This window comes from Myxococcus sp. XM-1-1-1, from assembly GCF_020037095.1.
Taxonomy (GTDB): Bacteria; Myxococcota; Myxococcia; order Myxococcales; family Myxococcaceae; genus Myxococcus; species Myxococcus fulvus.
Genome location: NZ_JAIQDH010000011.1, coordinates 173015 through 230685, shown reverse-complemented (window position 1 = coordinate 230685; position 57671 = coordinate 173015). Strand labels below are relative to the sequence as shown.

The following is a 57671-nucleotide window of genomic DNA, read 5'->3' as shown; positions in this document are numbered from 1 at the left end:
TTCGCCTCCAACGTCCCCACGCGCAGCAGCTCGGGCGCGACGCGCTGGAAGGCAGCGGGCGTGCGCACCACCAGGCCCTCCAACCGCAGGCCCGACAGCAGCGACACCTGGGTGGTCTGGTAGTCCACCTGGATGCCCGTGGCCGACTCCACCTGCGAGACGACGTGCGACTTCAGCCAGGGACGGTCGAGGTTGTGCACGACGACCAGCGCCACGATGAGCACCAGCGCGACGGGCGCGACGAGACTCAGCAGGACGCCCGCGAGGAGTCGAGCCCACCGCCGGCGCGGTCGTTCAGCTCTTGGGGTTTCCATGTGGCTCGGTTGACGCGCGCGGCCATCATCGTCGGGAGGGTGGGTGAAGTCGAGGACCGGATGCGGGCAGGCGGGCGGGCGCCGGGAGGGCCGCGAACGGGCTTCGCCAGACGCGCTCGCACGGGGGCTTCACTCCATGGACAGCGTTCACCGTAAAGCGGGAGAACGCCGACGACGCCAGCCCTCGGCCAGCGCCAGCCCCACGAGCGTCACGCCCCACAACAGCAACCCCGGCAGGACTCCGGGGGCCCGATAGCGCAGCACCACCTGGTGACGCCCCGAGGGCACCGCGACGGCCCGCACGGCCACGTTCGCGGGGAGCACCCGAGTGGGCACACCGTCCACGCTCGCCGTCCATCCGGCCTGGAACGCATCGTTGACGATGAGCACCGCGTCCTCGGATGACTCGACCGACACCACGAGGTGCTCGGGGGTGTCGCGCTCGATGAGGACCCGCCCTGTCAGCGGCGCCTCGCTCGAGGCGGGGAGCGGCTCCACGCCACACTCCACCGCGGCCCAGGTACCTTGACGGAAGGCCTCCGTGCCCAGGAGCCCGAGCGCGGCCTTCTCGTCCGACACACATCGAGGCCTCGCGACGAAGAGTCGCGGGAGGGCGTCGGCATGCTCGACGAGGACCAGCTCGAACACCTCGTCGCGTGCGAACACCCTTCCCGGCTTGGGCTCCAGCCCCGCGTAGGACGCGGACGTATACACACTGAACCGCACGCCATAGAGCGGCTCCAGCTGGGTGAAGCGCGCGGGCGCGTCGAGCTGCAGCCCCTTCACGCGAGAGCTCACCGCGGGCAGATACGCCCCCGCCGCGCCGATGTTCCACAGCGCGGGGGTGTCCGGCATCAACGAAGCGCGCGACATCAACGCCACGCTGTCCTGGAACTCGAAGCCCTCGAATTGGGGCAACTGGAAGCGCTGGAGGCGAGAGGAGACGCGGGGCGCGGAGTCTCCCGTCCGCGCGGCGTGCTCGCGCACGGCCTCGACGAGCGTGGGGGGACTGTCCAGCAGCTCCTCCGAGCCGAGGATGTAGAGCGGCTCGTTCAGCGTGAAGGCCGCGCCCAGCTGCAGCGCCATCAACACCCCGGCCCGAGGCCACGAGCCCGCGAGCCCGGGCAACACGAGCGCGCAACCCAGCGCGAGGCCCGCCGCGATGAAGCCGGCGTCGCTGAACGCATGCGACAACGTCTCCAATGTCTCCGCGGGCACCTGGGGCCAACGGGCGACGACGAAAGCGGAAGACCACACCGCGCCCCAGCGCTCGGCGAGGGCCACGGCGAGCAACCCCACGGACAGGCCACCCGCCACCCAGGCCGCGCGGCGCGCCCGTGGCTCGGAGGACACCAACGCCTTCCACCCGAAGCCCGCGAGCAGCGAGAGCCCCAACGTCAGGTGCGCGACGAGCTTCTCCGGATAGCGGAACGGCCGCCACAGCGGCAGCACGTCATGCAGCCACCCATAGACGGGCAACGCGGCCCCGAGCGCGAGCAGCAGCACCAGCCCCCACACCGCGGCGAACGGCGCCCAGCGCCTCCAGGGGATGAACATCAACCCCGCCACCGCGAGCACCAGCACCGGCACCCCGACGAGCGCCGAGTCCGTCCACAGCGTGGAGAAGCCACCCGTGCTCAAGAGCGGCTTCACGACCTCCTCGGGGACGGCGCGCTCCACTGCGGGGTTGGCGAGGTAGGGCCCCAGGACGAGCTCCGGCAGTCGCCACGGGTCCAGCGACCAGCGCTGTGCGTCCTCGAGCGAGCTGGCGCCAGGGGCCCCGTGCGCGAACACCGCCATGCCCGCGAACAGCTGCGGCGCGGCCAGCCCCGCGCCCATCGCCACGAGCCCCAGCGCGCGGAGCACGCGAGTCCGCAAGGCGCCCCGGCCCGTCACCGCGAGCAGCAACACGAAGGCGTTCGCGAAGGCATAGCTCCACGTGTCACCGGCCAGCAGCACGCTGGCGACACCAAAGGCGGCCACGGCGGCGCGAGCGGGGGTGGCGACGCGCAGGAAACGCTCGGCGGCCCAGAGCGCCGCGGGCAGGGAGGCCGCCGCCAGGAGGTACGCCAGGTTGTTGGTGAGCGACACCAGGTGTCCGCTGAAGGCGAAGGCGAGCCCCCCGAAGAACGCTCCGCCCCGTGGCACGTCGTACAGCCGCAGCAGCGCGTAGGTGCCCAGCAGGGCCAGCGGCGGACACGCCAGCACCGTGAGCTTCATCGCCACGCCGGTGGAGAACAGCAGCCCCAGCAACTGCGACGGATGGAAGGGCGCGGACAGCATGATGCCCGCGAACGACTGCCCCAGCCCGTCGAAGGCATACCAGCCGGGGAAGTCCCCTCCGAGGACCCGCTGCGCCCAGTAGCGCCGCAAGGGCGCGTAGACCAGGAGCATGTCCCGCGCGATGAAGACCTGCGCGCTGAAGACGGCCCGGTAGAAGAAGAGACAGGTGAGGGCCAGGGCACCGCCGACGACGGCCCACGCCGGGCGCGGAATCGGGACTCGGACTCCGGCGGCGGGCTCGGGCGAAGCAGGGGGAGGCATCCAGCGCGGGATTGTTCACCCTCCCCCCGCCCGCGTCCAGGGGCGACAACGCCTCACGGACGCGGTGCTACCCCTTCGCGCTCAGTTCTCGCGCTCGGCGTCCACGCCGATGATGCAGGTGCACGTGCGGGTGACGGCGTTGCAGCGTCCGGACAGCGTGCCACCACACTGGGCGTTGGACGTGCAGGAGCGGCCCGGCGTGCAGGTGCCACAGTCCGGGTCCAGCGCGCACAGCTCCGAGCAGCAGTTGTCCCGCGCGCAGCCGCACGGCGCCGGCACGAAGCGACAGCCATAGGGGCTGCCATTGCACCACACCTGCTCGAGCCCGTCCGGGTCGAGCCAACACTGGCGATTGTTTCCGGAGCACGAGGCCGTCACGCCATTGGCGCACTGCAGGCTCACCGTACAGTCACCGGCGCCGAGCGCCGACTCCTGCTGTCCGACGGTCTCCGACGCGGGGGCCTCGTGGAGCTGAGCATCATTCTGCGCGGGCTCACATCCGGTCAGCAGCATCGCGGCGACGACAAGGAATCCAGCCAGACTCTTCATGGGAGGCCTCTCTCGGTTGATGGATGGGATGACGCGCTCGGGGGAGCGCGGCGCGCGAAATATGTCAGACGCCACCGCAAGTGAAGACAGTTCTCACCGTCACGAATCCGCGGCGTGCCTCAATCCCAACCACACTCAGGTGCGGGCCGCCCCATTGAGTCAGGGACGACCGCGCGCCTGGTGTTGCATGGCTGGATTATTCGACGAACGTCGCGAGGTTCTCGAGCGTGGATGACATCCCGACGACGTGGTCCTCCTGCCGGATGCCCTCGGGCACGTCCACACAGCGGATGGAGACCTCGGTGCCGGCGCCGACGGGCGTCAGCGTCCAGGTCATCGTCATCGTCCCCGCGAAGGCGGGGTCCTCCGACTCGAACTCGAACCGCTGGACGACGCGCTGGTCCGGGACGAGCTCCACGAACTGCCCCTCGACGGCGTCCTCGTGCGCCGAGCTCTTGCCTGGAACGGAGTGATGCGCCTCGTCATACGTGAGCGTCAGTCGATAGGCGCCACCGGCGCGTGGCTCGAAGGCCCGCAGGCGCGCCGTCATCCCCTTGGGGGGAAGCCACTTCGTGACGGCCTCCGGGTCCAGCAGCGCTTGATACAGCCTGGCCGGCGGCGCCGCGATGACCCTCAAGGCCGAGTCGACCCTCTTTCCCTGTGTGTTCGTCATCAGTGCCGCAGCTTGGAGCCCTCGCCTGGCCCGGGCAACCCGGCGCGCTCCCGGGCTCGGGGCAGATGACGTCAGCCGTGCACCTTCCGACTGTCGCCCGGAGCCTCCTCGCGCCGCGACAGGCCGTAGTCGCGCAGGACGCTGGCGACCCGCAGCCGATAGTCCAGGAAGACCCCGTCGCGCCCCTGCGCCTGAGCCGCGCGATGGGCCTCGAGTCGACGCCAGGCCTCGACCGCCGCCTCGTCCCTCCAGAACGAGAGCGACAACAGGCGGCTGGAATCCGAGAGGCTCTGGAAGCGCTCGATGGAGATGAAGCCATCGATTTGGGAGAGCAGCGGCCGCAGCCCCGCGGCCAGGTCCAGGTAGGTCTGCCTCCCCGCTTCGCGAAGCTGGACCTCGAAGATGACGGCAATCATCCAACCTCCTCGGGCGCGAGCCGGAGCGCGGGCAGCAGGGGTACTCGGGCATTGAGCAACGGCAGGAAGGGGACGTCCTCGAAGGCGTCGCGATGCCGGGCGAGGTCCGTGGCGAGCAGGACTTCCAGGGCCCCCGCCGCCAGGGACTTCGCGAGGCGCTCACCAGGACAGACATGCGCGCCCCAGCCGAAGGAGAGCCGCGCGGAAGGCTCGCGATGGATGTCGAAGCGGTGGGGCTCGCGGTGCACCCGCGCGTCGCGATTCGCGGCGGCGAGCACCACCAGGACACCCTCCCCCGCCGCGAGCGCGTGGCCTTCGAGGACGGTGTCCTCCGCGAGGTAGCGGCGCGTGTTCTGCACCGGCGGGTCGTATCGCAGCACCTCATCGAGCACCTGGGGCAGCAGCGCCGGTCGGCCGGCCACCTCGGCGAGCAGCGAGGGCTCCCGCATCAGGGCTCGCAGGGTGTTGCCAATCAAGCCGGCCGTCGCGTCATGGGTCTGCACCAGCAGCCCGATGGCGTTGGCGACCACCACGTCGACCAGGCGCTCCGGGTCCACGCTCGCGGCGGCGTCCGCCGAAGCGCCGACCTCCCTCCGCAAGAACGCCAGCGGCCCTCCTTCGCCCCCTCGCGCCGTCTGGGCCTCCAGGGCCGAGCGGACCTCCGCGCGCAGCTGCTCCGCCGCGAGCCCGCCTCGCAGGACCACGGCGTCCCCTGCGCCAGGGACGAGCCCCTTCACCAGCTCCCCCGTCCATTCCGCCACCCCGGACAACGTCCCAGGCGCCAGCCCCAACAGCGCCCCGACGGAATGGACCGGCCACCCGAACACCCACTCCTGGAGCGAGCCCCCGCGCAGCAGTCGTCGCGCGCTGGCACGCACGTCCACGCCGGGCGCGGCCCTCCACCGCTCGATGAGCGCCCCGAGCCCCCGGCGCACCACCCCGTGGAACGGCCCGTCGTTCATCCGGGCCCATTGCCCGAACAGCGCCCCGGAGGCCAGCGCGCCGAACGTCCGTGGCACCGGCTCCGCGCGGGGCCGGACAAGGCAGGCAGGGGACGTCAGCACCGCCCGAACGCTTCGAGCGCTGGAGGCCACCCAGAGTCCGAGGGCCGCGTCCCGATAGAAGGGACGCGTCGCGACGAGCTCGGCATAGAACGGATACGGGTCGGGGTGTGTGGCGGCGGCGACAGGATGCAGCGGCGTCATGGACGTGCTTCTACGCGCCGCCGCGGGGGCCATGTTTCGACGCACACCGAAACGTCGTCGGGCTGAGGCCCTCGCTTCCCTCCAACGAGGTCCGGTTCCCCACGGAAGGGAACCCACCGGGCCTCCATGTCACGGCGCGGGGACCTCGCGCCGCACCCGATGAGAAGACCTCTTCCCTTCTGCTGGGCAAAAGCCCACGGCCCTCGGGGAACAGGCTTGCCCAGCAATCCGCCCGGCGGCGCGAGGTTGCTCCCACCGTGGGGAGGTGACCTCGGTCACCCCACACCAGCACAAGAGCAGGAAGTCCTGGCTCATCCGGTGAAAACAGCCCCCGCTCGCGAGGGCCTTGCTGGTCCCCATTCAAAGCAAGACGAGGCGGGCGATGAAGGCATGGAGCAGGGCGTGGCCGCCCCGCAGGTGGCGCGCCAGCCCCACATCGGCCGGCCGCCACCGTCGTCCCTCTCACGCCGCCAGCGGCACCAGCTTGTGCACCTGCTCCAGCAGGTGGCTGAGCGAGAAGGGCTTCTTGAGGAAGCCCGCCCAGTCGTACTCGGCCGGACGCACCGACGGGTCGATGGCGCTCATGATGAGCACCGGCAGCCCCGCGAACTCCTCGCGCTGCCGGATGGCCCGCAGCGCCTCGAACCCGTTCATCACCGGCATCATCACGTCGATGATGATGAGGTCCGGCCGCACCTCCTCCAGACAGTCCAGCGCCTCACGCCCATTGGCGCACGTCACCACGCGGTAGCCCTCGTCCTCGAGGATGGACTTCACCGCGTCCGCGATGTCCATCTCGTCGTCGACGACCAGCACCGTCTTCATGAGCGCCTCCGAGGCGCGGGCTTGCGCCGGACCTTCGGCTGGGGCCGCTTGCGCGGTTTCGCCTCCTCACCCATGGGCGCCTTGCGCCGCCCGCCCTGCCCGCCCCCCGTCATGATGGCGTGCCCCGTCAGCACCGCCTCCGCGCTCTCGAAGGTGTCCGCCACGGTGATGCCCTTGTCCGTGATGGAGAACTCCCGGATGCCGCTGTCGTACTGGCTCTCCCGCATCTTCATGATGGAGATCAACCGGTACAGCTGCGAGCGCAGCTCCACGTAGCGCAGCAGGATGACGTTCTCCACGTACGCGGTGGCGTCCGGCTGGGGCGCCTCGACGCCCGGGGAGAACAGGGCCGTCTCGTCCGAGTAGAGCGTGGTGACGTCCAGCATCCGCAGTTGGTGGGACAGCGCGGAGAAGAAGCGGCTCATCCGCTCCGGATAGACGGCCGCCGAGCGGAAGCCCGCGACGCTGTCCACGAAGAGCCGCAGGCGCTTCACGTTCCGCTCGTGGATGCGCTCCAGGAGCCGCTCCGCGAGCGCGTCCATGTTGTGCTCCAGGGGCGGCTGCCACTGGATTTCGATGAGGCCCGCGTCCACGTACTTGCGCAAGTCCCCCATGCCCACGCCCTCGGCCTTTTCGATGAGCCGCTGGGACGTCTCATAGAAGCCGAAGTACACCCCGGGCTGCCCCTGGCGCGCGCCCTCCAGCAGGAAGCGCAACCCCAACAGCGTCTTGCCCGTGCCCGGCGCCCCCAACAGCAACGTGGTGGAGCCCGACAGGAGCCCCCCGTGGAGCGACTCGTCCAGCCGCGGCACGCCGAAGCCCATCCGGACGCGCTCCTCCTCCACCTTCTCCACCGGGTCGGCGAACTGCACCTCCGTGCGCGGGTGCACGATGACGCCCCGGTCGGAGATCTCCAGCTCGTGCTTGCCCAGGAGCGAGTCGCTGCCCCGGAACTTCAGCGTCACCAGCTCCCGCACGGCCCGGGGCCCCGACAGCCAGAGCGACAGCGCGAAGATGCCGTCCACCGCCGTGGTCTCCGGCAGCAGCTCCGTGGGGCCATGCGGCGACAGCAGCAGCGTGGTGCAGCCCAGGATGCCGATGAAGGTCTGCAGCTCCTGCAGGAAGCGCTTGTACGTCAAATCGCCGCGCGCCAGGTCCTTCGCCACGTCCATGCCGTCCAGGATGAGCAGCGTCGCCTGGTGCTGACGCGCCGCGCGCCGCACCAGCTCCAACAGCCCCTTGAGCCCCTCGGACTCCAGCTGCCGGTAGCCGCTGATGTAGTGCAGCTTCTCCGGGATGACGCTCGCGTCGAAGAAGGACATCCCCTCCAGGTTCGCGAGCATGCGGGCATGGGACTCCGTGAGCAGCGTCACGTAGAGCGCCTTGCCGCCGTGCTTGACGTGCCAGAAGGCAATCTGGTGCGCCAGCACCGTCTTGCCCGAGCCCGGGGGGCCCAGCACCGCGTACGAGGCGCCCTTGATGAGCCCACCCTTGGTGATGAAGTCGAGCCGGGGCACCCCCGTCTCCAGCCGAGGATGAAGCGTCTTCTTCGCGCCGGCACCACCTTCAGAGGACACGACACGCCTTCCTTTCAATCCATCAGTAGGCCGCCGTCCGATGACGGGGCAGTGTCACATGGAACGTCGCCCCCTGGCCCGGCTCGCTCTCGACGGTGAGCGTGCCCCCATGGGCGACGACGATCTCCCTCGCGATGAACAGGCCCAGGCCCAGGCCGTCCGCGCGGCCCGTGCTCGACGCGCGCTCGAAGCGGTTGAAGATGCGCGACTGGTCCTGCTTCGCGATGCCGATGCCCTGGTCCGTCACGCTCAGCCACAGCGCGTCCGGGTGCTCCTCCACCGTGAGCCAGATGGGCTTGCCATCCCCATAACGGAAGGCATTCGCGAGCAGGTTGCTGATGACCTGCTCCAGCCGGAGCCGGTCTCCCATGAGCAGCGCGGGCCCCAGGGGGAGCGCCAGGGACAGCTCGGTGCCCGCCGCGCGGGCCGACATCGCCAGCCGCCCGGCCACCTCGCGCGCGGCCTCGGCCAGGTCGAACACCTCGATGTCCAGCCGCAGCTTGCGGCTGCCCACCCGCGACACGTCCAGCAGCGTGTCCAACAGCTGCTGCAGTCGCACCAGCTGCCGCAGCGCGGGCGTGGTGCTCGCCTCCACGGTGCGCCGCGCCACCGCGTCACCGGGAACCCGGGTGAGGTGGTGGACCAGCCGCTCCAGGTTGAGCCGGAGCGCCGTCAGCGGCGTGCGCAGCTCGTGCGCCGCGATGGACAGGAACTCGTCGCGCGCGTGCACCGCCGCCTGGGCGCGGGACTGCAGGCGCAGGAGCGCCTCCACGTTCGCGAGCAGCTCGTCATCCCCCAGGGGGGTGGTCCAGTAGGCATCCGCTCCCTGAGCCAGCCCGCGCAGCCGGTCCTCGCGGCTGACGGAGACGGCGGACAGGTGTGCAATCAGCAGGTCGCGCGTCTCCTCGCGCGCCCGCAGGCGCCGGCAGACCTCGTACCCGTCGACGTCCGGCAGGTGGACATCCAGCAACACCATGTCCGGACGGCCGCCCGCCAGCCGCAGCGCCTCCGTTCCGCTGGTCGCCTCCACCACGTGGTAGCCGGCCACCGTGAGGATGCGGCTGGTGAGGTAGAGGACCGCGGGCGTGTCATTGACGTTGAGGATGGTGGCGCGCGCGCGGTCCTCCTCCTTCGCTCGTCCTGGGGATTCGGCCCGGGGCTCCATTCCTGGAAGATGGTGTCCGCACCACCCGAACGAAAAGCCCCGACGCACGCCGTGAGTTCAGGAAGACTGTGCGCTGGCTGACATTGGAGCCGCGCCCCAGAAGCCTGATTGATGGGGGCGGCGAGGCGGCCACAGCCGGGCCTCCACCTTGACGATGGGCGCCGTCGCCACGTCCAGGGTGTTGTCCCCCCCGCGCCTGGAGTCCCCAGGACACGCGCGCTGGTGTGGAGCGTCAGTCCTGACACGGGTGTGACGGTTCCAGTCGATGAGGTTGAAGGACACGCTCGGGACACGCCCGCTTCGACGACCGTCCCGAGGCCTCTCGCCATTTCAGCGCAGCGCGGACGGTGTCCGCGAAGGACTGGGGGCTCAGGCCGTGCGGACCCTGGTACTTCTACGGCGTGGCGTCCGGAGCGAACTCACCGGGGACCTTCAGCACGAAGCCCAGGTGGCGCGCGGTGAAGTACGCGGCATCCGTGGCGCCATCGGCCGAGTCCTGGGCGAGCAGGTGGAAGCCGGAGTCCACCAGCGCCTCCCGCTTCGCGGTCGGAAGCAGGTGCACTCGGTCGCCGATGTTGAAGACGGAACGGTAGACCTGGGACCTCCGCCACGTGCCGGACGAGCCCGGCTCCGCGCGCTTCACCACCCGCAGCGCCAGGGAGACGAGTCTCGACACATCTCCCCGGAGCAGCAGGCAGTGCGCCGCCTGCTCACGCGTCGCGCCCTCGGCGTCCGCGTCCCGCACCTTGGTCACCACCGCCTCGGCCCGGGGGCTCCACGTGGACTCGGCGCAGACGTCCGTCAGCAGGAAGGACACCGTGCGCGAGTCCTTCGCGGAGGACAGCAGCTTCACGAGCACCTCGGCCCGCGCGTCGCCTCTCGCGAGCTGGCTGGTCCAGAGGCCGTGGGCGGCGCAGAAGGCCTTGCTCCGGGGCGAGCGCGCCCCCGCGAGCAGCGACTCACAAGGTGCAGGCGAGACACCGGGCCCCTCCACCAGCGTCGGCAGCAGCACGGGCGCGATGTCCGCGAGTGGCGCGCTCGCCAGGCCCTGTCGCAGCGCCTCCCGCTCGTCGTCGGAGACCTCGAGCGAGACCAGCCGCTTCGCGTCGTCCACGGGGCCCGCCGCGCCGACAGCGGCGATGAGCACGGCCAGCAACATCAAGGTGAGCCCGCGCGACATGGGCTCCTCCGGCAATGCCTCCCACCGCGGGAGGGGTCGGAAACACTCTACTCCTCGCGAGGTATGTGAATGAAAACAAGGCTTCGGTAGAGCCTGGGCGATGCACTCCTTCCTGCGTGTCTCGCTGTTGCTGGCCGTCCTCCTCATGGGCTGTGGGCGGCTGCTCGGCCTGGACTGTGACGATACGAATTGCAGTGACTACCCCACCCGGATGGCCGCGCAGTTGGATTACGAGGCCGACCCGGAGTGCCGCGCGGACCTGGACGCGGACCATGATGGCGTGGCGTGCGAGGAGGACACCGGCGACGAGGTCCATTGCTCGTCGGCGTCGGGCTGCGAGTGCTCGGGCAAGAACCGGGACGCTTGTTTCGCGGACGCCTCGTGCTGCCTCTGGGTCGTGGGCCAGGGGTGTGGCTGTCGGTAGGCCTTGTGACAGCCGCCATGTCGTGAGGCGCTCGCGCCCGGACTATGCTCGGGGACCATGAGCGCTCCTGCCGCGAATGAGGCCAAGGCGTCGTCGGGTGGAAGCTATTCGCGGCGGGTGGGGCTGTTCTCGGGGGTGATGCTCGTCATCGGCGGCATCATCGGCTCGGGCATCTTCCTCAACCCCGCCATCGTCGCCCAGCGCGTACATACCCCAGGGCTCACCTTGGGGGCATGGCTGCTCGGCGGCGGCGTGGCGCTCATCGGGGCGTTCATCTACGGCGAGCTGGGGCAGCGCATCCCCAAGGCCGGGGGCAGCTACGTCTACCTGCGCGACGCCTTCGGCGAGCTGCCCGCGTTCCTCAACGCGTGGGGCCTGCTGTTGATGATTGCCACGGGCGCCATCGCCGCGGTGGCGGTGACGTTCGCCAACTACACGCTGGCGTGGACGGGGTGGCCGGCGGACTACCGGCTCCCGCTGGCCATCGGCGCCATCGTCCTGTTGTCGGGCATCAACTCCTTCGGGGTGCGGCCGGGGGCGCTCACGCAGAACGTCTTCACGGTGCTCAAGCTGGTGGCGCTCGCGGTGCTCGTGGGCGCGGGGCTCCTGCTGTCGGGGGCGGCGCCAGTGCAGACGGTGGCGCCCGAGCCGCCGGACTCCATCGTGCTGGCGCTGGGCGCGGCGCTGGTGCCGGTGCTCTTCAGCTATGGCGGCTGGCAGCAGACCAACTTCGTGGCGGAGGAGCTGGTGGACCCGGAGCGCAACCTGCCTCGCGCGCTGCTGCTGGGGGTCATCGGCGTGGTGGGGGTGTACCTGCTCGCGAACCTCACCTACCTGCGCACGCTCGGTGCCGGGGGACTGGCGGCGAGCACGGCGCCTGCGGCGGACGCGCTGGGGCACCTCCTGGGCCCGGCGGGCCGCACGTTCATCACGGCGGGCGTGGCGCTCTCCACCTTCGGCTTCCTCAACCTGGTCATCCTGGTGTCGCCGCGCGTGTACCAGGCGATGGCGGCGGACGGGTTGTTCTTCCCGTGGATGGCCAGGTTGCATCCGCGCCACCACACGCCGGCGGCGGCCATCATCTTCCAGGCCGCGTGGGCCATCCTGCTGACGGGCACGGGGACCTACGGCGAGCTGCTCGACTACGTGGTGTTCGCGGACTGGCTCGTCTTCGGCGCCACGGCGGCCACGCTCTTCGTCTACCGCGCCCGGGAGAAGCGGGGACTGGCGCCCCGCGTGTCCTACCGGGTGCCCGGCTATCCCCTCACGCCGCTGCTCTTCATCGCGGCGGCGCTCTACGTCGTGGTGGGCTCCACCGCGTCCAATCCCCTCAACGCGCTCAAGGGCACCCTCCTGCTCGGCGCGGGTGTCCCCGTCTTCCTGTACTGGCGCCGACGCAGGGAAGGACAAGCGAAGGCGCCAGCCTCCCAGGCCAGCGTGGTGGGCGGGCCCTGAGCCCACGGGCCGCCGTGCTACTGCGGCGGCATCTGCCCCGGCTCCATGAAGGCCAGCTCCCAGTGGTGGCCGTCCGGGTCGTAGAAGCTACCGCCGTACATGAAGCCCAAATCCATGGCGTCCGCGGCCTTCGAGCCTCCGGACGACAAGGCAATCTTCACCATCTCGTCGACCTCGGCGCGGCTGTTGGCGGACAGCGCATACGTCCCCGCCGTGCTCTGCGTCGCGTCGTGCAGCGGCTTCTTGATGAACTCCTTGAAGCGCGCATCCGTCAGCAACATCACGTACGCGTCCTCGCCCACCACCATGCAGGTGGCGCTGTCGTCGGTGAAGTCCTTGTTGAACTCGAAGCCCAGCTTCGTGAAGAAATCGACCGAGCGCTTCAGGTCCGCGACGGGCAGGTTGAGGAACAGCTTGCGGGGACGGCTGGGCTTCATGGGTGTCTCCAGGGGTGGGATGAGGTTTCTACCCCTCTGACTGCCGACCCGGCCGGAAATCATCGGTCTATTTTCCCGGAGGATTTCGCCCCGTCAGCCACTCAAAGAGCCGTGTGCGCTGCCGGCCCCTCAGGCTCGTCATCACCGCGCGCTGCTCGAAGTGCCACTCCGTCCTCAACCGCTCCGCGGCCCGGGCCATCCACTCGGGGATGCGCGTGGGCTCGCAGGCCCCCAGCCCCAGCGTGTCGTTCTGGAGCCCCGTGCCATCCAGGTCGTAGACCGGGACATTCCCCCCCGGCTCCCCGTCCGAGTCCCAGGAGGACATGGAGAAGCTGAGCCAGTCCGGAGCCCGGCTGTCGACCGACAGGTGACAGTGGTGACGATAGGTCATCGAGCGCTCGTCCCCCTCCTCCCCGCCCGTCGCGTACAGCTTGAACCAGAAGACGCCCGGCTCGCCGAAGCCCAGCGCCCGCGCCAGCTCCAGCGCCGGCGAGCGCGCGCGGCGCGCCTGGAGCACCGCCTCCATCCGCTCGAACAGGGCCTCCAACGCCGGCGTGGAGCGCGCGTGCGTCCGCAGGTCCTCCAGCCGGTCCAGCTCCCACCCCTGGCGCTGCACCGCCCGCTCGACATGGGGGATGAGCGCGTCGAGCGAGGCCTCGGACGCGTCGATGGTCAACACCGCCAGCATGTCCCGGGACACCTCCTCGCTGGCCACGACCACCGTCTGGAGGGACTGGAGCAACACCGGGTTCGCCGCCAGCCCCTGGAGCTTCGCCTTGCGCTGCCTCGAACCCCAGCCATACGTCACGTCCAAATCCAACAACCCCTGGAGCGCCATCCGCCACGACTCGCGCAGGGCTTCATCCGAGCCCTCCAGGTCCACGCTCTCGCGCAGGAAGAACACCCCCGGACGCAGGTCGTCCGCGAGCCGCTCCAGCACCGCGCGGATGACCGGCGCGGGCAATTGCTGACAGTGACGCCCGAAGGCCCAGAGGGACGAGCGGTCCTCTGGGAGCAGGTGCAGCGCCGCCCCCGCGGCGAGCGCCGGGTCCACGTCCTCCTGAAGCTTCTTGAGCGCCTGGGTGAGGCGCTCCCAGTCCGGTTTCGGCTCTCCCAACAACGCGGAGAGGTCCTCCGGGGCACGTCGTCGACTCATGCCCCCCGTCTACCAGACCGCCCCCCGGAAGCACATGCACACCCCGGACGGGTTCCGACGCGCGAAGCACACACGAGGTTCCAGCCGCCACCGCATTTCCTGTTCCGCCATTGCATCTGTATCCGGATAGACCCTTCCGCAATGACAGCCGTTGAAGGAGCCCGACACGACGACGGTGTCGGACTGGCGGGATGCCCTCGCCAGCCCATTCAGCCAGGAGCGACGCATTGAAGCAGCGCAACAACATCATGAAGAGGCTGCTCGTGGCGGGAGCGGTGAGCCTGTTCACCGCCTGCGCCGGTGAGCCGGGCGACGCGCCCACGCAGGTCATCCCCTCACGCACGGACAACACGCTGGCGCTGCTCATCGAGCGGGAAGGCGGACAGGGAGGCTTCGTCGAGGGCGCGGCCGAGCGCTTCAAGGTCTCCGCCTCCGGAGAGGTCTTCAGGTCGGTGAGCTGGAGCGCCACCTCCGGCGTCCTCGAGCCGGACTCGGAGCGGGTGACCTGGAAGCTGCCGCCCAAGGGCGTCGCCACCCTGTCCGTCTCGGTGGAGACGCAGTCGGGGAAGAAGGCCCAGGGCGAGTTCCACTTCAACGTGGAGTCCACCACGGACACGCTCCTCAACACCGTCATCGACCCGAGCCCGGACGTGACGGGCGGCTTCTGCGAGCTGACGTTCGACACCGCCGGCCGGGGCCACATCGTCTACTTCAACGACACCCACCGCTCGCTCTGGTATGGCCTCTGGGACGGTACGTCGTGGACGACGGAGCAGATCGACGGCGCGGGCTTCAACAACGAGGGGAAGTTCACCTTCAAGCCCGTCATCGCCGTCGAGCCCGCCACCGGCACGCCGCACATCGCCTACCTCAAGGGCAACGGGGAGCAGGGACGAGGGGAGCTCATGCGCGTCGCGTATGCCACCCGCTTCGGCGGCACCTGGGTGCGCGAGGTGGTGGACGTGGCGGAGCGCACCAACGCCGTCAACCTGTCCGTCACGCTCAACCCCACCCAGGGCCACCAGCCCGTCATCGCCTACGGCGACAGCTCGTCGGGCGCGCGCATCACCGCCCGCACCGGCACCAACACGTGGAGCACGCCCCTGTTCCTCCAGGGCGCCATGACGAGCGAGGCCCTCTTCGACGCGGCGGGCACGCTCTACTTCACCAACCGGAACCTGCTGACCGCCGTCAAGGGCACCGTCGTGGAGACCTTCTCCCTGAACGGGCTCTCCTCCATCACCAGCTGGTCTTCCCTGGCGCTGACGCCGGACCAGCACCTGCTGGTGCTCGCCAACGGGACACCCACCGGCGCCTGGGGCAGCCTCTTCGACGTGACGCTCGGCACGCCCCTGTCCACCAGCACCGCGCGCACGTCCCAGGGGGACTACAACGCCGGCTCCAATGACCTGGCGTACAGCGCGGGCAAGCCCGTCATCGCCCAGCGCCATGGGACGACGCTGGAGCTCATCACCCCGGACGCCCGCGGCTTCTGGACATACACCCAGCTGGGCACCATCCAGGACGGCACGCGGCCCAGCATCGCCATCCGCCCCACGGATGGAACGCCGCATGTCTGTTTTCAGCGCAATGGCAAGGTGACCTTCCTGTAGCACCGGGTCTCGCGGACTCCAGTCCTCTCATCGGATTGGAGTCCGCGAATGCATCCTCAAACTTGCAAGGGCATGGGCCGTCCGGGCGAGACTGCCGCGCGACACCAACGGAGACATCCATGGGACTCGCGGAGCGCAAGGCGGCGAAGTCGTTCGAGGAGACGCAGTTTCCCCAGCTCGAGAAGCAGCTGGCCGAGGTCGCCGGCTTCAAGGTGCCGGTGAAGGTCGACTGGGCCAGCCTCTGCGCCGACGGCTACGCGGACATCTACGAGGAGGCGTGGACGAAGGTGTACTTCACGCCGCTCTTCCAGGCGCTCGAATCGCTGACGGAGGACGAGCTGGGCCGTGAGTTCGTCCAGGGCTCGCTCAAGCGCCTGGTCATCCAGAACGTCGCGGGCAACGTCTCCGGCTCCAGCTTCGCCTCGTTCGTCGACGGCGTGCTCACCCTGGACCACGAGCCCTGCACCAACCTGGACGACATCCATGACCGCCGAGAGGGCATCCAGCGCGCCCTGCAGTCCGAGCCGGAGCTGTCGCGCCCGGACGACCCGCTGGCGGCCTTCCTGGACATGAAGCCCCGGGGACTGGAGACGACGCTCCAGGCGCTCCTGCGCATCGCCAGCCGTCGACAGGCGGGCATCCCCCTGCTCCCCCCGCGCGTGACGGTGTCGCTGCACAGCGGCACGTACTTCACGGGCACCGTCCGGGACATCCTCGAGGACTCGCGCGAGGGCCGCTCCCTGCTCTTGCAGGAGGAGCGGGACCGCGAAGCCAACGCGGTCATCGTCAACGTGAACCACATCGAGTGCGTCAGCGTGCTGGACGCGGGCTACCTGGGCTTCATCCGCGTCGACGACGCCCCCATCCCCTCCCCGCTCCAGCTGCGCCGCCAGCTGCACAAGGACAGCGAGAAGCTGGGCGCCCTCCTGGAGCGCCCCGTCCCCCTCGCGCTCACCCCGGGCTCGAGCGCCACCAGCGCCGAGGCCCTGCGCGCGCTCGCGTTCCTGGCCACCCGGGTCCTCGAGGCGCTGGGCACACTCGCCCGCGACGGAGAGGCCCGCCGCGCGCTGCACGAGAAGGTCCAGCGCATCCACCTGCGCGCGGACACCACCGCCGGCGTGTCGCTCTCCAACGGCACCCTGGAGTTCGTCACCCCCCTGAAGCCCGCGGGCTGGCGCACCAGCGCCGAGCTCCAGCAGGAGCTGCCGCCCATCCTCTGAGCGAAGCAGCCCCCCCGAGCGCGCGCCTCCTCCCAGCGAGGGCGCGTGCCGGGGCCTCAGTCCGGACGCGAGGTCCGCCTCCCCCACGGCTCGTCCCCGCCGATGGGCACCTCCGTGTCATCCACGCTCAGCACCGTGGTGCGCGGCGCGCCGCACAAGCGCAGCTGCTGCTTCAGGAAGCCGAGCGCCTCCGGGACGCGCTCCTTCGGCACCGACACGTCGACGATGGCCACGCCGCCCCCGGCGCTCGCGCCCGTCACCGTCCCCAACCCCACCGCCGCCAGCGCCTCCCGCAAGCGCGCCGCGATGCCCTCATGGCCTCCCAGCGACACCTTCGCCAGGTCCTGGGAGTTGAGCATCACCTCGATGACCTGCAGTTCCATGGCGGCAACGGACGTGGAAGGTCCTACGGAAGCAGGGAAGCTCCCGCGCCCATGGTAGCCACGATAGGGCGCCCGGACCGCCGATATTCACCGACAGTCCCATACAATTCCCCTCCTGGAATTTCCTTCCGACTCAAACCAACGCCATGGCGCACCCCGCCAGCGGCCGCCCGTGAGAGCGGGTTCTCCTCTCGGGAGGCCCCCGAAGCCCGGCCGACCCACCATCCCCCCGGCCCCACCCCACTCCCCCCGGGGGCGGCCCCACCCCCTTATCCGCTCAGAGGAGGCTCCCAGCGCGTACGGAAATCCCGTATAGGCCCTGCACACCAACTGTGCGGCAACGAGCGACCCAGCGGGGGCGAGACGTCAATCCCCGGGACTGCTCTGGAGAGAATGGATGGAGTTGTCGAGTCTCGAGTCGAGTTTCTGGGCAGTCGCACCAAGCGTCGTCGGCGCCGTGGGCTTGCTCTTCGCTGCGTTCTTCTACTTCCGCGTCAAGTCCCTGCCGGACGGCGACGCGACGATGAACCGCATCGCGGGCTACATCCGTGAAGGCGCGATGGCGTTCCTCGTGCGCGAGTACAAGGTGCTCGCCATCTACTGCGCGGTGCTCGCGGTCCTCATCGGCCTGGCGCTGGGCAAGCTGGCGGCCGTGAGCTTCGCGGTGGGCGCGTTCCTCTCGCTGCTCGCCGGCTACATCGGCATGAAGGCCGCCACGTTCGCCAACGTGCGCACCGCGCAGGCCGCGCGCACGGGCTCCAAGCCGAACGCGCTGCTGGTCGCGCTGGACGGCGGCGCGGTGATGGGCCTGGCGGTGGCGGGCCTGGGCCTGGTGGGCATGGGCGGCATCTACTACGCCTTCCAGGGTCACCCGGAGCTGTCCCCCATCCTCCACTCGTTCGCCGTGGGCGCCAGCTCCATCGCGCTGTTCGCGCGCGTGGGCGGCGGCATCTACACCAAGGCGGCCGACGTCGGCTCCGACATCGCCGGCAAGGTCATCGAGAACATCCCCGAGGACGACCCGCGCAACCCCGGCGTCATCGCCGACAACGTGGGTGACAACGTGGGCGACGTGGCCGGCATGGGCGCGGACATCTACGAGTCCATGGTCGCCGCCATCGTCGCCGCCATGGCCATCGCCCTGACGGCCAACGCCACGGAGCTGTCGCGGCTGGCCGTCGAGGGCACGTCCGCGAGCACGGCGAAGGTCGCCGGCGTGGTGCTGCCGCTGGTGCTCTCCGCGGTGGGCCTCGTCGTCAGCGTGCTGAGCATCTTCATCGCGCGCGCTCTCAAGGCCATGAACCCCGCGCAGGTGCTGCGCAGCGCGCTCATCATGCCGCCGGTCATCCTGGTGGGCCTGTCGTTCGTCATGATGAACGTGTTCGGCCTGTCCCAGAACATCACCGTGGCCCTGGCCGCGGGCGCGTTCGGCGGCGCCATCATCGGCCTGGTCACCGACTACTACACCTCCGCCCGGCCGGTGCAGCGCATCGCCGAGGCCTCCATCACCGGCGCCGGCACCAACCTCATCCGCGGCCTCGCGGTGGGCATGGAGAGCGTGGGCATCTCCATGGCGACCATCGCCCTGGTGGCCTACATCGCCGACCAGGCGCTGGGCCTGTACGGCATCGCCCTGTCCGCGGTGGGCATGCTCGGCGGCACCGCCGTCGTGATGACGGTGGACGCGTACGGCCCCATCTCCGACAACGCCGGCGGCATCTCCGAGATGTCCGGCCTGGGCCCCGAGGTCCGCGCCATCACCGACGAGCTGGACGCGGTGGGCAACACCACGGCGGCCATCGGCAAGGGCTTCGCCATCGGCTCGGCGACGCTGACGGTCATCGCGCTGTTCTCCGCCTTCAACCTGGAGGTCAACCACACGCGCGTCGCCGCCGGCCTGCCGGAGATGAGCCTGCTGCTCACCAACCCCAACGTCATCGTGGGCATGCTGCTGGGCTCCATCCTCCCGTTCCTCGTCGGCGCGTCGACGATGCTCGCGGTGGGCCGCGCCGCCGGCGCCATCGTCGAGGAGATTGGCCGTCAGTTCCGTGAGATTCCGGGCCTGATGGAGCTCAAGGCGGACCCCGACCCGAAGAAGATCGTCGACATCGCGACCAAGAGCGCCCTGCGCGAGATGATCTTCCCGGGCCTCATCGCCGTCGTCGCCCCGCCCGTGGTGGGCTACCTGCTCGGGCCCCAGGCGCTCGCGGGCCTCTTGGCCGGCGCGCTCGTGGTCGGCGCCACCATGGCGCTCTACATGGCCAACGCCGGCGGCGCGTGGGACAACGCCAAGAAGTACATCGAGAAGGGCAAGCTGCCGGGCCACGCGAAGGGCTCGCACGTCCACAAGGCCGCCGTCGTCGGCGACATGGTGGGCGACCCGTTCAAGGACACCTCCGGCCCGGGCGTCGCCATCCTCATCAAGGTGATGAGCGTCGTCTCGCTGCTGGTCGCCTCGCTCATCGCGCTGCGTTAGTCCCCGAAGCAAGCGGCACGGGCGCCCCGACTCACCGGGGCGCCACGCCGACAGGCAGTGCCCCATCCCCTCGGGAAGCCCGTAGGGGGTGGGGTCCTCCCCCCAGTCCATTGGAAGCGCTCGCGCCCGTCGATGACGCGCGACGCCGGCCGGGACTCGGGATTCAGGCTGTGGGCCAGCCGACACTCCGACAGGCATTGGCGCCGGGCGCGGTTTGGGGGCGCCGAGCACACGCATGCTAGGCTTTGCCGTGTTCCGCCTGTGCTGACACAGAGGTGTCCCATGGTCCTGGAGCTCTCCCAGCAGCAGATGAACCTCCTCAATGCCAATCTGGCGGAGAGCATCGAGGAGCTGCACGACGAGGTCCTCCACACCGACGAGCGGGAGATGCGCCAGGAGCTGAAGGCGAAGCTCCAACAGCTGCAGGCCCTCAAGCGACAGGTGGCGGCCCAGCTCCAGGGACACCAGCCCACGCTCTGAGCGGGAAGCCCCCGGGCGGCACGTGACAGCCCAGGCCCGCGACGCGGTGGACGCCCCCGCAACGACAGGCTAGGAACTGTCATCCTATGAACTCAGGAACAAGCCGCCTTGTCGGGTGGATGGGGCTGTACGCCGTGCTCGTGCTCCTCGGATGCACGAAGACGCCAGACGCGCCTTCCACCACGGAGAGCCGCGCTCAGGCGGTGACGACGCCGGTGACGGCCTCCGAGGCCGTGGCCATCACCAGCCAGGGCATCACCCAGAACGGCGCGGCGCACCGCAACGAGGCGCTGCTGGGGGTGTTCCAGACGGAGGACTACGAAGTCCAGACGCTGCTGCGCTTCCCCCAGCTGGGGATTCCGAGCGGCGCGGTGGTGCAGGGCGCGACGCTGCGCGTGGCCGTGGAGACCTACAACGGCGACTTCGAGCTGCGGGGCACCTATGTCCAGGCGCCCTGGAGCGCGACGGCGGCGGGGCTGGGCTGGCAGTTCCGCGACGACGGGCTGGAGTGGGAGCGGCTGGGCGCCGTCGGCGCGGGGACGGACCAGGTGGCGGGGAAGGCCTTCGTGCTGGATGCGTTCCCCGTCGTGGTGAACGTCATCGACGTGCCGCTCGACGTGGCGGTGGTGCAGTCCTGGGTGGATGACCCGTCGACCAACCAGGGGGTGATGCTGGCGAACACCCGCGTGGGCCGGGTGGCCAAGGTGTTCACGGGCCTCGCGACGCAGCCGGAGCGCAGGCCGGTGCTCACGCTCGAGTACACCCCGCCCGTGCCCCGCACGGACACCACGCCGCCCACCGTCGCCATCACCTCGCCCGCCCCGGGCGCGACGGTGGCCGGAGTCATCAACGTCGTCACGAGCGCGAGCGACAACGTGGGCGTGGCCCACGTGCAGCTGCGCATCGACGGGCGCAACCTGTCGTCGGCGGCGCTGGACACGCGCCTGCTGCGCAACGGCGCCCATGTCCTGACGGCGCACGCGCGCGACGCGGCCGGCAACCTCACCACCTCCGCCTCGGTGCGCATCACCGTCGACAACGTGCTGGTCGACACGGCGCCGCCCCAGGTGCAGGTCACCCTGCCCGCTCCCAACGAGACGGTGAGCGGCCCGTTCACCGTGCGGGCGAGCGCGACGGACGACGTGGGCGTCACCCGGGTGCACGTGCAGCTCGACGGCGTCCAGGTGGGCGAGGCGGACCTGGCCGCGCCGTGGGCCGTGACGCTCGACACGGAGACGCTCCAGCCCTACGGCCCGCGCCAGCTCACCGCCGTGGCGCGTGACGCCGCGGGCAACGTCACCGTCTCCGCGCCCATCTCCATCACCGTGAGCGCGCCGCCGCCGGACACCACACCGCCCCAGGTGCAGATTGTCTCGCCCGCCACGGGCACCACGGTGGGCGGCACCGTGCAGATTCGCGTCGACGCCCACGACAACATCCGCGTCGCCGGCGTGCGGCTGCGCGTGAATGGCCAGGACCAGGGCGCCGAGGACACCAGCTACCCGTACTGGTTCAACCTCTCCACCACGCTGGTGGGTGACGGCACCTTCCCGGTGACGGCGGTGGCGAGGGACCGCGCCGGCAACCTCACCACCTCCGCGCCCATCCAGCTCACCATCGCCAACGGGCCTCCGGTGGTGCTCTCCATCCCGGTGGCGCATCCGCGCGTCTGGTTCAATGCGTCCCGGCTGGCGCGGGCCCAGGCGTACTTCGCCCAGAACCCGTACACGCCCGTGGCGAACGTGCAGGGCCCCGAGCAGGCCATCGACGCCGCCATGCACTCGCTCATCACCGGCGCCGCCGCGTCCTGCCGCTCGGCCATCACCTGGGCGGTGAACACCCAGGTCCCCATCAGCGAGAACACCATCTCCAGCGACCCGGCCCGCTGGTACGGCGAGGCCGTCATCCTCACCTACGACTGGTGCTTCGCCCACCTGCTCCCGGCGGAGCAGACGCTGCTGCTGACGCGGTGGAACTCCGTCATCGCCGCGCTCAATGACAATCCCTGGGGCGGCATCGGCATGGAGGGCAACAACTACTACACGGGCTACTTCCGCAACTCGCTCCTGTGGGCCATCGCCAGCTGGCACGAGAACCAGCCCTACGCCCACCAGCTCCTCCAGTACGCGATGAGCTCGCGCTGGAAGTTCTCGCTCAAGCCCTATCTCGACGGAGCGGCCGCGGGCGGCGCGCCCCACGAGGGCTCCACGTATGGCCGGCGGACGTTCGGCTACATGACGGTGCCGTTCACCACGCTCGGCCTGTATGGCCAGGATTTGTGGGACCAGACCGACTTCTTCAAGGAGTCCGTCTTCTGGTCCATCTACTCCACCACGCCGGGCCCGAGCCGGATGGGACAGTTCCAGCTGTATGAGACCTTCCCGTTCAACGACGACGAGCGCTGGCTGAGCCGGTGGGACCCGAGCAACACCGCGCAGACGTCCTTGGGCAGCTACCTGGCGCCGCTCATCGAGGAGTGGGCGGACCAGCCCATCGCGGGCTACGCCAAGCGCTTCCTGGAGCTCACCGGCCACCCGATTGACGACCGGTGGGTGCGCTACGTCTACAGCGACACGCTGGCGTCGGTGCAGGCGCGGGACCTGTCCACGTTGCCGCTCGACTATCGCGCTGTGGGCCTGGGCCAGGTGTACGCGAAGACGGCGTGGGCGCCCGACGCGACGATGGTGAACCTGCAGTTCGGCATCACCTCCAACGCGGGCCACGCCCACCGCGACTCCGGCAGCTTCCAGCTGTGGCGGGCCGGTGAGTTCCTGGCGCGCGAGACGGTGGGCTATGCCAACCAGATTGTCGGCTACGCGGGCACGGGGGCCGTGGACACCGAGTCGCCGGTGGCGCACAACACCCTGCTCTTCGACGGGCTGGGCACGGTGGGCTACTACCACCACGCGCCGCGGATGCTGCGCCTGGAGTCGTCCACGCACGCCCACTACGCCGTGGTGGACCTCACGGGCGCGTACGACGTGAGCGACGACTGGGCGCACCGCGAGGCGGAGGTCGGCAATCCCTCCGCGGGCCGGGTGGTGCGCGAGGCGCTGTTCGTGCGGCCGCTCGACACGCTCGTCGTGTTCGACCGGATGGAGAGCTCGCAGGGCGACGCCTCGGTGGACAAGACGTTCCTGATCCACTTCCCGTCGAGCCCGGTGCTCACGGGCAACACCTGGTCCGCGACCAGCGGGACGCAGGAGCTGCGCGTGAGCACGCTCGTCCCGGCGAGCCCCACCCGGCGCGTCATCGACGAGCGCGGACCGCTGCGCCCCAATGGCACGTACACCTACCCCGTCGGCCAGTTCCGCGGCGAGGTGGAGACGCAGGGCCAGGTGGTGAGCCACTTCCTGCACGTGGTCCAGGCCAAGGACACGGCGGCCGCGAACCTGACGCTGGCGCTGGACGAGACGTCGACCGCGTACACGGTGACGATGACACACCCGACAAAAGGCAGCGCGGTGGTGCGCTTCGACAAGGGCATCCAGAGCACGGGCGGCGCGTTCGGCTACGCCGCCAGTGGCGCGGTCGCCCTGACGCCACTGCGCTCGGACGTGCAGGGCATGAGCGTCACCCCGAGCGGACCGGTGTGGGGGCCCTGAGGGGCACCCTGCCCCGAGCCGAAGGCACGCCTCCACCGTCGAGGCGTGCCCGGCGCCGCCAGCCTCCACTCAGAGCGTGGGGTAGTCGGTGTAGCCCTTGGCGCCGCCGCCGTAGAGCGTCTTCTTGTCCAGCGGGGCCAGGGGCGCGTTCTCGCGCAGCCGGCGCACCAGGTCCGGGTTGGAGATGTACGGCCGGCCGAAGGAGACCAGGTCCGCGCCCGCCTCCACCGCCTTGCGCGCCAGCTCCCCGTCGTAGCCGTTGTTGACCATCCAGGCGCCCCTGCCGCCCGCGTCGCGGTACGCCTTCTTCAACGCGACGTAGTCGAACGGGCGGTCATCCAGCTCACGCGGGCCTCCGGTGGCACCCTCGATGACGTGGATGTACGCGAGGCCCAGCTTCGCCAGCTCGCGCACCACGTGCTCGAACAGCGGCTGGGGGTTCGCGTCGAACGCGTCGTTGGCGTTGGTGACGGGCGACAGGCGGATGCCGGTGCGCCCCGCGCCCACCGCGTCCACCACCGCGCGGGTGACCTCCAACAGCAGCCGGGCGCGGTTCTCGATGCTCCCGCCGTACGCGTCCGTGCGCTCGTTGGAGCCCGTCTTCAGGAACTGGTCCAGCAGGTAGCCATTGGCGCCGTGAATCTCCACGCCATCGAAGCCCGCCACCTCCACCGCGGCGCGCGCGGCCCGGACATAGTCCTGCACGATGCCGGGCAGCTCCGCCAGCTCCAGCGCGCGCGGGACCGAGGTGGGCTCGAACGTGGGGACGCCGTCCCGGAAGAGCACCGTCCGCGTCTTCGCCACGACAGCCGAGGGCGCCACGGGCGCCGCGTTGCCCGGCTGCAGCTCCGTGTGCGACACACGCCCCACGTGCCACAGCTGCGTGACGATGCGGCCGCCCGCCTCGTGCACGGCCTGGGTGACCTTCTTCCACGCGGCGAGCTGCTCGGGGGCGTACAGCCCCGGGACGTCCGCATAGCCCTGGGCCTGATGGCTGATGGCGGTGGCCTCACTGATGAGCAGGCCGGCGGTGGCGCGCTGGGCGTAATAGGTGACGGCGAGGTCCGGCGGGATGGCGCCAGGCGAGCGGTTGCGCGTCAGCGGCGCCATCACGATGCGGTTGGAGAGTCGCAGGTCACCCGCGTTCGTCGGGTCGAAGAGGGTCGGCATGGGGCGTCTCGGGGGGACGGGGGAAAGTTCCGGCCAGCGTAACGACCCGCCCTCCACGTCACCACAAAGTGTTCGATTCGCCCTCCACGTGAAGATTTCCGCCGGGACGCGCATCGCGGAGGCGCGACTTCTCATCCCAGACTTCTCCTGGATGGATTTTCAAAACGCGATTTCCCGACCGAGCGCGAAACAGGAGACGAGATGCGCACCTTCGCGAACGACAGCGTGGCCGCGCCCAATGGCCCCGGGACCCGGCGGGTCCCCATGGTCCCGGACCTGGCCCCGCCGGCGCCCTGACGCAGTGTTTTAGAACCGCTCGGTTCGAAAGTATTGCCGACGCGGCCCCCGGCTCGTAATCATTTCTGAACGACCGGTTCAAAAGTCGGGAGAACACACATGGGTGACTTCACGGGCAAGGCGGCATTGGTGACGGGCGGCGCGCGAGGAATCGGCGCCTCCATCGTCCGGCATCTGGCGAAGGGGGGTGCGCGCGTCGCCTTCACGTACGTGCGCTCGGAGGACAAGGCGGCCCGGCTCGTGGCCGAGTTGGAGGCACAGGGACAGCGCGCCGTGGCCATCCAGGCGGACAGCGGCGACGTGGACGCCGTGCGAAGGAGCGTGGAGCGCGCGGCGGCGGAGCTCGGCGGGCTGGACATCCTGGTCAACAACGCCGGGGTCTTCCCCTTCGGCCCCTTCGAGGCGGTCACCGTGGAGGAGCTGGACCGGACGCTCTCCATCCACGTCCGGGGGGTGTTCGTCGCCTCGCAGGCCGCGCTCGCCCACATGAAGGACGGCGGCCGCATCATCTCCATCGGCACGTGCTTCGCGCAGCGGGTGCCCCATGGCGGCGTCACGCTCTATGCGATGACCAAGTCGGCGCTGATTGGCCTGACGAAGGGGCTGGCCCGCGACGTGGGCGGGCGCGGAATCACGGTGAACGTGGTCGACCCCGGGCCGACGGACACGGACATGAACCCGGCCGACGGGCCCCAGGCCGCAGCGGAGCTGGCGCTGATGGCCATCAAGCAGTTCGCCGGCCCCGACGACATCGCCGCCACCGTGGGTCACCTCGCGGGCCCCGGCGGACGCTTCATCACCGGCGCGTCCATCGCGGTGGACAGCGGCACCAACGCCTGAGCCCAGGGTAAGGAGGAGGCCCCCATGGCGTGGCTGCTCCTGGTGGTCGCGGGTGCCCTGGAGATTGCCTGGGCGCTCGCGCTCAAGCAGTCCGAGGGACTGACGCGCTTGTGGCCGAGCGTCGTCGGCATCGGCATCGCCCTGACCAGCCTCGTGCTGCTGGGCCTCGCGTTGAAGCACCTGCCCATCGGGACGGCCTATGCGGTCTGGGTGGGCCTCGGTGCGTCCGGCGTCTCGCTCGTGGGGATGATGTTCCTCGGCGAGCCCGTCTCCCTGGCGCGAATCCTCTGCCTGGTGTTGATTGGGGTCGGTGTCGCGGGATTGAGGGCCCTGGAAGGATGACGACTCGCAAGGCGCGCAAGAAGTCCGCCGGTCCGCTGGGCCGGCCTCGCAGCTTCGACCGGGACGAGGCGCTCGAGGCCGCCATGCGCGTGTTCTGGGCCCGGGGCTACGAGGGGACCTCCATCCAGGACCTCGTCGAGGCCATGGGCGTCAACAAGCCCAGCCTCTATGCCATCTTCGGCTGCAAGGAGGCGCTCTTCCGCGAGGCCGTCGAGCTCTTCGACAAGACCGAGGGGCAGCCCGTCTCCCGCGGGCTGGAGGAGGCCCCCACCGCTCGGGCCGCCGTGGAGCAGATGCTGCGCGCCAACGCACGCGCCTACACGGCCAGCGACAAGCCCCGGGGCTGCATGATCGTCCTCGCGTCGTTGCTCGGCGCGCCGGAGAACGAGCCCGTCCGGACGTTCCTCGCGAAGAACCGGCGGAGCGGTGAGCGCGCGCTCGAGGGCAGGCTCCGGCGCGGCGTGGAGCAGGGGGAGCTGCCCGCCGGCACGCCCGTGGAGAAGCTCGCGGCGTTCTACACCGCGGTGCTGGAGGGCCTGTCCATCCAGGCCCGTGATGGCGCGTCCGCCCAGAAGCTGAACGCCATCATCGACACCGCCATGCTCGCGTGGCCTTCCGGGCGGTGAGCGCACGAGGAGGCCCCCTGCCTCCTCCGCGCTCCTCCGGCGGCCGCGGCCGGAGGAGGCGTCGGGAACAGGCCGCTACTCCTGGGCGAGTTCCACGTTGTCGATTCCCCAGGAAGGAGCCGCCAGCAGCGGGTGGGCGACCCCGTTGTTCCAGCGGGAGAAGGTCAACACGATGGGGGTTGTCCCGCTCGTGTCGAACCGCCACTTGAACCGGTAGGTGGAGTCCCCGTCCTGGTAGCCCAGCGTGTTGTTGGCGATGGAGCCGGTGCGGGCCGCGCTGCCGACACGCGGGTAGGACTGGGTGCTCGTCGTGTTGGAGAAGGTTCCGCCCACCAGGGCGGACCCCTGTTGCAGGTACCAGGTGTTCGTCCCCGGAGCGCTGTCACCCGTCCAGGCATCGAGGATGTACAGGTCGAAGCTGAGCGAGACGACGCCGGGCCTGCCCGTGGCCGGCAGCGTCAGACGGACCGCCTCCGTGGTGAACGGGCCGAGGAAGGCCTGCGCACCATTGGGGGACCTGGAGATGAGGTTCGTGTTCCACTCCTGGCCCACCGCGGCGCCGAAGTTGGCGAAGTACAGCCGGGTCCCCGCGGGCACGGGGGCCGGCGCCTGGGGGCCGCGCTGGGCCTGGACCTGGGCCTGCACCCGGGCCGTGGACGCGATGAAGCCCGTGTCCTGCGTCACCGCGACGTCCACGGTGCAGCTGTCGAGGAAGACGCCCGTCTGGACGCCCCCCGCGAGGCACCGGTTGCGCGCCGCGTCCCGCTCCGTCGCGGGCAGGTCCGCGACCGTGGCGGGCGCCGCCGGGAAGTCCGGGATGGTGAAGGTCGCCGTGCTCTGCCCGGAGGCGTAGTCGAAGAGGGACTCCGCCTGGGAGATGCGCCAGCTCGCCGCGAAGCTGGTCGGCCCCACGTAGAGCTCGGTGAAAGACAGCGTCGGCGTCAGCTGGGTGCCGTTGCGCAGCGCGTACTCGTTCGTCGTGACGCCGTCGTAGTTGCCCAGCAGGCCGCGAATCCGGCCGCGCCGCGTCGGCTTCAGGGCGAAGTTGAAGTCCATGTACGTGCCGTTGAGCCTGACGAGCGCCTTGTCCCCGCCCGGGTAGGACAGCACGTAGGACGCGGCGTCCGGACGCAGGACGCGTCCGCCGCCCGCCACGGGAATGGTGTCCCCCACGGGCACGGAGGTCAGCACGCCGTCGACGCGCAGCTCGTGCCCGCTGGTCGTCAGGTAGAGGCCCACCCGGCTCGCGCCCAGCCGCGTCGCCACCGCCGTCATCACCGTCACCCGGTTGTTGTTCACCCACGGCTGCATGCGCGCCTGCGCGACCAGGGGCGCGTTGGTGTCCGTGCTCTCCACGAAGATGAACTCACCGGCGCCCTGGAAGTCGTAGTGGCGGTTGTCGAAGGTGACCAGGTGCGGGTCCCCCCAGCCGTAGCCGATACCGCACTGACCCGGGGTGTTGATCTGACAGCCATCCTCGTAGCGGAACACCACGTAGTCATCGCCGCCGGCGTTCGGCAGCGGGGAGCTGGCGAACTCGCCCTGGGTGGCGCCCGTGACGTAGACGCTGTCATTGATGTCCGCGGCCACGCCGTTGCCGATGTCATCCTGCATCGCGGGGTCGTTCATGTTGGTGGAGCCGAACTGACGCGTGAGCAGCAGTCCACCTCCCGAGTCGTACTTCTGCATGAAGAAGTCGTGCGAGGAGTTGGGCAGGTTGGTGACGAAGTCGTAGTTGCTGCGCCCCGTGATGTAGACGTTCGCGCCGCCGTCGGAGGCGATGCCGAGGGCCAGCTCACTGCCGGGCGTTCCGAACTGACGGGACCACACGCGGTTCCCGGCGCCATCGAACTTCACGACGATGGCATCCTGGCCTCCCTGGTGGGTCTGCAGGTCGAAGGCCGCGTCCGTGTAGCCCACCACGTAGACGTTGATGGCGCCGCTCGCGAGCCGCGACGTGGCGACACCGTAGATGGACTCCGACCCCGTCGTTCCCATCTGCTTTCGCCACTGCTGGACGCCCGCGCTGTTGTATTTCACGATGAACAGGTCCGTGGAGCCGGCATGGGTCGCGCCGAACGAGCCCGTCGTGGAGCCGACGACATAGACATCGTTGTTCGCGTCCGCGGCCACGCCCCGAACCACCTCGGACTGTGGCGAGCCGAACTGGCGGACCCAGAGCAGGTTGCCAGCGGAGTCGTACTTGGCCAGGAACCCATCCTGGCCGCCAGCACTGGTATTGAGCGGCAGCGTGCCCGCCGTGTGTCCCGCCATGTAGATGAAGCCCGCGGGGTCCGTGGCCACCCCCTGGGCCTGGTCCAGCGCCGGGGTGCCGAGCTGACGCACCCACTGGAGGGCTCCGTTGGCGGGATTCACCCGGGCCAGGAAGGCGTCCTGCACACCCTGGAATCCCCCACCCCAGCCTCCCGTGGTGTAACCGGTGACGTAGACCTGCGGCGTGGCTGGCACGGTGTACGTGGCGATGCCCGTCCCCACTTCCAGGGAGGTCGTGCCGAGCATCACGGACCAGACCTTGGTGCCGTTGGCCAGGTGCTTGGTGACGACGACGTCGGAGCCTCCCACGGGAAGACTCGAATCGAATGACCCCGTCGATTCGCCCGTGGAGTAGACGCCCTCGGCGGTCGCCGCCACCGCGCGCCCCCGGTCCGCGTTCGCGGTGCCTCGGTGCCAAATCCAAGCCGGGACCTGCGCCATCGCGGGCAATGCCACGAAGGCACACGCTCCTAGAATCCATGCACGCATCTGAACCCCCCACAATGAAAGACAGCAAGGTCGTCAGACCTCACGTCCCGCAATAGCAACTCGCGACGCCCGCAGCATTTCGCGATGCGCAATCCGAAACATCGATACAGGTTCGACACCCCCTCGAACCACGTCTTCGGGCGTCACACCTCGCGATGTCTTTTTTGTCCCTGCGGGGAAGCCCTGACCTCCAGCCTCCGCGAGCACGGCGCGGGTGAAGAGTTCTCGTGGGGAGCGCTCTTCACGTCACACGTCAGTCACCCTGTCCCGACACCGTGACGAGCTTCGTCAGGAGGACCTGGAGGTTCTGGTGGATGAGGCGCACGGCGGCCTGGAGCTCACCGAGCATGTTCGCCCGCGTCTGGAGGGCGTCCAGCGTGTAGCGCCCGCCCCGGCCGAAGTACGGCGCGTCGCCGCCCGTCTCCTCCACGTACCCGGACGCAATCCACCGCGCGCGGACGTTGTGGCGGATGGCGTGGCGCTGCGCGTTGCTGAAGTCCTTGTGGCTCAGGACAAACCAGAGGGACGCGGGGAAGTCCGCGGAGCGCGCGGGTTGTCGCCAGATGTCCGCGAGCAGGTTCCTGGGGTGCTCGAAGTCCAGCGAGGGGGACGAGAAGAGCGCCGCGAGCCCCAGCCCCGCGCCCACCGCGCCGCCGGTGATGTCGATGATGTCGTTGGCGCGGTCATTGTTCGAGATGGCGGTGACGGTGGTGGTCAGCGCGCCCACGACGATGGAGGACACGGTGAGCAGCGTCTGCCGCCGCGTCTCCTTCGCATCCAGGAGCCTCGCCATCTGCGCCGTGCGCCGCGCCTCGCACTCCAGCTCCGCCGACACGCTGGAGAGCGTCGTCGAGAACAGGAGCAGCCGCAGCTCGATGTCCCTCAACAGCGCGTCGCGCTGGGCCCGGGTGTCGGTCCCCGGCGCCAGCCGCGCCAGCGTCTCCAGGGGCACGAGCACTCCGGCCGCGTGCGCCAGCAGCAGGTCCTGGCGGGTGAAGCGAGCCTGGAGCTCGGGGGACTCCGGGAGGGGCGCCTCCACGTCGAGTCGCCCGGCGGAGTCGTCACGCGGGGACTGCGCGGGGACGCAGTAGTCCGGCTCCGCGCGCTGACGCGCCAGCCCACGCGACGAGGTGGCACAGCCGGACGACACGAGCGCGAGCCCGAGGGCCAGCGCGAACCGGAGGACGAGGAGGCGTGGGAGCACCCGTCCTCGCTACGTCGTCCGAGGAGGCAAGGGCCAGCGGATGGCTCTGGCCTATCTCACACGCGACAGCGCCTGGCCCCGGTGCGGGCCAGGCGCGTCATCCGGTGGACGGCGGCAGCGGCTGGCCTCACGCCTCCGAGCGGAGCACCGTCATCGGGTCCACGCGGGAGGCGCGTCGGGCCGGCAGCCAGCTCGCGAGCAGGGCCACGCCCAGCAGGAGGACCGCCACGCCCACGATGACCCACGGCTCGGTGGGGCTCACGCCGTACACCATGCCCTGGAGCACCTGCCCCAGCCCCAACGCCGCCACCACCCCGAGCGCCACGCCGAGCCCCGCGAGCACCACCGCCTGCCGGAGCACCAGTCGCAGCACGTCCCCGGCCGTCGCCCCCAGCGCGAAGCGGATGCCGAACTCCCGCGTGCGCTGCGCCACCGCGTAGGACACCACGGCCCCGAGCCCCGCCACCGAGAGCAGCAGCGCCACCGCGCCGAAGGCCCCCAGCAGCAGCAGGCTGAAGCGCCGCGAAGCCAGCGAGCCCGTGAGCAGGCTCTCCACCGTGCTCAGGCGCGAGGGCAGCTCTGGAGCGAGCTCGCGCAACACCGGCCCCGCCGCGCTCACCAAGGCCTTGGAGCCGATGGAGCCATGCACCGCGACATGGAAGCGGGAGAAGGCCCGCGCCCGCTGCCGGGAGCAGCCGTAGAACGTGGGCTTCGGCGCCTCGTCCAGCCCCCGCTCCCGCACGTCCGCCACGACGCCGACGATGGTGAAGGCCCGCAGGTCCCCATCCATGTTGCCGAACTGGATGAGCTTGCCCAGCGGATCCTCGTCGGGCCACCGCGCCTTCGCGAGCGACTCGCTGATGAGCGCCACGTGCGGCGACTCCATCGTGTCGTTCGCGTCGAACAGGCGCCCGCGCACCAGCGGGATGTCCATCGCGTGGAAGTAGCCCTCGCTCGCCACGCGGTACTCGGCCGCGCCCGTGCGCTCGGGCTCGTGCGCCAGCCGCCCGAAGTCGTCGAAGTTCTTTACCTCGTCGGGACGATTGAGCACCAGGAAGGTGCCGTCACCGCCCGAGCCGCCCTCGAGCGGGAAGACATTCACCGCCCCCACCGCGCGCACGCCGGGCAGCGCGCCCAGCCTCGACAGCAGCGCATCCTGAAGCTGGATGTTGTCCCTCGCCTGCGGCGCGTCCTTGTCCTTGACCGGAGGCAGCACCAGGCTGAGCACCGCCACATCCTCGGTGCGGTAGCCCGGGTCCAGCGACAGCAGGCCCAGCATGCTGCGCCCCAAGAGCGCCGCGCCCACCAGCAGGACCAGCGCGAGCGCGAGCTGCCCCACCACCAGGGCACGCCGCGCCTGGTCCGCGCTCCCTCCGCCCGTCTGTGTGCGCCCCGCCTGCGTCAACGTGGCCCACGGGCTCTGGCGCCCCGAGCGCAGCGCCGTCACCAGCCCCAGCCCCACCGCGAGCACCAGCGACAACCCCAGCGCGAACAGGAGCACCGTGGCGTTCACGTCCACCTCCGCCACGCGCGGCAGGTGGCCCGGCTCGAGCGCGAGCAACACGTGCACGCTCCAGGTGGCGAACAAGGCGCCGAGCGCCCCGCCCGCCAGCGACAACACGAGCGACTCCGCGATGAAGCGCCGCACCAGGGCCCCCGGCCCCGCGCCCAGCGCCACATGCACCGCCAGCTCGCGCCCCCGCGACGCCGCCCGCGCGAGCAGCAGGTTGGTGACGTTGGCCCCCGCCACCAGCAGCAGGAAGGCCGCGGCGCCGAGCAACAGGTAGAGCGTGGGGCGCACGGGGCCCACCAGGCTCTCGCGCAGGGACACCACGGCGACATCGCGCATGTTGGTCTCCTGGCCGTGGAGCGCGGCGAGCTCACGCGCCAGGCCTGTGAGCTCCGCCCGCGCGGCCTCCAGGTTCACGCCGCCCGCCAGCCGCCCCACCACGCGCCAGTTGTGTGCGGTCCGGCTCGTCAGCCGTCGCTCCAGCTCACGGGGAATCCACAACTGGGTGCCCGCCGGGTAGTCGAAGGACTCGGGCATCACGCCGACCACGGTGTAGGCGCGGCCCTCGAAGGTGAGCGTCCGGTCCATGGGCAGTGGCCGCGCGCCCAGGTAGCGCTTCCAGAAGCCGTGGCTCACCACCACCGCCGGAGCGCCTCCCTCCTGCTGCTCGTCCGCGGCGAACAGGCGCCCCTGGGCGGACGGCACGCCAAAGGCGGGGAAGAACCCGCGCGAGACCCACGACAGCGCGGCGAAGGTGGGCTCGTCCGTGCCCGTGACGGCGACGCTGGCCGGCCCCGAGACCTGCGCCAGCGACTCGACGGTGCGGCTCCGGGCCTGCACGTCCTCGAAGTTGGGGTCCGAGAACCGCATCGTCTGGCCCTTCACCCCGAGCTGGGAGAGCTCCACGAGCCGCTCGGAGTCCGGATAGGGCAAGGGGCGCAGCAGGACGCCCTCCACCACGCTGAAGAGCGCGGTGCTCGCGCCGATGCCCACCGCGAGCAACAGGATGCACCCCAGCGTGAAGCCTGGGCTGCGTCGCAGCGCGCGCAGCGTCTGCCGCAGGCCACTGAGAAGGATGTCCACGCAAGAAACCTCCGGGCACCTCGGTAGGCGCCTCGATGGGCGCCTACGAAGGCGGTGGCCGACGATTGCGTCGCGGAGGCCCGTTATCGACAGCGGCACACCGTCCGTACGCGGCGGCTGTCGCCCGCCCTCACTCCGCGCGCGCCGAGGACGGCAAAGCCCGCGGACGCGGTGGTGCTTCTTCGCGGAAGACGAGCAATCCGTCGATGACCGTGGCCCAGGGAGCCATCATCCAGCGGTAGTTCACGGCGCGGGCCACCCTCGTCCCATTTTCGCGAAGCTGGTGTGCGTCCACGTACCGGCTGTCCGCGGAGGGGCTCGACAGGGCCCAGGCCTCCAGGGAGTCGGCGCGGGCGGGCTCGAGGTCGTACGTGCGGGGCGTGCTGGCGAGCGAGTACTTCCCCTGGAGCGCGGAGAAGCCCAGCACGAAGGCCTGCTCGCCGAACCTCGCCCGCACGTGGGAGCCGAAGGGCACCGGAGGCCCGCCGCCATCGTCCATGTGCTTGAGGTCCTTGGCCGCGTGCACCGTGGCGAGCCAGACGATGGCCTTGCGCGGACCGGGTGAGCGAGACAGGTGCCATTGCAGGTTCGCGAACATGGACTGGTCGCGGTCGTTGAAGGTGCTCCAGTCCGTGGGGCTGCCCTCGGGAGGAGGAGGACGGGACATCACGGCCACCTGACGCGCGAAGAAGCGCTCCAGGTTTCGCGCCATCCATCCGTGGCTCCGGGAGGTCGAGGCCCCCGCCGCCAGCTCCGCCCAACAGCCCTGGATGCGCGCCGCGCTCGCCGCCGTGAAGCGATGCGCGTCGTCGTATCGCCAGGACAGGTAGCGCTCGATCTCCTCGCCGCACTCGGCCCGCCGCGAGTCCGCCAGCGCGGGGAGGAGCTCGGGAGCCATCTCCCGCTGTGCGTAGGTGCCCCGGTTGACCTGGTCGTCGATGCCCCCCGCGACGACGGCTCCCTCGCGGAGCCACCGCGTCAGCAGCGGAATCAAGGGCGCCACCTCCTCGTTGGCCCACATGCCCCCCACCGCGTCCGAGACCATGTCCTCGGTGATGGGCTGGCCCGCGTCCAGCCGCTCCTGGATGCGCAGGAAGTCATAGACGCCCGCCTCGATGAAGAAGGCGTCGTACTGACACTCCTCCACCAGCCTGCGGGTCAGCTCCACCTTGACGTCGAGCGTCCTGGCGCTCCCGTGGTGGGAGTCCTCTCCGAGCAGCGCCACGCGCTTGTCGCAGAGGTCCCGGACGACGCGGTCGACCTCCGTGGCGCCAGGTCCCTCCGCGCGCCTGGGGGGCGTGGCACAGCCTGCGAGCAGCAACAGGAACAGGACGCTTCTCATGGTCGTGGGCCCTCCGGGGCATCGCGTCACGGACGCGCCCTGCCTCAACGAACGTCCCACCCCGAATCCCTCACCCCCACGCGCGGGGGGACGAGCGCGCCCAGGCCGCGCGCGCCTCCCCCCAGGACTCCGACGTCAGCGCCCCGGCTTCAGGGCGCGCACTTCGCGGGGCCGAGCGTGGCCGCGAAGTAGCGCGTGTACAGGTCCGGCGCGAGCGTGAAGTTGCAGGTGTTCACCCGGTCCGGGGACAGCCCCTGGTTCGCCTGCATGTAGCGGGCGACGTAGTCACGCACGCCGTCGGCGGAGGTCCACAGCACCTTGCCCTCCTTGAACATGGAGTACCCGCCGCCGCCGCCCGCGCGGTAGTTGTTGATGGCGACGACGAAGACCTGGTCGTCCCGGACCTCCGCGCCCTCGAAGCGCAGGTGCGTGAGCCGGGAGCCCGCGGGCTTCGTCAGGTCGTAGCCGTACTCGATGCGCGAGTAGAGGTCCCAGTTGTAGTCGGCCACCACCGGGGAGCTGGCCTTGGCGCCCTCGGGCCGCTCGGGCAGGTTGGCCGCGTCGAGCCTCGCGAAGTAGAGCGTGTTCATCTCCAGCGCGCGCCGGAGGATGGAGCCGTTGATCTCCATCACATACAGCGTGTTGTCGTAGATGTAGATGCTGTACGCGTCGCGCAGGGTGACGTCGCCGGCCGGCAGCGCGCCGTCGTTGGTGAAGATGGCCGCCAGGGAGAAGTCCACGTCGAAGCCCGCCTCGCGCGCGGCCTGCTCCTGGACGATGTTGATGAGGTCCCCCAGCGGGCTGTCCACGTAGCGCGCGGCGAAGCCTCCCGGGAACGCCGCCGTCGTCGAGCCGATCTTCTGGTTCACATACGTCACCGTGGTGTCGTGGTAGCTCTGCGCCAGCTGCGTCACGGCGGCGTCCGCCGCCACCTTCTCGTCCACGACGTGGAGCCGGGAGTCGTGGGTGTCCACGCCCCACCGCTCGCCGCGCCAGGTGACCTGGAGCTCCACGTCCGCCAGGTGGCTGCCCCAGCGGTTGGGCTGGGTGAGGAGCACCTCGCGGCCCTCCGGGTTCTTCAGCAGCATCTTCGGGATGGGCTGGTGCGTGTGGCCGGTGAGGAGCACGTCGATGCCGGACACCCCCTGGGCAATCTGCACGGCCGGGTTCTCTCCGGGCAGGTTGCCCCGGTCCGCCCACTTCGACTCGTCCGCGTAGTCCGCGAGCCACGAGTCGGGGTTGCTCGCGCTGCCGGTGGGCTGCTTGTCGGGGCCACCGTGGATGGCCACGACGATGACGTCCGCGCCCGCCTCCCGCATCCTCGGCACATAGGCGCGCGCCGTCTCCACCGGGTCGTCGAAGCGCAGGCCGGGGATGTTCTCCGCGCGCTCCCACGTCGTCACGCCCGGCGTCACGAGGCCCAGGATGCCGACCTTCACATCGCAGACCTCCGTGAGCACATAAGGCTGGAAGGCCTCGGTGCCGTCCGCGCTCTTGCGCACGTTGGCGCCGAGCACGGGGAAGTCGACCTCGCTCTTGAACTTGTCGAGGACGCCCAGGCCATAGTTGAACTCGTGGTTGCCCACGGCCATGGCCACGTACCCCAGCTCGTTCATCGCGACGGCCATGGGGTGGCGGGGCGTGTTGTCCACCAGCCCGTAGTAGGTGCCCAGCGGCGTGCCCTGGATGGTGTCGCCGGTGTCGACCAGCAGCGTGCAGTCCGGGTTCGCCTCTCGCGCCTGCTTGATGAGCGTGGCCACCTTGGCGAGGCCGCGCTTCGCATCGGGCTTCCCGCTGAAGTAGTCCCACGGGAAGATGTTGGTGTGCAGGTCGCTCGTCTGCAGCAGCGTCAGCTTGCGCGGCGAGGTGTCGGGGGGCGTGGGCCGGGGCGGCTTGTCATCGGAATCACACGCGGTGAGGAGCGAGCAGGCACCCACGAGACACAGAGAAGCGGCGCGCAACGCGCGCAGCGGAACAAGAAGACGCATCAGGAGACCTCGTTCAACGAGTCGTGCCAGGCGGATTGCCTGACGCGGGGCACCCTAGCGTCCTACTCTGACGTCTCCGGAAGGTCTTGTCGTGAGGGCTTCAACACCGCCTTGCCCTGGTAGTTCACGCGCCACGGGGTCCCCAGCCCGGGACGCCCTGCTCTCGGAGCTCAAGTAGCGCCACCCGGCCATCACTGGCCACGGAGACGCTCCCCTGTGCGAGCGCCTCCATCCGATGACATGGCGTGTCACCCATTCACGGTGAATCGGGCGCCGTTTCATACGGGTTACCCGCCCCTGGGTCCTGACAACTCCAGTCTCAATCCAGTCTCACAAAAACATGGCAGCACGTGGATACACCTATTCACATGCAGAAAGACATATCAAGACATAGCACGAACCACCCCTGCAATTGCTTGCAGATTTTCTTGACGCCTCCCGGGCAACGAGAGTACCCAGACAGGCATTGATTCATCGCGCCTCGAGCGGGCCGCCTGGAGTCTCACGGGCGGCGACGTGACGGGTGCGAGCAGGGCAGGCCCACCTCCGGAGGCGACCATGAAGTTCACCCGGTATTGCCGCTCCATCCTGTTCACTCCCGCGCTCGTCGTGGACCGCTTCGCCCGGGGACAGCAATCCGGCGCGGACATCAGCCTGGTGGACCTGGAGGACTCGGTCGCCGCCAGCCACAAGGACACGGCCCGTCAGCAGGCGGAGGAGTTCTTCTCCGCGCCCAAGGGTCCCAGCCGCCGCGCCATCCGCATCAACACCGTCACCCGGCCGGAGGGGCTGAAGGACCTGCTCGCGCTGCGCCACTACGCCGTCAAACCGGACGCCGTGCTGGTGCCCAAGGTGGAGTCACCGCGGGACCTCGAAATCGTCGAGCAGGTGCTCGGCGCCAGCTGCTCGCAGGTGGACCTGCTCGCCCTGGTGGAGACGCCGCGCGGCGTGGAGAACGTGCACGCCATCGCCTGCGCGACGCCCCGCCTCAAGGCCCTGGTGTTCGGCTCCGCGGACTACTCCTTCAGCATCGGCGCGTCGCTGGCCTGGGAGCCTCTGTACTACGCGCGCTCCCGGCTCGTCGCCGCCGCGCGCGCCGCCAACGTGCAGGTGGTCGACTCGCCGCTGTTCGACATGTCCGACGTGGAGGGCCTGCGCCGCGAGTGCCAGCTCGCCCGGAGCCTGGGCTTCAGCGGCAAGGCCGCCGTCCACCCGCGCCAGGTGGAGGTCATCAACCAGGCCTTCTCCCCGGACGAGCACACGCTGCGCAAGGCGCGGACCATCGTCCAGGAGAGCCAGGCCCGCGACTTCAACATCTGCGTGGTGGAGGGGACCATGATGGGTGCCCCGTTCGTCGAGGCGGCGAAGCGCACGCTCGAGGAGTTCGGCCCCCGCGAGGCCGACACCCCGTCGCGCTCCCTCTGACACCCCACCCCATCCCCAAGGAGGAATCCACATGGAAACCAGCAACGAGCAGAGCGTCCTGGGTCCCCGCCGCTATCGCAACAACGAGAAGCTCATCGCCGTGGGGGACCGGGGCTGGCAGCACGCCAAGGACAACGGACTCATCGGCATCAAGGTGGACTTCGAGTCGAACAACCGCCTCGTCGACACCACGTCGGGCCACGAGTTCATGACGCTCTGCTCATGCTCGTACCTGGGCCTCAACCACCACCCGAAGATCCTCCAGGGCGCCATCGACGCGCTCCAGGAGGCGGGCACCAACAGCCTGGCCATGTCCACGCTGCGCATCCGCCTGAAGCTGATGGCGCGGCTGGAGGAGGAGCTGCGCGAGCTGTACGGCTGCCCCACCCTGCCCGGCGTCACCTGCAGCGCCCTGACGGCGGGCATCCTCCCGCTGCTCGCCTCCGGCCACCTCACCGACGACGGCCAGCCGCGCGTCATGGTGTTCGACCGCTACTGTCACTTCTCCATGGCCTACATCAAGCCCATCTGCGGCGATGAGAGCCTGGTGCTGACCAGTCCGCACAACGACCTCAACTACCTGGAGGACGTCTGCAAGAAGTACCCGCGCGTGGCCTACGTCGCCGACGGCGCCTACTCCATGGGCGGCCTCATCGCGCTGGAGGGGCTGCTCCAGCTCCAGGAGCGCTACGGCCTGTTCCTCTACATCGATGACTCGCACTCGCTGGCGCTGACGGGCGAGCGCGGCGAGGGCTACGTGCGCTCGCGGCTGAAGATGAATCCCCTGACGATGGTGGTCGCCTCGCTGGCCAAGGCCTTCGGCAGCTCCGGCGGCATCGCCATGCTGGGCAGCGAGAAGAGCTTCGACTTCCTCTACCGGAACGCGGGGCCGCTGGCCTGGTCGCAGAACCTCCAGATGCCGTCGGTGGGCGCGTCGCTCGCCAGCATCGCGCTGCACCGCACGCCGGAGCTGCGTGAGCTGCAGGGGCGGCTGGCGCGCAACATCCAGCTCTTCGACAGCCGCTTCCCCTCTCCCAACGCGGGCAACGGGATGCCCATCCGCCTCATCCAGGTGGGCGAGGAGGAGCGCGCCATCCGGCTGTCCTCGGAGCTGTACCGGCGCGGCTACTACTGCTCGGCGGTGTTCTTCCCCGTCGTCGCCCGGGGCGAGGCGGGGGTGCGCGTGATGATGCGCGCGGACATGAGCGAGGAGCAGGTCCGCGTCTTCTGCGACGACGTGCAGGACATCCTCTCCCGTTTCTAGGACGCGCCCCCGCCGACGAGGAGCCACGCCATGCACGCCAGCGCCATCACCGGTTACAAGCAGCTCGGCCCCCAGCGCTACCGCGAGGTGCTGGGCTTCCACTACGAGGACTTCACCGTGGGGGACGTCTTCGAGCACCGCCCCGGCAGGACGGTGACGGAGGCCGACAACGTGCTGATGAACACGTTGTGCATGAACCCGTCACCGCTGCACCTGGACGCCGCGTACTGCGAGCAGACGGTGTGGGGCCGGCCGCTCATCTCCAGCCTCGTCACCTTCAGCATCGTCTGCGGGATGAGCGTGCGCAGCACCAGCGGCCGCGCCACCGCCAACCTGGGCTGGGACAAGATTCGCCTCACCCGCCCCGTCTTCGCGGGCGACACGCTCTACGCGGAGAGCCGCATCCTCGCCGCGCGGCTGTCCACCCGCCGCGTCGGCGAGGGAATCATCACCTGCGAGACGGTGGGCCTCACCTCCCAGGGAGAGGTGTTCCTCTCCTTCGAGCGCAGCTTCCTGGTCCCCGCCCGCGCGCACGCCGTCGAGGAAAGGGCCAGGTACTGACGCCATGCGCGCCGTCGTCTTCGAGGGCCTCGGTGGGCCGGAGGTGGTGAAGCTGCGGGAGGTGCCCCGGCCCGTGCCCACGCGCGAGGCGCTGCTGGTGAAGGTGCACGCCACGGCGCTCAACCGCGCGGACCTGCTCCAGCGCCAGGGCGAGTACCACGTGCCGGAAGGACAGTCCGCCATCCCCGGCGTGGAGGTGGCGGGCACCGTGGAGGCGTGGGGCGAGGACGTGAAGGGCTTCACCCGGGGACAGCGCGTCTTCGGCGTGGTGGAGGGAGGCGGGTTCGCCGACTACTGCCTCTTGGACCAGGGCATGGCGCTGCCCATCCCCGCCGGCTTCGACTTCGCCGAGGCCGCCGCCACCTCCGAGTCCTGCCTCACCGCGAACGAGACGCTCTTCACCCTGGGACAGCTCCGGCGGGGCCAGGCGGTGCTCATCCACGCGGCCGCCAGCAGCATCGGGACCACCATGGTCCAGATGGCCCGGCACGTGGGCGCGACCACGTACTGCACGGTGGGCACGCCCAGGAAGGTGGAGGCCGTGCGCGCGCTGGGCGCCGACGCGGTGTTCGATTACCGGGAGCAGGACTTCGTCCAGGAGGTGCTCCGGCTGACGGGAGGCGAGGGCGTCCCGCTGGTGATGGACTTCATCGGCGGCGCGTACCTGGAGCGCAACCTGGGCGTGCTGGCGCACGAGGGGTGTCTGGTCCTGGTGGGGCTGCTCGACGGCATGTCCGCGCAGGTGGACCTCCTGCGCATCGTCCAGCGCCGGCTGCGGCTCAAGGGCTCGTCGCTGCGGCTGCGGCCCCTGAAGGAGAAGCGCGAGGTGAACGCGCGCTTCCGGCGGCGATGGATGGAGGTGCTCGCCATGGGCGGTCTCCGCCCCGTCATCCACGCGCGGCATCCCCTGGAGGACGTGAACGTGGCGCTGGGAGAGATGGAAGCCAACCGCAACATCGGGAAGCTCGTTCTCACATTGGAAAGGAATGACAGCCATGCATGAAGAGCTGACGGCAAGCATCAAGCAGATCCTCATCGACAAGCTGTTCGTGGAGCTGCCCCCGGAGCAGATTGGCGAGGACGACGGCCTGCAGTCCGTCATCGGGCTCGACTCGGTGGGGTTCCTGGAGCTGCGCGTGCTCTGCGAGGACGTGTTCAAGGTCCGCATCACCGACGAGGACTTCAACACCGACAACTTCCGCACGGTGAACCAGCTCGTGTCCCTCATCGTGGGCCTGAAGACCGCGCCCCAGGGAGGTGCGTGGTGAGGGCGCCCGCGCCCGGAGGCAGCCTCGCGCCCGCGGACCTGGAGCGCCTGCGCGCGGGCCAGGCCCTGCAGATGGACCACTATGGCGGCGGGCGCCTGCCCTTCGTCTCCCTCCAGGCCCGAGGGCTCGTCCAGCACATGGTGCCCCTGGAGGGCGAGAGCGCCGGTCAGGTGCTGGAGGTGCTGGACGCGAGCGGCGGCTATGCCAGCGCGTGCCTGGGCGCGGCGCACCCGTGTCTCCAGCCCGCGTTCCGAGAGGGGCTCGAGCGCGGCTATGTCACCGATGAGCTGGGCTCGCTGGAGCGCACGTTGCTCCTGGAGGAGCTGTTCGGCCCCGGCGGGCGCTGGGCGGACCGCTTCCCCGGCCGGGACTACCACGCCAGCGGCCGCAACTCCGGCTCGGAGGGCCTGGAGCTCGCGCTGCGGCTGGTGCTGGAGTCGGGCTTCGACCGGCGGCGGCTGACGGCGAAGGCGGGCCGCGAGGCGCGCAGGACGGTGCTCGCCTTCGAGGGCGCGTGGCATGGCTGGACGGGAGGGCTGGTCCCCCTGCTCAATCGCAGACACTACCGCCTGGGCCTGCCGCTGCCGGGCGCCGAGCCTCCCTTCGGCCTGGACGTGGCCTTCCTCCCCTTTGGCGAGGCGGCGCTCCTGGAGCGGTTCTTCGCCGAGCAGGGCGCCAAGCTGTCCGCGGTCATCGTCGAGCCCATCCAGGGCGACGCGGGCATCCTCGTCCCACCGCCGGGCTACCTGCGCAGGCTGGCGGCGCTGTGCCGCGAGCACGACGTGCTCCTCGTCGCGGACGAGGTGCTCACCTTCGCGAAGACGGGCCGCTTCTTCGCGATGACCGACGAGCAGGGGCCCATCCCCACCGACGTCACCGTCATCGGCAAGAGCCTGGGCATGGGCGCGGTCTCCACGTCCATGGTCATCGCGCGCCGGGAGCTCACCGTGCGCCCGAGCGGCGCGGTGTCCACCTCCGATTTGCGTCCGCTCACGTGCGCGCTGATGCGCTCGGGCCTGCGCTACCTCGCCGAGGAGCGCCTCATCGAGCGGGCGGGCACGCTGGGCGAAGAGCTCCGCGAGCGGCTGCGGCGCGACGTGGTGGAGGCCTTCCCGGCGCTGTTCCTGGAGGTGCGGGGACAGGGCTACATGAACGGCGTCGAGCTGACCGAGCGGGCCTCGCACGGCCTGTCCCGGCTGCGCCAGTGCCTGCTCGAGGCCGGTGTCTTCGTCGAGTTCATGGCGGGCGCGGGCAGGCGCTCCCACGGGCTGCGCTACCTGTTCCCCGCCATGCGCGTGGCCCCGCCGCTCATCGCGAACGACGAGGACCTGCGCCGCATCGTCGAGCGCATCCGCGAAGGGGCGCGGCGCTTCGTGGAGGCGGGGCCATGAGGCTGGAGTCCCCCGCGTCAACGCCCCGGCGCCACCGGGTGGAGCACGTGGACACCGATGCGTCGGGCGTCGTGCACTTCTCGCGGTACGCGTCGCTGCTGGAGACGGCGGCGCTGGAGGAGCTGGAGCGGCGCGGCTCGGACCTCGTGAAGCTGGAGGGCCAGGGCCTGGATTTGCGCGTGCGCGAGCTGCGCATCCGCTACCGCGAGGCCGCGCGCTTCCAGGACTGGCTGCGGTTGGAGGCCCGCCTGGAGCACGTGGGCCCCGCGAGTCTGAAGCTGGGCGTGGCGGTCTACCGCGAGGGCCCCGCGCCCGAGCCGGTGCTGCTCGCCTCCGGAAGTCTGGACCTGGCTGTCGTCAATCGTGAGAGCGGAGACCCCACATGCCTTCCCCCGAACTTCAGCAGCGCCCTCGAGCGGTCCCCGTCCCCCTGAACAAGGCGGAGCGTCAGCCCAGGCCCCTGGGCTTCACCGCGCTGCGCGAGTGGCTGCGGCACCGCCACCCGATGATTTTGTTGGACCGCATCGTCGACCACGAGCCGGGCAGCTTCCTGGAGGCGCTCGTCTCCATCTCCGGGAACCTGGACTGCATCGCGGGCCACTTCCCCGAGCGCGCCATCTACCCCGGCAGCAACCTCATCCAGGCCTTCGCCCAGGCGGGCATCATCCTCTACCAGATGAGCACCTCGCCCCTGGCCGAGGACGAGCTGACCTTGATCGGCTCGGTGGAGAGCCGCTTCCTCCAGGTCGTCGTGCCCGGGGACCAGGTGGTGCTGCGCGTCCAGGTGAACCGGCTCGCCGGAGGGCTGTTCGTCTACTCGGGCAAGGCGATGGTGGGCACGCGCCGGGTGGCGGCGTTCCGCGCGAGCCTCATCCGCGCCAAGGTCTCCGAGCTGGGCTCGCCGCTATGGTAGCGCCCGTCGCGGTGACAGGGGCCGCGTGGAGCACGGCCCTGGGCCATGGGCTCGACGACGTGTGGCGGCGGCTGCTCGCGGGTGAGCACGGCTTCGTCGACGTGGCCTCTCCGCATCGGCTGCGCAACACGCTGGCCGCCGTCATCCCCTCGCGAGGGGAAGGCCCCGCGCCCCGGCTGCGGAGGCTCGCCGTGGAGACGCTCGGTCGCGCGCTGGCGGAGGCCGGGCTGGAGGCGAGCGGAGCGGCGACGCGGCTGGTCCTGGGCACGAGCCTGGGTGCGTGGCTCGACGACGAGGGGGAGTGGACGGCGCCGCTCCACGCCTGGGCGGACGAGGTGGCTCGGGCGGTGGGCGCGCGTGAGCGGCCTGTGAGTCTCTCCACGGCGTGCTCCTCGGGGGCGGACGCCATCCTCGTCGGGGCGGAGCTCATCCGCTCCGGCGCCGCGGAGGTGTGTGTCTGCGGCGGGGTGGATGTCATGACGCCGAGCAAGCGGCTGGCGCACTCGGCGCTCTCCACCATGTCCCCCACCCGCTCGCGCGCCTTCGATACGCGGCATGACGGCATGCTGTTGGGCGAGGGCGCGGGGTTCCTCGTGCTGGAGTCGCTGGAGCACGCGCGGGCGCGCTCGGCTTCGCTGCTCGCGCTCTTCCGGGGCGCGGGCTCGGCCAACGACGCGGCGAGCATGACCTCGCCGGACCCGGCGGCATTGGGGGCCCGGCTGGCGATGGAGCGGGCGCTGCAGGACGCGCGGGTGTCGCCGCGGGACATCGGGCTCATCAACGCGCATGGCTCGGCGACACCGGCGAATGACCGCGCGGAGGCGGAGGCGTTCCGGACGCTCTTCGGGGCTGGGCCGCGGCCGTGTGTCTTCGCGACGAAGGGGGCCTTCGGCCACACGTTGGGGGCCACGGGGGCCATGGAGGCGATTGCCCTCATCCTCGCGCTGCGCGACGGCGTGGTGCCGCCCATCGTCGGACTGGAGCAGCCCGACCAGGACTTCCCCTGCCCGCTCCCCGTGGGGCGGCCGGTGCGGCACGAGGAGCGGCTCGGCCTGAGCCTCACGCTCGGCTTCGGTGGGTTCGATACCGCGCTCGTCTTCGAGGCGGCGCGATGAACCCGACGACCTCGCTGGTGCTCCGTGGCGACGCGCGGGCGCGCGGTGGTGGGGCGAACCCCTACGTGGCGCGGGTGAAGGGTTCCGTGCGCTACGCGGACCCGATGGCATGGACGCTGGTGCTCGCGGTGGGAGAGGTCCTCGAGTCGCTGGGGGAGGACTTCCGCGCCTCGGCGGACCGGTGCTCGCTCATCCAGGTGGGCCCCGAGGCGCCGCCGGAGGCCATGTCGAGCGCCGCCAGGGAAGCCTTGCGTGGCTTCGCATCGCCCATCCGGTTCCCAGCCGCGCCGCCGAGCGCGCCGACGGGGCTGGCGTGCATCGTCCACGGGATTCGCGGCCCGACGCTGGCATTGACGTTGCCCGTGGCGGAGGGAGCCGGACTCGCGCTGTCTCTCTCCACGGCCTGGCTCACGCGCGGTGTCGTCGATTACGCGCTCATCGCGACGGCGGCCTCGGTGCCAGGCGAGGCGCCTCGCGCCGCATGCGTGGTGCTCTCACGTGGCGAAGGTCCTCCCGTGGACCCGGCGCGGTTGGTCCAGTCCCTTCTGTTCTCCAGGTGATGCCCCATGACCGAGCTCGCTGACATCCCGCTCTCCTCCATCCAGGGGTTCCTGGACCGTGTCCGGGACCTGACCTGTGAGCCAGTCACGTCCACGCGGCACCCGGTGGAGCCACTCGCGGAGGCGTGGCGAGTCCATGGACTGAGGCCCGGCGATGTCGTCCTCCTGGCCCTGCCGAACGGAGCGGAGTTGCTCGCGCAGCTCTTCGCCATCCTCGCCGCCCGTGGCGTGCCCGCGCTGGTATCCCCCTCCGCGCCCGCCTTGCGACAACAAGCCCTCGTGGAGGCGCTCCCGGCACGCGCGCTCGTGACGATGCGCCGCCCCGCCCCGCTGGCTCACGATGCGGACCGCTTCCACCTGGGAGGCGCGGAGGTCGCCCTGTTCTCGGAGGCACAACCTCCCGGCGCCCAGCCTGGAGAGATGGTGCTGCTCACCTCGGGCACGTCGGGCTTCGCCAGCGGCTGCGTGTTCGACCTGGAGGCGCTCTTCCGCAACGCCCGTCGTCACTCGGACGCCGTGGGCCTGCGTGCGGGCGACACCGTGCTGGTGAACCTTCCGCTCTACTACTCGTACTCGATGGTGGCCCAGGCCTTCGCCTCGCTGCTCCGCGGCGCGGACCTGGTCATCAGCGGCCCCCCCTTCCAGCCCGCGGCTTATCTGCGACTGCTCGCCGAGCAGGGCATCACCGTGTCCGCCCTCACGCCCCTCCTGGTGCGCGCGCTGCTCCAGCAACGCGGCGCCTTCCCCGAGGGCCTGCGCTCGCTCGGCGTCGGCGGCGACGTCCTCTCTCCCGAGCACGTGGAGCAGCTGCTCCGCCTGCGTCCACGCGGAGAGCTGTACCTCACCTATGGGCTGTCCGAGGCCGGGCCCCGGGTCGCGACCCTCTCGGCCCACGCGGAGCCCGCGCACCGTTACGCCTCCGTGGGACGGCCCCTGCCCGGCACGCAGGTGTCGCTCGCCCCCCGAGGTCCCGGCGGACAGAAGGAGCTGCTGGTCTCCTCGGACACGCTGATGAAGCGGCGCATCGGCCTGGTGGAGGGCGACAAGCTGCACGCGTGGCGCGGTCCCCGGCTGCTGGCCACCGGCGACATCTTCGACATCGACGCGGATGGCTACCTGTACTTCCAGGGGAGGCTCTCCGACTTCCTGGTCCGCGGCAGCGAGAAGATCTGCATGGCCTCCGTGCGGCGCCTGGCCACCACGCTCCCGGGTGTGCTCACGGCGCGCACCCAGGTCGTCTCCGGCACCGAGGGAGATGACTACGAGATGATCCTCACCGTGGCCGACGAGGGCCGACCCCTGGAGCACGTGTCCGAGGCGCTCTCGCGGCTCCTGCGGCTCGCCGAGCGCCCCCGACGCATCCAGGTCGTCTCCGCCGACGGCAGCACCGCCGCCCTGCACAAGTGAGCGGCTGACGCCACGCGCGTCGCCCCCAACCCGTCCCACCCGAGAAGGACCCTTCCGATGACGCTCGCCTCCGCGCACACCGGCAGCAATCAGTCACCTCGCACCCAGACGGAGCAGGTCCTGTGCGAACTCTGGAGCGTGCTGCTGGAGGTCGAGCAGGTCGGCGTCCACGACGACTTCTTCCAGCTCGGCGGCCACTCGCTCATCGCCACCCAGCTCGTCTCGCGCATCAACGAGATATTCCAGCTGCGCCTGCCCCTGCCGAGCATCTTCGATGCGCCCACCATCGCGCAGCTCGCCTCGGCCATCGACGCCTCACGAGGAGCCACCGCCTCCGGCATGGACCTCAAGCTGCGCCCGGGTGCCCGGACGAGTGAAGCGCCGCTCTCCTATTCGCAGGAGCGGCTCTGGTTCATGGAGCAGCTCCACCCCGGGCAGGCCACCCACAACATCCCCCTCTCCTATCGCATCACCTCCGCGCTCGACGTCGGCGTGCTCCAGCGGGCCCTCGACGAGGTCTTGCGTCGCCACGAACCGCTCCGAGTCACCTTCGCCTCCACCGAGTCGGGCCCCATCGCGCGCATCTCGCCTCCTGGCGCCTTCCCGCTCTCCGTCATCGACCTGGGCCACCTCTCCGCGGACACACGCGAGGAGGAGGCATCGCGCCTCGCCACGGAGCAGGCGCACACCCCCATCGACGTCCGCACCGGCCCCATCATCCGAGGCACCCTGCTGAAGCTCGACGCACGGGAGCATCGACTCCTGCTCACGATGCATCACATCGTGTCCGACGGCTGGTCCGTGGGCGTCCTCCTGCGCGAGCTGCGGACCCACTACGAAGACTTCGCCGCCGGCCGGTCGTCCTCGCTCCCCGAGCTGCCCGTGAGGTACGCGGACTTCGCCGCATGGCAGCGACAGTGGCTGCCCGCGCAGGCCGAGGAGCGGCTCCTCCCCTACTGGCGCAAGCGACTCGCCCAAGCCCCCGCCCTCCTGTCACTCCCCGCGGACCGCCCCCGTCCGCCGCTCCAGCGCTTCCGGGGTGCTCGGCGGACGTTCCACATCCGCGAGGAGACGGCGCTGGCCGTCGATGCGCTCTGCCGCCAGGAGCGCGCCACGCTCTTCATGACGCTGCTGGCGGGCTTCTGCGCCCTGCTCCACCGCTACTCCGGACAAGAGGACCTCCTCGTCGGCTCGCCCATCTCCGGACGCATCCGGCCGGAGGTCGAGGGACTCATCGGCTTCTTCGTCAACACGCTCACGCTGCGCAATGACCTGTCGGGCAACCCCCGCTTCACCGAGCTGCTCGCGCGGGTGCGCGAGACGACGCTCGGAGCCTTTGCCCACCAGGAGCTCCCCTTCGAGAAGCTGGTCGAGTCCCTCCAACCCGAGCGCACGCTCAGCCACGCGCAGCTCGTCCAGGTGATGTTCGTGTTGCAGAAGGCGCCCGCGCTGGAGGAGGACCCGTCCGCCTCACTCCAGCTCTCCGCCCTGGCGGAGCCGTGGGAGACGGACACGGGGACCTCGAAGTGCGACCTCGTCCTCTACATGGCGAGGAGCGCCGAGGGCCTGCGCGCCACCTTCGAGTACGACACGGACCTCTTCGACGAGGCACGCATCGAGCGCATGGCCGGGCACCTCCAGGTGATGCTCGAAGCGGTGGCCGCCGACCCGCACCAGAGGCTCTCGGCGCTGCCCCTGCTCACGCCCGTCGAGCGCAACCAGGTGCTGCGCGACTGGAACAGCGCCTCCGCGGACTTCCCCCGGGACGTCTGCGTCCACGAGCTGTTCTCGCGCCAGGCCGCGAGGACTCCGGACGCCATCGCCGTCTCCTACGGTGGGCAGGACCTCACCTATCGGGAGCTGGACGCGCGCTCCAATCAGCTCGCCCACCACCTGCGCTCACTCGGTGTGGGGCCCGAGGTGCTCGTCGGTCTGTGCGTCGAGCGCTCCGTGGACCTGGTCGTCAGCATGCTCGGCATCCTCAAGGCGGGAGGCGCGTACCTTCCGCTCGAGGCCTCCTATCCCACCGAGCGGCTGGCCTTCATGCTCCAGGACTCCCGCGTCTCGCTGCTCCTGGTCCACGCGTCCAGGCTCCAGCAGCTGCCCCCCTTCGCGGGGCCAGTGGTCCGCATCGACGAGGAACGGGAGGCCATCGCCCGGTGCTCCGAGCTGCCGGGGGTCTCCACCGTCTGCTCCGACAACCTCGCCTACGTCATCTACACCTCCGGCTCCACCGGCCGGCCCAAGGGCAGCGCCATCCTCCATCGAGGAATCGCGGCCCTGCTCTTCCAGACGAACTTCGTGCGCTTCTCGCCGAAGGACCGCGTCGCCCAGGCCTCCAACGCCTCCTTCGACCCGAGCACCTTCGAAATCTGGGGGGCGCTGCTGAACGGGGCTCGGCTGGTCGGCATCACCGCGGACCCGGCGCGTGAGCCTCACGAGCTGGCCGCCCAGATTCGGGACGAGGCCATCACGGTGATGTTCGTCACCACCGCGGTGCTCCACCTGCTGGCGCGGCAGATTCCGGAGGCGTTCCGCGACGTGCACACGCTCGTGTTCGGAGGCGAGGCCGCGGACCCGCTGGCGCTGCGAGAGGTGCTCCGACACGGCCCTCCTCGCCGGCTGCTCAACGGCTACGGCCCCACCGAGTGCACCGTCTTCTCGACCTTCCACGCCATCGACTCACCGCCGCCGCTCGGACAACCCGTCCCCATCGGGCGGCCCATCACCAACGGCCCGGTCTACCTGCTGGACGAGCACCTGAGGCCGGTGCCCGTCGGTGTCCCTGGGGAGCTGTACGTCGCGGGTGAGCGGCTGGGCCGTGGTTACTTCCATCGTCCGGACCTCACCGCGCGCACCTACGTGCCCGACCCCTTCACCACCCAACCGGGCGGGCGGCTGTACAAGACGGGCGACCTGGGCCGCTATCTCGCCAACGGCCGCATCGAGTACCTGGGCCGCGCCGACCTGCAGGTGAAGATTCGCGGCTTCCGCGTGGAGCTGGGCGAGGTCGAGGAGTCGCTGCGGCAGCACCCCTCCGTGGAGGACTGCACGGTGGTGGCGCTGGAGGTGGGAGGGGACCGCAAGCTGGCCGCGTACCTCGTGTCGCGGGGACAGGCGCCCGCGCAGTCGTCCCTTCGTGCGTGGCTGCGGGAACGATTGCCCGAGCACATGGTGCCGACATCCTTCACGGTGCTGCCCGCGTTGCCGCTCACGCCGAACGGCAAGGTGGACCGGCGGGCCCTGCCCTCGCCCGAGGCGCCCCAGGGAGATGCCTCCACGCAGCAGGCCCCACGCACCTTCACGGAGGAGACGCTGTGCCGGATGTGGGCGTCCCTGCTGGGCATGGCCCGCGTGGGCATCCACGACAACTTCTTCCAGCTGGGTGGGCACTCGCTCCTGGCCACACAGGTGGTCTCGCGGGTGCGCGCCGAGCTGGGAGTGGAGGTCTCGCTGCGCACGTTGTTCGCGGCGCCCACGGTGGCGGACCTGGCCAGGCACGTCTCCCGCGCGGAGCCTCCCGTAACGCTCGCGCGGCCGGTGCCTCCGCTGCGCAAGGTGTCCCGGGAAGGAGCCCTGCGGGTGTCGTTCGCGCAGGAGCGCCTGTGGCGGTTCTTCCAGCGGGCTCCCGAGTCCAGCGCCTACAACATCCCGCGCGCGTTCCGGTTGAAGGGACGATTGGAGGCGCGGCACCTCGAGGCGGCGTTCCAGGGGCTCATCGCCCGACATGAGACCTTGCGAGTCACCTACTCCGAGGAGGACGGAGTGCCGCTCCAGCACCTCCATGCATCGATGGACTTCCCCTTCCGGGAGGTGGACCTCCGAGGGAGGGAGGACCGCGAGGAGGAGGCGCGACGCCTGATGTTGGAGTCCGCGCTGCGTCCGTTCGACCTGACGCGCGGGCCGCTGCTCCACGGGATGCTGCTCCGATTGGAGGACGAGGAGCACCTGCTGTTCTGCTGCATGCACCACATCACGGCGGATGGCTGGTCCATGGGCGTCATGGCGCGAGAGCTCGGCCGGCTCTACACGGCCAGCGTCACGGGGGGAGAGCATGGGCTGCCGCCGCTGGTCATCCAGTATCCCGACTACGCGGCCTGGCAGCGCGACTGGCTGTCCGGGGCGGAGCTGAAGGAGCGGCTGGGGTTCTGGCAGAAGGCGCTCGCCGGAGCGCCCACGCGGCTCGACCTCCCCACGGACAAGCCGCGGCCCTCGGTGCGGACGTTCAACGGGCGCAATCTGACCGTGGCGCTGGGCGTGGAGCGCAGCCAGGCCCTGAATGCGCTCTGTCGTCAGGAGCAGGTGACGCCGTTCATGGCGTTGCTCGCCGTCTTCGGCGCGGTGCTGGCGCGGAATGCAGGGCAGGAGGAGGTGGTCATCGGCTCGCCCATCGCGAATCGCCTCCGTCCCGAGCTGGAGCCGCTCATCGGGATGTTCGTCAACGGGCTGTGCTTGCGGGTCAACCTCCAGGGCCGCCCCGCCTTCCGGGAGCTGCTCCAGCGCGTGCGCGAGGAGACCCTGGCGGGCTATGCCCACCAGGAGGTCCCGCTGGACCAGGTGATGGCCTCACTCGGGGTGGAGCTGCCCGCCAACCGCCCGCCCGTGTTCCAGGTGATGTTCGTGCTGCAGAACGCACCCACCGCGCCGCTGGAGCTGCCGGGGCTCACCATACGCAACGAGTCTGTCAATCGCGGCTCCGTCACCTATGAGCTGACGTTGGCCTTGACTGAGACATCGGGGGGGTTTTCGGGCGTGCTGGAATTCAACACCGACCTGTTCGAGCTGGCGACCGCGGAGCGCTTGCACGAAGACCTGGTGGAGCTGCTGGACGCCGTGCTGGCGGACCCGGACCTCCGCCTTCATGACGAGGCCACAAAAGGCTGACTGACAGTGAATGCCAGCGGAAACTATTGGCAGTCTTCACAAACAACGACGTGGACAGACTGCCCGACAACTGGCAGCCTTCCAAAGTCTCACACACCACGGGGTCCACAATGAAATCTTCGTCTCGCTCGGCCATCGTCGCTACGAGCCTGCTCGCCACCCTTTTCGCTGGCAACGCGCTGGCAGCCCAGACGTCTGGGAAGATCTACAGCGTCCAGGTCGAAGCGAATGGAAACTTCAGCCTGGTGCTCGAGAACACGCCCAACCTCTGCTCCAACGGCAACATGAGCAACAACAAGCGCGGAGCCGTGGTCGTGGGGGTTCGCGGCGTGACGGCGGATGGGCTCAAGGCGATGTACTCGGCGGCGCTGGCGGCCTTCATGGCCGGCAAGGTCGTGACCGTCTTCACGGATGAGGCCGTCACCACCACGGGCTGGGGCTGCACCGTTTACGTGCTGGATGTCTCGCCGTAATTCGGGGGTGACAGCAATGTCTACACCCCATCGAATGGCTTCCATCCGATTCGCGCTGGGCTTCGCCCTGCTCGTCACCTACGCCTCTCCGGGCTGGGCTCAGGCTCCGACAAAATGGGTTCCCATCACGGGTGACATCCCCATCTTCGTTCCCGCGAAGCAGTCTGGTCCGCTGGGCTCCTGCCAGAATGGCTGCGCCATGGGCCAGACCTGTGTCGAGGGCCAGTGCATGAGCTGCGGTGGCGTTGGCGAGCCTTGCTGTGCCGGTGCATGCCTCGCGGGCTCGACCTGTCTCGGGGGCTGCTGCGGCCAGCACTCGTTCTACGACGACTTCTCCCAGGGGCTCGACACCTCGAAGTGGATCGTCTTGGACGAGCCCATCGGCTCCGATTCGTACTGGCGCGCCAGCAATACCACGGTGTCTTCGGGGATGCTGAAGCTCACCGCAAAGGTCGATGCCACCGGGTACAACGGGTACTCGTCCGGGAGCGTCGCCACCCAGCAGTGGTTCGGCTACGGGCGTTATCGCATCACCGCCCAGGTGTCGGGCCAGCCGGGCATCGTTCCGGCATTCTGGTTCGCGGGCGCGAACTGCAGCGAGATCGACGTCTTCGAGGGCGGGGGGCTTTGTGGCTTCGACCCGAAGAAGATGCTCTTTGGCCACTACCCCCAGGTGAGCATCCTGCCAGGAGAGACAGAGTGCAGGCCTGCCCGTCAGAAGGATTACGAGCACACGGCCTCACTCGCGTATTCCCTCGCCTTCCACGTCTACGAACTCGATTGGCGCCCGGACCGCATCCTCATCAGCATCGATGGCGTTCCGATGTACTCCTCGACCGTCAACATCCCCACCCCGCCGATGCAGCTGCTCTTGAACCAGAATGTCGAGGCAGCGGGCAGGGGCTGGCCTCACAACCAGATCGACCCTTTGACCACCCAGCTTCCTTCCACTTTCTTCATCGACAAGGTGGAAGGCTGGACGCCGGCCGCGACGTGCCCTGTCATCAGCAGCACAGGGGCATGGACTCCCGCATCAGAGCCGGAGAGGGCCGGGCCCATTTGCTGCCCCGGTGATTGCTGTCCAGGAATGCCTCCCGAGAGCCCCGAGTGCCAGGCATCGCAAGGAAGAGTCCAAAGCAAGGGAGCATGCAGCGCGAGGCCTCGCACCACGCGCTAAGCCCCACACCCGCAGGCACCGTCCCGCGAGCTGACCTCAAATGAAGAGGCCCCCGGAGTCTTTCCGGGGGCCTCTCGTATTTCCAGCCCCCGAAAGGGGCAAGCCTCAGTGCGAGGCCTGCAACGCCTTGCGCTCCTTGGCGCAGAGCTGGATGAGCTCAATCATGCTCATGCTGCCGTTGCCGGTGTCGAACTTCTGGTCCTTGAAGTCGGGGTACCCGTTCTCCAGGATGCGCCCCTCCGCGATGCAGTCGTTGAGCTGCGCGAGCGCCTCGGGCTTCTTGCCCTTGGAGAGCAGCGCCTTCGCGGTGTCATACGCCTTGCGCTGGCCCTCCTGGAAGCGCAGCTCCACGTCCGCCTTCTTCTGCGGCGCCTGGATCGCCTCCGCCGTCTGCGCGCACTGGGCCATCACGTCCTGCGGCCGGGTGGGAATCCCCTCCACCAGCACGTCCACCCCAGCGAGGCTCGCGTTCTCCTTCACCATCCTCGCGCCCTCGTCCTGGCAGGCCCGGAGCTTCTCCGCCGCGCTCGCGTACAGCTCCTTGCGCTTGCGCAAATCCTTGGTGGACGCGGCCGACGCGAACGCCTTGCCGGCGGCGGTCAGCGCCTCCCCCGTCAGCTGCCGCAAGGCCCTCGCCTGCTTCGCGAACTCCAGCGCCTCCACCAGCTTCAGCCACTCGGCGCGCCCCCGCTCCGCGTTCGCCGCGTAGCCCGCGTCCTGCCGCTCCAGCGCCGCGTTCGCCTCGAAGAACTGCATCACCTCGTCCACGCCCTTCGACGCCGTCTCCACGTCGCCGTCCGTCGCGGAGATGCTCTTGGCCGCCTCCAGCTTCTCCTTCGTCAGCGCCAGTCGCGTGGACAGCTGCGCCCGGGCGTCCGCCGCGGACAGGACGATCTTCCGGCGGTTGATCCGCTCCGCCAGCTCCGCCATGCGCTCCTTCGTCTCCTTGGCGTAGATGGCGTAGTCGCGGTCCTTCTTCACGAAGGCGGCCCCCGCCTCCAGCACCACGCCAATCTGCTTCACGGCGTTGTCCGCCTCCTGCAGCTGCGCCGGGGTGGGCGCCTCCTTCTGGATCTGCGTCACGAGCGCCGCCGCGTTCTTGCGCGCCTCGTCCACCTTCATCCGCTGCTGCGTCAGGTCGACCTCGTACCGGCGCCGCTCCATCGTCGCCCGGCCGTCCTTGAGCAGCTGCCGCGCCTCCGCCGCCGAGGGGCTGATGGCCGGGTTCTTCACGTGCACCGTCTCGAGCGTCTTCTCCAGGACGACCATCGCCGTCTTGGCCTCCTCGAACTGCTCGGGCGTCACGGCCCGCTTCTCCACGTTGCGCAGGGCCTGGACCACCTCGGCACGGGCCGCGTCGAGCGTGCGGACCTGGAGCGCCACCTCCACCTCGACGAGCGTGTTCTTCACCTCGCCCAGGTACTGGCCGATGGCCTGGCTCCTCGCCGCCTGGGGCTCGTACTTGTCCACCAGCTTGCGCGCGACGAAGGCCGCCGTCTTCGCCTCGGCGAGCTGCTCGGGCGTCGGACGGCGGGCCCGGAGCGCCTTGGCGGACGCGCGCAGCTCCTCGTGCGCGGGCTCCAGCTCCACCTTGACCCGGGAGACACCCGCCTGAACGACGAGCTCATCCATCCGGCGCCGCGCCTGGGTGATCTCCGCGCGGGCCTTGTCCGCCTCCACGCGGTACGCCTTGTCACGCGCCTCCAGCGGCGTGCCCTCGTCGAGCGTCTTCTGCAGGGCCACCGTGGCCTTGTCCGTCGCGGAGAACTTCTCGTCCGACCAGGCCTTGTTCACCTCGGCGAGCGCGTTCGCCAGCGACTTGCGGCTCTCGTCCAACAGCCCGCGCTGCTTCTGCGCCGACTGCTGCAGCCACCGCTCGTCGAGCGTCTTCTCGTGGCGGGCGATGGTCGCGTCGACCTCGGTGAGGTACTGGGCGAACTTCGGGTCCTGGCTCTTCAAGGGCCGCCCCTCCTCCGCCAGCTTCTTGAGCCCATCCACCGCGGCGCGCGCCTCGTCCATGCCCTTGGAGCCGGAGTCCTCCTTCACGAGCTTCGCCATCCGCTCGTTCAGGGGCGCGAGCGCGCCGTCGATGCGGCGGCGGAACTCGTGGATGTGGACCTTGGCGCGGCGCTCGTCCACGTACTCACGCTGCGTGCGCAGCTGCTTGCGCGCGGCGAGGACGAGCTTGGCGTACTCCAGGTCCTCCGTCTCGAAGCTCGCCCCCGCGTTGAGCGCGTCCTTCAGCGCCTCCACCGCCACGACGGCGGCGTCGAGGTCCGCGTTGCGCGGCGGCTCCACCTCGATTTTCTGGACGGCCGTCGCGAGCGCCGCGCGAGCCGACTCCACCTTCTTCGTGGCCTCCGCGATGGACTTCGCGGCGCCGGGCTCCGGAGGCGCGGCGAAGGCCTCGGCGGAGGCGAGGATGCACAACCCCATCAACACCAGCACAGAAGTACGTACCATTCACACCAACCTACTACAGCGAGGCCGGGGGAGCCCCGGCATAGTGGAAGCGTCCTGAAGGCTGGCGGGAACTGAACGCGAGGTGGGAGACCCACGGACTCCCACCTGGGCCAGCAGACGACCAGGCCCCTGGCCACACGCGCATCCCCGGGCGGGAGTTGGTCTAGCGTGGGCCGCACCCTCGTGCGCCCTCACCTCGTGAAATCCACCGTCTTCCTCCTGCTCGTCGCGGGCCTTCCAGGCTGCGCCACCTCCCCTTCGCGCGTCCGTTCCACCTCGGCGGAGCCCGTGCTCCTCGTCCAGGACGGCGTCACCGCGGAGGCAGCCCGGGGGGTCTGGCGCTCGCGCGGCCATGGGCACGTCCTGACCGTCTCCGCGAAGGACCTGAAGCTGCACCATGCGACAGCCGCCGGCTGCTACCCGCAGCCCGGCGAAGAACCCGGAGCGCTGTCGGGCTTCGTCCACGTGATGCCCGATTCGGCTCCCGACAGCCTGTCCCTCAGCGCCGTCCCCGGCGACACGCGGTACCTCTTCGAGCGGCTCCCCGCCCTGCCCCCGGAGTGCTCGGCGAACACCGAGTGGACGCCACCGCGGCTGTTCGAGCTCTTCGCCGCGACCTTCACGGAGCACTACGCCTTCTTCGCGGAGCGCCACGTGGACTTCAGCGCCCGTGTCGCCGCGCTCCGCCCCAGGGTCACCGACGCGACAAAGCCCCGTGCGTTGTTCGGAGTCTTCCAGGCGCTGACGACGGGACTCGGGGACGCGCATACCCGCATCGCCGCCGAGGTGGATGGGGAGACACTCGGCCACGCAGAGGGAGAGGCCCGGACGCTGGAGCGCGTGGACGCCGAGGGGAGCAAGGCGGGACAGTCATCCCGGGACGCCCAGCGCGCCTGGCTCGCCGCCTACCGCGACGGCATCCTCCAGACGGTGCTGAAGGGCGCGGGCCACCACGTGGCGAACAAGCGCATCTTCCATGGGCTCGTGGGCGACGTCGGCTACCTCAACGTGGTGACGATGGGGGGCTATGTCGACGAGGACGATGTCCCGCCGCGCGAGGAACTCCGGGTCCTCGACGAGGCGCTCGACACGGCGCTGCAATCCTTCCAGGGCGCACGGGCCGTCATCGTCGACGTGAGCAACAACCGGGGCGGACATGACGTCATCTCCCGAGCCATCGCCGCGCGCTTCACCGACACCCGGCGGCTCGCCTACACCAAGGTCCCCTTCAACTCCGACGTGCCTCCCCAGGCCTTCCACGTCGAGCCCGCCTCCGGACCGCGCTACACCGGTCCTGTCTACCTGGTGACGAGCGACATCACCGTGAGCGCCGGGGAAGTCTTCACCCTCGCCATGCGCGCGCTGCCGAATGTCACCCACGTGGGCACCACCACCCGAGGCGCCCTCTCCGACGTGCTCGTCAAGCCGCTCCCGAATGGATGGAGCGTGGAGCTCTCCAACGAGCGCTATCTCGACCCGAAGGGGCAGCTGTTCGAGGCACGCGGCATCCCTCCCCAGCAGGAACTGGAGGTCTTCCCCGAAGACGACCTGCACGAGGGCCACGCCAGGGCCGTGCTGTCGGTGGTGGACGTGGCCTCGGGTCGACGGAACGCAGTCCCTGGAGGCGCTCGCGAATGACGGCGGCCTACGAGTTGTTCCTACGGGAGGTCGATGCCCAGGGACGGGAGCGTGCCGATGGGTTCTCGCTGGGCAACCTTCGACACCTCACGCCGGAAGAGCACCTCCAGGTGCTCGCCACGTTGACGCGGCTGCTCTCCGAGCGGGAGGAACGGGCCCCCGTGGCGCTGGCCCTCCTGGCCCCGACACCAGCCACCGTCACACTGTTGCGTGAAGCACTCCCGCTGCCGTGGAAGCCCGGAGCGAGGCGCGAGTACTTCGACCTGGAGG

46 protein-coding genes (2 of these 46 running past the window's edge) are annotated in these 57671 nt (G+C 70.1%); 26 read left to right on the top strand and 20 right to left on the bottom strand.

Annotated elements, in window-relative coordinates:
* From K8640_RS22650 to K8640_RS22605, 10 genes are all read right to left on the bottom strand, one after another.
* Positions 1 to 314, bottom strand: partial view of a hypothetical protein gene (locus K8640_RS22650; RefSeq protein WP_223748929.1) — the start only. It extends 3373 nt beyond the left edge of the window; 314 of the gene's 3687 nt are visible here — the first part of the coding sequence; the start codon lies at positions 312 to 314; the stop codon falls past the left edge of the window.
* A 147-nt stretch (positions 315 to 461) separates the two neighbouring features.
* A complete protein-coding gene (locus tag K8640_RS22645; RefSeq protein WP_223748928.1) occupies positions 462 to 2858 on the bottom strand; it encodes a YfhO family protein in 2397 nt (798 codons plus the stop codon).
* 81 nt (positions 2859 to 2939) lie between these two features.
* The gene (locus K8640_RS22640; protein WP_223748927.1) at positions 2940 to 3407 is read right to left on the bottom strand and encodes a hypothetical protein; all 468 of its coding nucleotides are present in this window, start codon (positions 3405 to 3407) and stop codon (positions 2940 to 2942) included.
* 196 nt (positions 3408 to 3603) lie between these two features.
* Positions 3604 to 4044, bottom strand: coding sequence for an SRPBCC family protein (locus K8640_RS22635; protein WP_223748926.1), 441 nt, complete (start codon positions 4042 to 4044; stop codon positions 3604 to 3606).
* A 107-nt stretch (positions 4045 to 4151) separates the two neighbouring features.
* Positions 4152 to 4496, bottom strand: a complete 345-nt coding sequence (locus K8640_RS22630) for an antibiotic biosynthesis monooxygenase (RefSeq protein ID WP_223748925.1) — start codon at positions 4494 to 4496, stop codon at positions 4152 to 4154.
* On the bottom strand, positions 4493 to 5701 hold the full coding sequence (locus K8640_RS22625) for a cytochrome P450 (protein WP_223748924.1): 1209 nt from the start codon (positions 5699 to 5701) through the stop codon (positions 4493 to 4495). The genes K8640_RS22630 and K8640_RS22625 overlap by 4 nt, the downstream gene beginning before the upstream one ends.
* A 462-nt stretch (positions 5702 to 6163) precedes the next feature.
* Positions 6164 to 6526, bottom strand: a complete 363-nt coding sequence (locus K8640_RS22620; protein WP_141332369.1) for a response regulator — start codon at positions 6524 to 6526, stop codon at positions 6164 to 6166.
* Positions 6523 to 8103: an ATPase domain-containing protein gene (locus K8640_RS22615; protein WP_223748923.1), complete on the bottom strand. Its 1581-nt coding sequence runs from the start codon at positions 8101 to 8103 to the stop codon at positions 6523 to 6525. The genes K8640_RS22620 and K8640_RS22615 overlap by 4 nt, the downstream gene beginning before the upstream one ends.
* A gap of 22 nt (positions 8104 to 8125) precedes the next feature.
* Entirely contained in the window at positions 8126 to 9268 is a 1143-nt protein-coding gene (locus tag K8640_RS22610) for a hybrid sensor histidine kinase/response regulator (protein ID WP_223748922.1), read from the bottom strand.
* 394 nt (positions 9269 to 9662) lie between these two features.
* Positions 9663 to 10448: a hypothetical protein gene (locus K8640_RS22605; protein ID WP_223748921.1), complete on the bottom strand. Its 786-nt coding sequence runs from the start codon at positions 10446 to 10448 to the stop codon at positions 9663 to 9665.
* Between the two features lie 100 nt (positions 10449 to 10548).
* Between K8640_RS22605 and K8640_RS22600 the strand changes: the two genes are divergently transcribed.
* Positions 10549 to 10872: an excalibur calcium-binding domain-containing protein gene (locus K8640_RS22600; RefSeq protein WP_223748920.1), complete on the top strand. Its 324-nt coding sequence runs from the start codon at positions 10549 to 10551 to the stop codon at positions 10870 to 10872.
* 57 nt (positions 10873 to 10929) lie between these two features.
* Positions 10930 to 12327, top strand: coding sequence for an APC family permease (locus K8640_RS22595; protein WP_223748919.1), 1398 nt, complete (start codon positions 10930 to 10932; stop codon positions 12325 to 12327).
* A 17-nt stretch (positions 12328 to 12344) separates the two neighbouring features.
* On the opposite strand, the gene K8640_RS22590 is transcribed toward K8640_RS22595, so the two are convergent.
* On the bottom strand, positions 12345 to 12764 hold the full coding sequence (locus K8640_RS22590) for a VOC family protein (protein WP_046712380.1): 420 nt from the start codon (positions 12762 to 12764) through the stop codon (positions 12345 to 12347).
* A 67-nt stretch (positions 12765 to 12831) separates the two neighbouring features.
* Positions 12832 to 13920 carry a hypothetical protein gene (locus tag K8640_RS22585; protein WP_223748918.1) on the bottom strand — a complete coding sequence of 363 codons (1089 nt, stop codon included), beginning with the start codon at positions 13918 to 13920 and terminating at the stop codon, positions 12832 to 12834.
* Between the two features lie 227 nt (positions 13921 to 14147).
* On the opposite strand from K8640_RS22585, the gene K8640_RS22580 reads away from it, so the two are divergent.
* Together K8640_RS22580 and K8640_RS22575 are read left to right on the top strand one after the other, a co-directional pair.
* Positions 14148 to 15533 carry a hypothetical protein gene (locus K8640_RS22580; protein WP_223748917.1) on the top strand — a complete coding sequence of 462 codons (1386 nt, stop codon included), beginning with the start codon at positions 14148 to 14150 and terminating at the stop codon, positions 15531 to 15533.
* A 119-nt stretch (positions 15534 to 15652) separates the two neighbouring features.
* Positions 15653 to 16753: a hypothetical protein gene (locus tag K8640_RS22575; RefSeq protein WP_223748916.1), complete on the top strand. Its 1101-nt coding sequence runs from the start codon at positions 15653 to 15655 to the stop codon at positions 16751 to 16753.
* Between the two features lie 56 nt (positions 16754 to 16809).
* Here K8640_RS22575 and K8640_RS22570 read toward each other — a convergent pair whose 3' ends face one another.
* A complete protein-coding gene (locus tag K8640_RS22570) occupies positions 16810 to 17136 on the bottom strand; it encodes a hypothetical protein (RefSeq protein ID WP_223748915.1) in 327 nt (108 codons plus the stop codon).
* 397 nt (positions 17137 to 17533) lie between these two features.
* Here K8640_RS22570 and K8640_RS22565 point away from each other — a divergent pair, with 397 nt between their 5' ends.
* The 3 genes from K8640_RS22565 (at position 17534) to K8640_RS22555 (ending at position 23697) form a co-directional block, all read left to right on the top strand.
* A complete protein-coding gene (locus K8640_RS22565) occupies positions 17534 to 19612 on the top strand; it encodes a sodium-translocating pyrophosphatase (protein ID WP_223748914.1) in 2079 nt (692 codons plus the stop codon).
* A 282-nt stretch (positions 19613 to 19894) separates the two neighbouring features.
* Entirely contained in the window at positions 19895 to 20092 is a 198-nt protein-coding gene (locus K8640_RS22560; RefSeq protein ID WP_223748913.1) for a hypothetical protein, read from the top strand.
* An 86-nt stretch (positions 20093 to 20178) separates the two neighbouring features.
* Positions 20179 to 23697 carry an Ig-like domain-containing protein gene (locus tag K8640_RS22555; protein ID WP_223748912.1) on the top strand — a complete coding sequence of 1173 codons (3519 nt, stop codon included), beginning with the start codon at positions 20179 to 20181 and terminating at the stop codon, positions 23695 to 23697.
* 69 nt (positions 23698 to 23766) lie between these two features.
* Here K8640_RS22555 and K8640_RS22550 read toward each other — a convergent pair whose 3' ends face one another.
* Positions 23767 to 24867: an alkene reductase gene (locus K8640_RS22550; RefSeq protein WP_223748911.1), complete on the bottom strand. Its 1101-nt coding sequence runs from the start codon at positions 24865 to 24867 to the stop codon at positions 23767 to 23769.
* A 396-nt stretch (positions 24868 to 25263) separates the two neighbouring features.
* Between K8640_RS22550 and K8640_RS22545 the strand changes: the two genes are divergently transcribed.
* The 3 genes from K8640_RS22545 to K8640_RS22535 are packed head-to-tail and all read left to right on the top strand — an operon-like array spanning position 25264 to position 26972.
* Positions 25264 to 26004 (top strand): SDR family oxidoreductase, encoded by a 741-nt coding sequence (locus K8640_RS22545; RefSeq protein ID WP_223748910.1) that lies wholly within the window; start codon positions 25264 to 25266, stop codon positions 26002 to 26004.
* 24 nt (positions 26005 to 26028) lie between these two features.
* Positions 26029 to 26346, top strand: coding sequence for a multidrug efflux SMR transporter (locus K8640_RS22540; protein ID WP_223748909.1), 318 nt, complete (start codon positions 26029 to 26031; stop codon positions 26344 to 26346).
* Positions 26343 to 26972 (top strand): TetR/AcrR family transcriptional regulator, encoded by a 630-nt coding sequence (locus K8640_RS22535; RefSeq protein WP_223748908.1) that lies wholly within the window; start codon positions 26343 to 26345, stop codon positions 26970 to 26972. Before K8640_RS22540 ends, K8640_RS22535 begins: the two co-directional genes overlap by 4 nt.
* Positions 26973 to 27047: 75 nt before the next feature.
* On the opposite strand, the gene K8640_RS22530 is transcribed toward K8640_RS22535, so the two are convergent.
* The 5 genes from K8640_RS22530 to K8640_RS22510 form a co-directional block, all read right to left on the bottom strand.
* Positions 27048 to 29702: an SBBP repeat-containing protein gene (locus K8640_RS22530; protein WP_223748907.1), complete on the bottom strand. Its 2655-nt coding sequence runs from the start codon at positions 29700 to 29702 to the stop codon at positions 27048 to 27050.
* 286 nt (positions 29703 to 29988) lie between these two features.
* Entirely contained in the window at positions 29989 to 30939 is a 951-nt protein-coding gene (locus K8640_RS22525; protein ID WP_223748906.1) for a hypothetical protein, read from the bottom strand.
* Positions 30940 to 31066: 127 nt separating this feature from the next.
* The gene (locus K8640_RS22520; protein ID WP_223748905.1) at positions 31067 to 33532 is read right to left on the bottom strand and encodes an ABC transporter permease; all 2466 of its coding nucleotides are present in this window, start codon (positions 33530 to 33532) and stop codon (positions 31067 to 31069) included.
* Positions 33533 to 33662: 130 nt separating this feature from the next.
* A complete protein-coding gene (locus tag K8640_RS22515) occupies positions 33663 to 34874 on the bottom strand; it encodes an erythromycin esterase family protein (protein ID WP_223748904.1) in 1212 nt (403 codons plus the stop codon).
* A 149-nt stretch (positions 34875 to 35023) separates the two neighbouring features.
* Entirely contained in the window at positions 35024 to 36862 is a 1839-nt protein-coding gene (locus K8640_RS22510) for a bifunctional UDP-sugar hydrolase/5'-nucleotidase (protein WP_223748903.1), read from the bottom strand.
* Between the two features lie 558 nt (positions 36863 to 37420).
* Between K8640_RS22510 and K8640_RS22505 the strand changes: the two genes are divergently transcribed.
* The 14 genes from K8640_RS22505 to K8640_RS22440 all read left to right on the top strand — a co-directional run bounded on the left by K8640_RS22505 (position 37421) and on the right by K8640_RS22440 (position 53300).
* Positions 37421 to 38287, top strand: a complete 867-nt coding sequence (locus K8640_RS22505; protein WP_223748902.1) for a CoA ester lyase — start codon at positions 37421 to 37423, stop codon at positions 38285 to 38287.
* 31 nt (positions 38288 to 38318) lie between these two features.
* Complete coding sequence (locus K8640_RS22500; RefSeq protein ID WP_223748901.1) at positions 38319 to 39551, top strand: aminotransferase class I/II-fold pyridoxal phosphate-dependent enzyme; 1233 nt, start codon at positions 38319 to 38321, stop codon at positions 39549 to 39551.
* A 30-nt stretch (positions 39552 to 39581) separates the two neighbouring features.
* Positions 39582 to 40112 (top strand): MaoC family dehydratase, encoded by a 531-nt coding sequence (locus K8640_RS22495; protein ID WP_223748900.1) that lies wholly within the window; start codon positions 39582 to 39584, stop codon positions 40110 to 40112.
* 4 nt (positions 40113 to 40116) lie between these two features.
* Complete coding sequence (locus K8640_RS22490; RefSeq protein WP_223748899.1) at positions 40117 to 41115, top strand: NAD(P)H-quinone oxidoreductase; 999 nt, start codon at positions 40117 to 40119, stop codon at positions 41113 to 41115.
* Positions 41108 to 41380 (top strand): acyl carrier protein, encoded by a 273-nt coding sequence (locus K8640_RS22485; RefSeq protein ID WP_223748898.1) that lies wholly within the window; start codon positions 41108 to 41110, stop codon positions 41378 to 41380. Before K8640_RS22490 ends, K8640_RS22485 begins: the two co-directional genes overlap by 8 nt.
* Positions 41377 to 42771 carry an aminotransferase class III-fold pyridoxal phosphate-dependent enzyme gene (locus K8640_RS22480; protein ID WP_223748897.1) on the top strand — a complete coding sequence of 465 codons (1395 nt, stop codon included), beginning with the start codon at positions 41377 to 41379 and terminating at the stop codon, positions 42769 to 42771. The genes K8640_RS22485 and K8640_RS22480 overlap by 4 nt, the downstream gene beginning before the upstream one ends.
* The gene (locus K8640_RS22475) at positions 42768 to 43205 is read left to right on the top strand and encodes a thioesterase family protein (RefSeq protein ID WP_223748896.1); all 438 of its coding nucleotides are present in this window, start codon (positions 42768 to 42770) and stop codon (positions 43203 to 43205) included. Before K8640_RS22480 ends, K8640_RS22475 begins: the two co-directional genes overlap by 4 nt.
* Positions 43154 to 43684: a 3-hydroxyacyl-ACP dehydratase FabZ family protein gene (locus K8640_RS22470; RefSeq protein ID WP_223748895.1), complete on the top strand. Its 531-nt coding sequence runs from the start codon at positions 43154 to 43156 to the stop codon at positions 43682 to 43684. Before K8640_RS22475 ends, K8640_RS22470 begins: the two co-directional genes overlap by 52 nt.
* Complete coding sequence (locus K8640_RS22465; protein ID WP_223748894.1) at positions 43678 to 44799, top strand: beta-ketoacyl-[acyl-carrier-protein] synthase family protein; 1122 nt, start codon at positions 43678 to 43680, stop codon at positions 44797 to 44799. Before K8640_RS22470 ends, K8640_RS22465 begins: the two co-directional genes overlap by 7 nt.
* Positions 44796 to 45359 carry a coronafacic acid synthetase gene (locus K8640_RS22460; RefSeq protein WP_223748893.1) on the top strand — a complete coding sequence of 188 codons (564 nt, stop codon included), beginning with the start codon at positions 44796 to 44798 and terminating at the stop codon, positions 45357 to 45359. Before K8640_RS22465 ends, K8640_RS22460 begins: the two co-directional genes overlap by 4 nt.
* A gap of 6 nt (positions 45360 to 45365) precedes the next feature.
* Positions 45366 to 46766 (top strand): class I adenylate-forming enzyme family protein, encoded by a 1401-nt coding sequence (locus K8640_RS22455; protein WP_223748892.1) that lies wholly within the window; start codon positions 45366 to 45368, stop codon positions 46764 to 46766.
* 57 nt (positions 46767 to 46823) lie between these two features.
* Positions 46824 to 51650, top strand: coding sequence for a non-ribosomal peptide synthetase (locus tag K8640_RS22450; RefSeq protein ID WP_223748891.1), 4827 nt, complete (start codon positions 46824 to 46826; stop codon positions 51648 to 51650).
* Positions 51651 to 51760: 110 nt separating this feature from the next.
* On the top strand, positions 51761 to 52123 hold the full coding sequence (locus tag K8640_RS22445; protein ID WP_223748890.1) for a hypothetical protein: 363 nt from the start codon (positions 51761 to 51763) through the stop codon (positions 52121 to 52123).
* Between the two features lie 34 nt (positions 52124 to 52157).
* A complete protein-coding gene (locus K8640_RS22440) occupies positions 52158 to 53300 on the top strand; it encodes a family 16 glycosylhydrolase (RefSeq protein WP_223748889.1) in 1143 nt (380 codons plus the stop codon).
* Between the two features lie 105 nt (positions 53301 to 53405).
* On the opposite strand, the gene K8640_RS22435 is transcribed toward K8640_RS22440, so the two are convergent.
* Positions 53406 to 55763, bottom strand: coding sequence for a hypothetical protein (locus K8640_RS22435; RefSeq protein ID WP_223748888.1), 2358 nt, complete (start codon positions 55761 to 55763; stop codon positions 53406 to 53408).
* A gap of 168 nt (positions 55764 to 55931) precedes the next feature.
* Between K8640_RS22435 and K8640_RS22430 the strand changes: the two genes are divergently transcribed.
* Positions 55932 to 57401 (top strand): S41 family peptidase, encoded by a 1470-nt coding sequence (locus K8640_RS22430; RefSeq protein ID WP_223748887.1) that lies wholly within the window; start codon positions 55932 to 55934, stop codon positions 57399 to 57401.
* Positions 57398 to 57671: the start of a hypothetical protein gene (locus K8640_RS22425; RefSeq protein WP_223748886.1), read on the top strand. 359 nt of this gene lie beyond the right edge of the window; 274 of the gene's 633 nt are visible here — the first part of the coding sequence; the start codon lies at positions 57398 to 57400; the stop codon falls past the right edge of the window. The genes K8640_RS22430 and K8640_RS22425 overlap by 4 nt, the downstream gene beginning before the upstream one ends.

Bases quoted from the DNA above. Each gene is read 5' to 3' on its own strand.
- K8640_RS22600 (WP_223748920.1), top strand. From the start codon at position 10,549: ATGCACTCCTTCCTGCGTGTCTCGCTGTTGCTGGCCGTCCTCCTCATG.
- K8640_RS22440 (WP_223748889.1), top strand. From the start codon at position 52,158: ATGGCTTCCATCCGATTCGCGCTGGGCTTCGCCCTGCTCGTCACCTAC.
- K8640_RS22495 (WP_223748900.1), top strand. From the start codon at position 39,582: ATGCACGCCAGCGCCATCACCGGTTACAAGCAGCTCGGCCCCCAGCGC.
- K8640_RS22515 (WP_223748904.1), bottom strand. From the start codon at position 34,874: ATGAGAAGCGTCCTGTTCCTGTTGCTGCTCGCAGGCTGTGCCACGCCC.
- K8640_RS22570 (WP_223748915.1), bottom strand. From the start codon at position 17,136: ATGGAACTGCAGGTCATCGAGGTGATGCTCAACTCCCAGGACCTGGCG.
- K8640_RS22435 (WP_223748888.1), bottom strand. From the start codon at position 55,763: ATGGTACGTACTTCTGTGCTGGTGTTGATGGGGTTGTGCATCCTCGCC.
- K8640_RS22455 (WP_223748892.1), top strand. From the start codon at position 45,366: ATGACCGAGCTCGCTGACATCCCGCTCTCCTCCATCCAGGGGTTCCTG.
- K8640_RS22620 (WP_141332369.1), bottom strand. From the start codon at position 6,526: ATGAAGACGGTGCTGGTCGTCGACGACGAGATGGACATCGCGGACGCG.
- K8640_RS22540 (WP_223748909.1), top strand. From the start codon at position 26,029: ATGGCGTGGCTGCTCCTGGTGGTCGCGGGTGCCCTGGAGATTGCCTGG.
- K8640_RS22475 (WP_223748896.1), top strand. From the start codon at position 42,768: ATGAGGCTGGAGTCCCCCGCGTCAACGCCCCGGCGCCACCGGGTGGAG.
- K8640_RS22645 (WP_223748928.1), bottom strand. From the start codon at position 2,858: ATGCCTCCCCCTGCTTCGCCCGAGCCCGCCGCCGGAGTCCGAGTCCCG.
- K8640_RS22630 (WP_223748925.1), bottom strand. From the start codon at position 4,496: ATGATTGCCGTCATCTTCGAGGTCCAGCTTCGCGAAGCGGGGAGGCAG.
- K8640_RS22460 (WP_223748893.1), top strand. From the start codon at position 44,796: ATGAACCCGACGACCTCGCTGGTGCTCCGTGGCGACGCGCGGGCGCGC.
- K8640_RS22565 (WP_223748914.1), top strand. From the start codon at position 17,534: ATGGAGTTGTCGAGTCTCGAGTCGAGTTTCTGGGCAGTCGCACCAAGC.
- K8640_RS22595 (WP_223748919.1), top strand. From the start codon at position 10,930: ATGAGCGCTCCTGCCGCGAATGAGGCCAAGGCGTCGTCGGGTGGAAGC.
- K8640_RS22610 (WP_223748922.1), bottom strand. From the start codon at position 9,268: ATGGAGCCCCGGGCCGAATCCCCAGGACGAGCGAAGGAGGAGGACCGC.
- K8640_RS22535 (WP_223748908.1), top strand. From the start codon at position 26,343: ATGACGACTCGCAAGGCGCGCAAGAAGTCCGCCGGTCCGCTGGGCCGG.
- K8640_RS22640 (WP_223748927.1), bottom strand. From the start codon at position 3,407: ATGAAGAGTCTGGCTGGATTCCTTGTCGTCGCCGCGATGCTGCTGACC.
- K8640_RS22500 (WP_223748901.1), top strand. From the start codon at position 38,319: ATGGAAACCAGCAACGAGCAGAGCGTCCTGGGTCCCCGCCGCTATCGC.
- K8640_RS22555 (WP_223748912.1), top strand. From the start codon at position 20,179: ATGAACTCAGGAACAAGCCGCCTTGTCGGGTGGATGGGGCTGTACGCC.
- K8640_RS22490 (WP_223748899.1), top strand. From the start codon at position 40,117: ATGCGCGCCGTCGTCTTCGAGGGCCTCGGTGGGCCGGAGGTGGTGAAG.
- K8640_RS22450 (WP_223748891.1), top strand. From the start codon at position 46,824: ATGACGCTCGCCTCCGCGCACACCGGCAGCAATCAGTCACCTCGCACC.
- K8640_RS22505 (WP_223748902.1), top strand. From the start codon at position 37,421: ATGAAGTTCACCCGGTATTGCCGCTCCATCCTGTTCACTCCCGCGCTC.
- K8640_RS22545 (WP_223748910.1), top strand. From the start codon at position 25,264: ATGGGTGACTTCACGGGCAAGGCGGCATTGGTGACGGGCGGCGCGCGA.
- K8640_RS22575 (WP_223748916.1), top strand. From the start codon at position 15,653: ATGGGACTCGCGGAGCGCAAGGCGGCGAAGTCGTTCGAGGAGACGCAG.
- K8640_RS22605 (WP_223748921.1), bottom strand. From the start codon at position 10,448: ATGTCGCGCGGGCTCACCTTGATGTTGCTGGCCGTGCTCATCGCCGCT.
- K8640_RS22625 (WP_223748924.1), bottom strand. From the start codon at position 5,701: ATGACGCCGCTGCATCCTGTCGCCGCCGCCACACACCCCGACCCGTAT.
- K8640_RS22550 (WP_223748911.1), bottom strand. From the start codon at position 24,867: ATGCCGACCCTCTTCGACCCGACGAACGCGGGTGACCTGCGACTCTCC.
- K8640_RS22445 (WP_223748890.1), top strand. From the start codon at position 51,761: ATGAAATCTTCGTCTCGCTCGGCCATCGTCGCTACGAGCCTGCTCGCC.
- K8640_RS22510 (WP_223748903.1), bottom strand. From the start codon at position 36,862: ATGCGTCTTCTTGTTCCGCTGCGCGCGTTGCGCGCCGCTTCTCTGTGT.
- K8640_RS22585 (WP_223748918.1), bottom strand. From the start codon at position 13,920: ATGAGTCGACGACGTGCCCCGGAGGACCTCTCCGCGTTGTTGGGAGAG.
- K8640_RS22485 (WP_223748898.1), top strand. From the start codon at position 41,108: ATGCATGAAGAGCTGACGGCAAGCATCAAGCAGATCCTCATCGACAAG.
- K8640_RS22465 (WP_223748894.1), top strand. From the start codon at position 43,678: ATGGTAGCGCCCGTCGCGGTGACAGGGGCCGCGTGGAGCACGGCCCTG.
- K8640_RS22470 (WP_223748895.1), top strand. From the start codon at position 43,154: ATGCCTTCCCCCGAACTTCAGCAGCGCCCTCGAGCGGTCCCCGTCCCC.
- K8640_RS22560 (WP_223748913.1), top strand. From the start codon at position 19,895: ATGGTCCTGGAGCTCTCCCAGCAGCAGATGAACCTCCTCAATGCCAAT.
- K8640_RS22590 (WP_046712380.1), bottom strand. From the start codon at position 12,764: ATGAAGCCCAGCCGTCCCCGCAAGCTGTTCCTCAACCTGCCCGTCGCG.